The organism is Shewanella scandinavica (assembly GCF_031932065.1).
Lineage (GTDB): Bacteria > Pseudomonadota > Gammaproteobacteria > Enterobacterales > Shewanellaceae > Shewanella > Shewanella baltica.
Window position 1 is genome coordinate 57,672 of the sequence record NZ_JAUOES010000012.1, and the last position, 57,671, is coordinate 115,342.

The window sequence follows — 57,671 nt, forward strand, 5'->3', positions numbered from 1 at the left end:
GTGCAGTGGGCGCCGCAAATAGGCTCACGATAAGGCATGTCGATGCCGCAATGGCAGTTAAAAATGATTTCATGGTAACGCCTCTTCAAGTCTTCAGTTGCTCCAGACTAGCCTTTATCGACACAAATGACAGCCAAAAGTGACTCCTGTGTCAGCTTAGGTTCAGTGTTCGACTCAATGGTTGGAGTGATATTGATGGTGATTATTGGAGTGTGGTTTCGCCAATTAGTTCTTAGGTGGTGAAGAAGCTTGGGGTTTTTCTGTGTCGTCCTGCTGAATTTGATGTAAGAATTCATACTCCTCAGGGGTGAGCACATTTTCAATCGCGATCGGGCGTGGCTGTGGTTGGGGTTTAGCCAGGCGACCTTTTAGGTAGGCAGATCGGGTGATTTGTTTCAGGCCGTATACGGCCAACATATACATGCTCAGCAGTAAGGTGAGTCTTGGCAACGCATGGGATAGCAACGATAAGTGATCACCAAGATAGAAGGGCAAAATCACCACAAACACGCGGATCAGCCAGTTCAACAACATGGCTAAAGTCAAACCTATCAGCCACCGAAACCGAATGGTACCGAGCGCCTCTTGGGTTAATGTGGCATCACTTTGATTGCGTTTATGCCGACGAAACAGCACCCACAGTGCGATAAAGTAACAACAGGTTTGTATTGATAGCAGTGCGGGCAGTATGGCGCCCCATTGGCTAATGCTAATTTCCTTCAGCATTTGGGCTAAAGGTTGCCACTCCCCGTTGGGATGTGCGCTTAATCTTAGGGCGATATCTAAAATGGCGAAAACTAAGGTGAATGCCGACGGCCAGTAATGTTTTGAAAATCCTAGCTGTTTATGGGTTGGTACTAAGCTGCGTTTGCAATAGAGATAGAGCAAAGGCATAAGCAAAAAATAGATAGGGTTAATCAGGTTGAATAGAATATGGATCGGAATTGGACTGTTATCGCGGTTCAACAAACCCGTTAGGAAGTACAGGGCGATGAGACTTAAGAAAGCGGCGAGGAGTTTTTGGTTACCGTCTGGGTGATAAAAGTAGCGAATATAAATAGCTAACGCGAGGCAATGTGCGCCTCCGAATAACGACAACCACCAGTAAGCTTGAGCGAAAAAAGTATTAAAATCGTTCATATGCGATACCTCGAGCCCTGTTATATCAGGGAAATCGGCTCGGTAAAAGTATCGCCGTTAGTTTTTCTGCTGGCTTGCTATGCGCCGATGACGATTTGAAGCCGCCTCTGGCACTGCGCGGGGAACGGGAATTCGTTCCGCGAGTAAGTGTTTGATTGCACGAATGGGATGCGGTAACAGCATCCTAGGACCGGAGAAGATCATGATCTCTTTGACGATTTGTTTCTGCGCGGGTTTGTAACAATGCACTGGGCATTTATTACAGGTAGGTTTGCTTTGTCCGTAGGGGCAGCGATCTAGGCGTGTCGCGGCATAATCCAATAGCTCGATGCAATCTACACATAGACCTGTTGAATCTTGGCCTTGGTGTTTCGCTTTGCAATAAATCGCCACCATTGCGGCAATGGTCTGGTGTTCGTACAGGAGTTTGCCCGTAAGTAGTGTGGCTGTGCCCATTGGAATACCTTAGCTTGTTACTCGGATATCCCATCATAGGCAGTGAAATTGGCGCTGACAAAACGAAAGCGCCAATTTATGAAGGTGCGCACAAAATAGGGCTTTAAACAATCTCGTCATCCTCAATGTCGCACCTAAAAGTAAACCTTAGATATGCATCACTTTGTCGGCAGCCAGTGTCCAGCGAGTTAAATCTTGTAGCGTACCTATGTGCGCGCCTTCGATGATCATTTCCGCCGTGACGCCTCGCGCTTGAGCGCAGGTCTTACAAAGCAGAATCGGCACTTGCTGCGCTGAGAGGATCTCGAACATCTGTTGTAGGTTATAGCTTAAGTCGGGTGTGGTTTGATTTTTGAGTGCGCCAAACACGGCATCAGACATGAGAAAGAGTTTAAGATCGACGGCTTGTTCATCCTGATCCTTCAGTGCTAATGCGATGCGTAGGCTGTTAAATAGCTTTTCTGTTCCGTAGGGGCTAGCGTGGGCCACGATAAGAATACTTTGCATCAGTTTTTCCTTATATTTGTCGTAAACTGGGCGATTGGGGTGATAAGGCAACGCGGTTCCGTCAGTCTAGCGCAATTGGCTATAACTATTTGAGCGCAAGATCGTATAAAAAGGCATAAATACTTGATTTACACCGACACAATGGACTTTAATAGCGGTTAATCTCTGCTCAATTTTTAGCTAGACTCGGTTGCCATGGACACTGTCCTAATGGATTTTGGCAAACCAATTGACACGGTTTCTGACGAGAAGCAGCCATCAAAGGTGAACAAGAATGAAGATCATAGTCGTATTTATACTAATTGCTGTCGGGGTGTTTTTATTCCTTCGCGCGCAGCGATTGGCGAAAGAAGAACAAGAGGCGATGAAACCCAAGTCGACCACGGTAAAACCTGTTGTTCCTACCGAAGAGGCACCTATTTCCTCCGCTGCTGTACCCGAGCGCGTAGAGCCTGAGCCAGTTGAGCAGGCTGAGGACACTCGCGTGGTGGAAGTTGAGCCTATCATCGAAGTTGAAGCTGAATTAATGCCCCGTGAGACGAATGAGCCGGCGAACATTTCGGTGGAGCTAGACACAGATATCATCGAAGTCGATATTCCTGCGGCCCATAATGAAGAGTCGGTGATCATTTTAGGCACCACGCCAACAGATGAACAAGCTGACGTTAAGACTGAAGCAGAGCCAGCATCGAGCACGCGTTCAGAGGTCGGTGCGCCAGGGGCTTGGGCGAATGTAACCTTAGTTCGGGCCTTTGAAGAATATCAAGGGGCAACGTCAGCCAGTGCTCGCTATACCGCGCTGCAAAATATGGTCGCAGAGTGCTACAAGCAGCGTAAATCGGCGGATTATCTCAACTATGGCGCTCAGTTAGCTGAAGAGTATGTCGCACTGTTCAAAGCAGCTAGCGCCGAGCAAGGCAAAGATACTGAGCTCAAATCTTCCGGTTTCTTGCATTTAGCCACCTTGCTGAATGATACCCAAGCCTTCGATGCCGCTATTGTCATTTGTCGTAAAGCATTAGCGCTTGGGCTGAGCGATGGCACTGTCACTGGCTTTGAGGGCCGGATAAATCGGATTGAGAAAGCACAGGCTAAAGCCGCCACGGCTTAACACTTTGGATGGGAGCGCTTAGCGGGTAAATCCTTAAACGAAAAGCGGTTATTTCCCTCGTCTAAGCAGTGTAGAATCCCTGCTAACTGAATGCGCAAAAGGCGAACTAAGGTTCGCTTTTTTTATGGGCCTATTTTATGGGCTTAAGTAGGGGAAAAATGAAACTAAGCTATGCCTTACCGAATGTCTTATTCGGGCTTGGATTATTGCTACTCAGTGGCTGTACTAAAACCCCAGAATGGACCCTATTTTATTATCCCGATGTGAGTGCCATTCCGGTGACACCTTTGCAGGCCGAAGATATTAATGGTTACTACGATTCTCTAGAGCAATGCCAGAGCAAGGCTCATGGTATGCAACGCCTAAGTCGTTCTGGCGTGAGTGGTTTTGGCCTTGGATCTTATCAATGTGGGCACCTATGTGAGTTCGACGATAAGTCGGTGCTGGTTTGCAAGACCATGAGCCAATAGGTGGACAAGATGAAGTTCAAACAGGATTTTTTTACTCAGCTGCCTGAGTTTTATTCCCAAGTCTATCCCCAGGGTATCAGTCATCCCCATTGGCTTGCCTGGAGCGACGATGCTGCGCAATTAATCGGCTTAACTCAGCCTACCGATGAGTTATTGCTGGGACTCTCTGGCAATGCCGCCGTCGATGGCGCGACTTACTATGCTCAAGTCTATAGTGGCCACCAATTTGGCGGTTACACGCCGCGCTTAGGGGATGGACGCTCGATCATTTTAGGTGAAGCGATTGGCCCAAATGGCGCATGGGATGTCGCCCTTAAAGGCGGCGGTCCGACGCCATATTCGCGCCGTGGTGATGGTCGCGCTGTGATGCGCTCTGCCGTGCGTGAGTTTTTAGTCTCTGAAGCGTTGCATCATTTGCACGTGCCGACGACCCGTGCCTTGGCCGTGATTGGCTCTGACCTACCCGTATGGCGCGAGAGCCAAGAAACCGCAGCCATTACCGTGCGTTTAGCCCGTAGCCATATTCGTTTCGGCCATTTCGAGTTTTTCTGCCACAGTGAACGCGGCCGTGCCGATAAGCTGATTCAATTACTCAATTTCACTATTACTCAGCATTATCCCCATTTGAGTTGTGATGCCGCAGGCTATAAAGCGTGGTTTTTACAGGTAGTGCAAGATACCGCTAAGATGATTGCCCACTGGCAAGCGGTCGGTTTTGCCCATGGCGTGATGAACACAGACAATATGTCGATTCTGGGTGACAGTTTTGACTTCGGCCCCTTTGCGTTCCTCGATACGTTCCAAGAAGATTTTATCTGCAATCATTCGGATCCCGAAGGTCGCTATGCCTTTGGTCAGCAGCCGGGGGTCGGTTTGTGGAACTTGCAACGCTTAGCGCAGGCGCTCACACCTGTGATCCCATCCGATGACTTAATTGCCATTCTTAATCAATATCAAGAGGCGCTAGTGCAGCCTTATTTGCGCTTGATGCGGGCGAAATTAGGTCTCTCTGCAGTTGATGTCCCGTCGGTAGAGCAGGACAAACAGGATCTCGACCTCATAGGTCGATTCACTGTGCTGATGGAGAAAAATCAGCTTGATTACACTCAGACTTGGCGCCAATTAGGCAAGCTAGATCCGACCAGCAAACACTGTGCGCTACGGGATGACTTTATTGATGTCAGCCAGTTTGATACTTGGTATCAAGCTTACCAACAAAGATTGGGCGCAGTAGCGGATATCCCCGCGTGGCAAACTGAGCGCAATAGTGTGAATCCCAAATATATTTTGCGTAACTATTTAGCCCAAGAGGCGATAATCGCAGTAGAAGAGGGTAATCTTGCGCCGCTGCATTTGCTGCAAAAAATCTTAACTCAGCCCTTTGCCGAACACGCAGAACATGAAGACTTGGCAAAGCGTCCACCGGACTGGGGCCAAGGTTTGATCATGTCATGTAGTAGTTGATTGGATAACAAGCATGAAATTACCAAGCACGCACCTAAAAGCCATTAGCTTAGATACCATAAGCTTAGATAGAAGTGCCTTAAGTTTAGCGGTCAGTGCGGATATCGATTTTGATCGTTTCGCCGACTTTGCCGAACCCTTAGCCGCGGCGCTCGATTGCACTGTGCGCGAGCGTCAGTGGGGCGCCGACAGGCATCAATGGTTATTAGAATTTGAAGGCAGCCAGTTATGGCTCAATTATGAGTTTTACGGCAACATTTGCTGGCTCTCGACTGAACGAGATGCCGATTTTGAGGTGCTGGAATACTTAGCTACTTTGCTGCAACCTCACCTAAGAGTGAACTGAATATGAGTCAGAATATGACGCCACCGACCACGAGCTCTAGCGGCGCAGAGTTTCATTTTCAAGCGCTAACGCCGGATTTGATCTTAGATGCGATCGAAAGTCTGGGCGTGTACCCGGAAACGGGTTTGCTTGCGCTGAACAGCTACGAGAACCGCGTGTATCAGTTCCGCAGCGATGAAGGGCTGCGCTATGTGGTGAAGTTCTATCGACCCGACCGTTGGAGCGACGCGCAGATCCAAGAGGAGCATGATTATGCGCTCGCACTCGCGGCAGAAGATATCCCGATTGCGGTACCTGTGATCATCGAAGGTCATACGTTACACAAGTATCAAGGTTATCGATTTACCTTGTTTCCTTCATTAGGTGGCCGCGCCTTTGAAGTCGATAATTTAGAACAGCTGGAATTAGTGGGTCGATTCATCGGTCGTATACATCAGTACGCGGCGCAAACGGTATTTGCTGAACGTGAACCCTTGAATCCGCAGATTTTAGGCGCCGAGCCGCTCGCGTGGTTAAAGCAATCCAATCTGGTGCCTAACAGCCTACGCTTACCGTTTTTTACCGTCGTTGAGCAAGTGTTGGCTAAGGCGAATGCGATTTGGGAGCGCCAAGATTTTGCGGCCATTCGTTTGCATGGCGATTTACACCCAGGCAATATTTTGTGGACGCCAGACGGTCCCGGATTCGTCGATTTAGACGATGCGCGTATGGGGCCAGCGATTCAAGATTTATGGATGATGTTAACGGGTGATAGAGCACAGCAGTTGATGCAGCTTGAAATTTTACTCGAAGCCTATGAAGAGTTTTGTGAGTTTGATACCAGGCAGTTAGCCTTAATTGAACCGCTGCGGGCGCTGCGTATGGTGCACTACAACGCGTGGATTGGCCGTCGCTGGGACGATCCTGCTTTCCCGATGAACTTCCCGTGGTTTGGGGATGAAAAGTATTGGGAACAGCAGATCTTGGCATTTAAGGAGCAACTTTTTGCCCTTGGCGAGCCACCACTGAGCCTAGTGCCTTATTAGTATTGAGCAAAATATGATGTCACAGACGTATCTTGTGACATTAGATTGAACTCTTAAGCTTGAGTTACACTCAAAAAATGGAATATGTTAGTCTCCAGCCAATTTATCAAAAATGATTTAAGGAATTTGCATGAAAAAAGTATTACTTATGGCCGCGGCTTTATTACTGGCGCCACTAGCTGTATCGGCTGTGGAATACCAAGAAGGTGTGCATTACACAGTGATTAACGATGGCCCAGCAACCGCTAAGCCAGAGATCACTGAGTTTTTCTCTTTCTATTGCCCACACTGCTTTAATTTCTCTAAAACAGTAGTGCCAAAAATTCTCGCCGAAAAGCCTGAAGGCGTAGCGTTTAACCAAGCACACGTTGATTTTATTGGTAAAGAAATGGGCGTTGAAATGTCACGCGCATTTGCTGTTGCACATCAGTTAAATGTCGATGAAAAAATGGATGCGGCGTTATTTTCTGCCATTCATGAGAAAAAAGAACACTTCACTAGCCTTGCCGATATTCGTGCCCTTTTCGTGGCTAACGGTGTCGATGGTAAAACCTTCGATGCGGCGGCAGAATCTTTCATGGTGAAGGCGCAAATGGCGAAAATGAAGCGTGATACTGAAAACGCTAAGCTGACAGGCGTACCTGCTCTTGTCGTTAACGGTAAGTATCGTGTTGAGACTGGCGCGATTAAATCCTACGACGAACTGTTAGATATCGCTTTCTACTTAACCAAAAAATAGTTTTATGGCGTTATCACATCACTGTCATGCGGGTTTGTAATAATGCTGAATATACTGAGTTTGAAAGGAGCCTGAGGGCTCCTTTTTTATTGCGGTACGGCGCAGACTAGGCGATTTTGAGGTTAGTCGATTGAACTTATTGAATAAAAGCGAGGCAAAAAATAGGCAAAAAAAACCGTACTTCTTGTAAAAGAAAGTACGGACTTGAGCCAGAGGACTCATTTTTACCCTGAGTAACGCTGTTAATTTAGCAGAGCGTCAAAAAAATGGCAAGTGACATTATTATGGCGTTTTGTTTATTTGGGTTACAGCGTGGCAAATTGATAAGTTAACTAAATCAGATGATTAACTGTTTTTGGCAATAAATTATGAAAAAAAGCACGCTAACGATGAAACTCAAGTGGTAAAGCTTCTGTCAAACAACTGTAATCAATAACAACAAGAATGCTTGTAGGTGGTCATATGAGAGTTTTTCCTGTCTACGCACCTAAGCTTATCGTTAAGCATGCGCGTATTTTTCTCACTGGTGTTATTTGGGTTAAAGACTTAGGACGATTGGAATTTGAGAAGGGACGGTTTTTGCTGCCAAGAAAAAGCCTGCCAAAAGTGAAGCAGGCTATTTTAGAATTGAACGAACTGATCGAAGCGCAGCATCATCAAACAAAGGCTGTTTAGATTTCGCTGTTTAACAAGCCAACAAGGCCAGTCACTTTTTCGTTCCAAGAAGTGAGTTCTTCTTGTAGTTGCTGGTTTTGCGCATTCAATTGTTGATTGTGCTCACTCAGCGTAGACGCTTTTTGCTTCTCTTCTTCAAGCTCCATTTTTAGAAGCTCGATCGTTTCGAGTGCAGCCTGGATTTTGGTTTCCAGTTTGGACAGTAATTCAAGGCTCATCTGGAGAGTCCTATGGTTTCTGGATGGGACTGTGATTCTAGCAGTGCCTAGAACTTAAGGAATAGCGATTCTTGTCGTTTGGTCAAAAAATACCCTATTACTGGGTTCTAAATTAAGTTTTTTTGCATTTGTTATTAACTCGTTAGTATTCTTGGTTTTATTTTTTATCGGAATGGTCCATGTCGCCTAGTCTGCTCGCCATACTCCCGCTACTGTTGACCTTAACCTTAGCCCTGTTTTTACGTCGTACACTGGTGGCGTTAGGCGTCGGCATCGTCTCTGGCGCGCTATTGCTCGCCCAATTTGACCCACTGCAAACTGGGCGGTATTTGCTTGATATCGGCGTTAAACAATTCTATGCCCAAGGTGCTTGGCAAGCGTGGCACCTCAATGTGCTATTGGCCATGTTGCTGCTAGGCAGCATGACGCAGTTATTAGCACGTGGCGGCGCCGTGGGTCAGTTTGGTGATTGGCTTTATAGCCGTATCCGCACTGAACGTCAGGCACGTCTGGGCGTCGTTTTCCTTGGTTGGTTAGTGTTTATTGATGGAATTTTCAGTTGCCTTGCCGTCGGCCATGTTTGTCAGCCATTGAGCCAGCGTTATGGCATTCGTCATGAGCAGCTCGCCTATTTGGTCGATTCCAACGCTTCACCTCTGTGTGCGCTATTGCCTTTCTCTAGCTGGGGCCCCTATGTGATGGCTCTGATTGCGGGGATCAGCTTTTTGCCCGTGTCACCGCTGGAAGCCTTTATCGATGTGGCTTTATTTAATTTTTACGCCATAGTGACTTTAGGTTTATCCGTGCTTGTCGCTTGGTATGGTGTGGGGTTTCGCTCTTTTGTTGCCCCTATAGAGGCCAAATCCTCAAATGCGGTCGAGGTTAGGGGAAATCCTTGGCTGCTTGCTATTCCTATGCTGACGCTGTTATTGGCTTCAGTGGGATTAACTTTGTGGTCGGGGGCTCAGCAGGTCTCGTCTTGGGATGTGTCGCTCTGGCTGGCTAAGGCTGATATTGGCGCCTCTATGCGCGACGCTTGTTTGTTGGCGACCTTAGTCACTCTGATTATGTTGAGCTTGTCTGGGCGACGTTTAACGGCGTTAGTGGGGGACTTGAGCCACGGTGTGCGTATGATCGCTTTCGCCATTGCGATTTTGCTCTGTACTTGGATGATTGGCGCTGTGATCCAAGATCTTGGCGTGGCGAAATTGTTAGCTGCTTGGGCTAAGTCTTATCTTTCTCCGCACTTGCTGGTGGCGGGCATGTTTTTACTCTGCGCGATTATGGCTTTTGCGACGGGTTCAAGCTGGGGAACATTTGCGATTATGATCCCGATTGGCGCTGAGATTGCCCATAATTTAGATCCTCATCTGTTGTTACCAGTATTGAGCGCTGTGATGGCGGGGTCAGTTTTTGGCGATCACTGCTCGCCGATTTCAGATACCAGCGTGCTCAGTGCGACCAGTTCAGGTTGCGCCCCCCATGACCACGTGGTGACTCAGTTGCCCTTTGCGTTAATCGCGGCGTGTTCGGCCTTGGTAGGATTCCAATTAGTGAATTTAGCTGTGGCGACGCCGTTAGTGTGGTTGGCCGTGGTGAGCTGTGGTCTCGGTTTATTTGCCTTGATGGCACGTTTCTACTCGCCTTGGCCTAAGTTAGCGGCGCAGACATAACGCCTGTTTATCGTTAAAATGGCCTATTCGGTTTGAGTGAAACCCTTTATTTCAATGTACTGATTTAAGAGATGATCAATATGAGCATTACCCGTTTAAACGTTGGCACCCGCATGAGCAGCATAGTCATTCACCAAGGTACTGTGTATCTGTGTGGCCAAGTGGCGAAGGATAAGTATCAAGATATCACTGAGCAAACCGTCACTATGCTGGAGGAAGTCGATACCTTGTTAGCTCAGTCGGGGAGTTCACGTGAGCATATATTGTCAGCGACTATCTATCTGAAAGACATGGGTGATTATGATGCGATGAATGCCGTATGGGATGCTTGGGTGCCTAAAGGCCATGCACCAGCCCGCGCTTGCGTGCAGGCTGCTATTGCTGAGCCCGAATATTTGGTTGAAGTGTCTGTGATCGCGGCGATCCAGTGACCGATTTCAACCGATAAAATTATAGTTGCCATGTGTTGCCACTGTTAATCTTGTTTAGTGGCAATAAGCACCCTGCCAAATTCAGCATTCGCATCGGCAGGCGTGATGGCAACGATATGGTCGAGCCTAAGGGCGTGTTGAGTTTGCTGCTGGATAACAAGCCACTCGGTTTTGTCGGCTCTGGTCTGCGTGGTGATGGCTTGGCCTTGGCACTGGGTGCCATCAATAAGCTCAATCTTGAGCTGATAACCGCGCAGGCAGGCAAGTTCGAGGTAATCGTAGTGTTCGCAGGGGATCATTTTATAATCTGACATAGGGTCGTCTCATTGGGAGTTCGACCCTATTGTGGCAAAAATACTTGCCATTGGCATTATATGCGCGCCCCTCTTGACTTTATTCCTGTCGCTCCCTAGTCTGCTTGTTCAGTAATCAAGGTGGTATGCGATGGAAATAACTTACAATTTAAAACCTGCGTCTGAGCGCCGTACTGAGCAATTCAAGCCCGAGGGGAATGTGGGCTTTGGTAGCCTCAGAACCGATCATATGTTTTTGATGGATTATCATGACGGACAATGGTGCGATCCGCGCATCGTTCCTTATGGTCCATTTGAAATGGCCCCGGGTGCAATGGCGTTGCATTATGGCCAGTCGATCTTCGAAGGCGCGAAAGCCTTTATGCACGAAGATGGCGAGATTTATACTTTCCGCATTAATAAGAATGCCGAGCGGATGAATCGCTCCGCCGATATCGTCTGTATTCCTAATATCGATGAACAAGTGCAGATGGATGCGATCAATGCGTTGATCGATGTCGATCGCCTGTGGTTCCCGATGCAAGAAGGTGCGTGTCTGTATATTCGCCCCTTTATTTTTGCGACCGAAGACCGTCTCTCTGTTAGCCCAAGCACGCGTTATACCTTCTGTGTGGTATTAAGCCCAAGTGGTGCTTATTACGCAGCGGGCGTGAACAAAGGCATACGCTTATTGATCAGCAAAACTTTCCATCGCGCGGTATCGGGTGGCACTGGCGCCTCAAAAGCGGCGGGTAACTATGCGGCTTCGTTGCGTGCGGGTAAAGCTGCGGCAGCCTTTGGTGCATCGCAAGTGTTATATCTCGACTCGACCAATCAACAGATTGAAGAAGCGGGCGCGATGAACCATTTCCACATCTTAAAAGATGGCACTGTGATTATTCCTACCTTCACAGATACCATTCTTAAGTCGATCACCTCGCAATCCATCATGGAATTGGGTGAGATGCTTGGTTGTGAAGTGCGCCAAGAGACTGTCATGCTTGATCAATTTATCGCCGATATCGAATCTGGTGAAATTGTCGAGGCGGGTGGTTTTGGTACAGCGGCCGTGGTTTCAGCTGTGGGCTCCTACATTTTTGAAGATGGCCATGTTGTCACTGTCGGTAATGGTGAAGTGGGCGAGCATGTTCAGCGCATCTACAAACTCTATACCGAAATCCAAAAGGGCCACATTCAAGGTCCAGAAGGCTGGGTTAAGCGTGTTGAACGTTTAGCAAAGTAAGGATGTTGTGGTGATGATTAAAGGCTCCTAGGAGCCTTTTTTATTGGCTATTTTTGACGATGACATTTGTAGGCTTCGCCTCAACTCAACTCAACTCAAATCAAATCGGCTGTGGCTTAGATTGGTTTTTGAGCAAAGTTAAAAAATCCGCGGCACTTAAGGGTTTACTGAGTAAGAAACCTTGTACTTGATCGCAACCTTGCATCGCCAAGAAGTTGAGTTGTTCTTGGGTCTCTACGCCTTCGGCGACAACGTTCAGGTCTAAACTGTGGGCGAGGGCGATAATGGCGCTGGTTATGGCGGCATCGTCGGGATCATTGGTGATGTCTCTGACGAACTCTCGATCAATTTTCAGCGTGTCTATCGGGAAGCGTTTGAGATAACTCAGGCTCGAATAACCCGTCCCAAAATCATCCACCGCTATGGTTAAGCCTAGGGCCTTGAGTTTTGACAAAATACTGACCGACTCCTGCGGATTGCCCATGATCATCGACTCTGTCAGTTCAAGCTCAAGGGACTGTGCTGGTAGACCAGAAACTGCCAAGGCCACTTCTATGGTGGAGATAATATCAGCCTTAAGCTGGCGCGCCGATAGGTTAACGGCGACAGTGATACCATTGAATCCTAAGCTGTTCCATTCGGCTAATTGCTGGCAAGCATGATTGATTACCCAATGGCCAATTTGGGTGATTATGCCGGTTTCTTCCGCCAGCGGAATAAACTCGACGGGGGAGATGGGGCCAAGTTCAGTGTGATGCCAACGTAAAAGCGCTTCTATCCCAGTCAGCGAGCCATCTTTTAAACAGAACTTAGGCTGATAAACTAAGCTCAACTCGTTGCGTTGAATCGCCTGTTTTAACCCACTTTCGAGTTGCACATGGCGCGTGGCAATTTCATTTAACTTAGAGGTGTAAAACTGGAAGTTATTCCTGCCTGATGATTTTGCGTGGTACATGGCAGTATCGGCAAATTTAATCAGCGAGTCGGCGTTGTCGGCATCGTTTGGATAGAGACTGATACCGATAGAGGTCGAAATGGTCAGCGTTTTATCGTCTAATAAAAAGGGCGTTTGGAATGCTCTGAGCACTTTTTCTGAGATCAAAGTAGCGGCTTTGGTTTTGGCCACTCCTTCTAAAATAATGGTAAATTCGTCACCGCCTAAGCGTGCAACCGTATCGCCATCGCGCACTGCATTTTGCAGTCTTCTGGCAACGGCTTTGAGCAGTAAATCGCCGACATGGTGACCCATGGAGTCGTTGATATGTTTAAAGCGGTCGAGATCTAAAAACAGTAAGGCGACGATATTGTTCGCTCTGTGCGCTTGGGTTATCGCGTGATTAAGCCTGTCTTGGAACAAGGTTCGGTTGGGTAGGCCAGTTAACGTGTCGAAACTGGCGAGGAAACGCAGATCTTCTTCGGCTTTTTTTCGCTCTGTAATGTCGGTAAATACCGCAACGAAGTGGCTGGTTTCACCTTTAATGTCGATAACTTGGTTGATCTCTAGCCAGACTAGAATTGCCTGCCGTTGTTTATTGCGGATCCACAGTTCCCCAACCCAATGTTTATGACGCAGCAGCTGCTGTTCAATGGTATTGAACAATTCACGCTGTTGGCGACCAAAGGCTAAGTGAGTAAAATGTCTGTCGCTGATTTGGCGTTCTGTGTAACCTGTTATCGTGCAAAATGCAGGGTTTACCGAGCGAATGCGATAGTCTAGGCCCGCTACGACAACGGCTTCATTCATGCTGTTGAGCACTTGTGAGGACAAGACCAACTCGTTCTCAATCAGCTTACGAGAGGTAATGTTACGGTTAGTCCCTGTCATGCGGATCGGGTTATCTAAACTATCTTTTTCAACCACTTTGCCACGATCTAAAATCCATACCCAATTACCCGGTGAGCGTTCGACACGGTACTCGGCTTCGAAGAAAGGTGAGCGGCCTTGAAGGTGCTCGTTTAGCTCAAGTTTGAATCTCTCTCTGTCTTCTGAGTGCATGCTCTCATGGGCAATATTGCTGCTATTCCAATGGGGAATCGAAGCATCCATATTGGTACGATAGACTCGATTTTCGGGTATGTTCCAGTCCCACATGCCATCGCCAGATGCCCACAGTGCCAGCTTTAGTCGCTCCTCAGAGGCGCGGATACTGGTTTCAAATTCACTTTGTATGTGACGTTTCTTTTTACGCCAGCGAATAATCCAAACCAGCAAGCCTAATGTGAGTAAGAAATAAAGGGCGTAGGCGAACTGAGTGCGATAGAAGGGGGCTTGTACATTCAGATCGACAAGCAGTGCATAGGCACCTGCTGAGTTGTATTGTAGGCCATGGCGAACATGCAATCGGTAATGACCAGGATTGATGTTAGTGAAGGTGATTTCATTGCCTGTGGGTAGCTCATGCCATTCGTTATCAAATCCTTCAAGATAATAGCTAAAACGATTTTTACCTGTGTAGCTGAAATCCAATGAGGTCACCTCAAAACTGATCAGCTGATCGCTATAGTCCATCACTATGCTAGGAGGATGACTTAAGTCGAGAATCGTATGGTCTTTTCCCGCAATGCTATAGCCTGTGAGCGCGACTTTAACATCGGGTCGTTGATCCGGAATCAACTTGGGATTAAAACGATTGATACCATTAATGCCACCAAACCAGAGATCGCCATCGCTGTCTTGCAGTTTTACACCACCGTTAAACTCCAGCGCCTGTAATCCCTCTTGCTCGTTGAATATGATGACACGATTGGTTTTAGGATTTAGTTTGCCTATGCCCGCATTACTGCTAAACCAAATATTATGTTGTTGGTCTTCTAATAAGGCGTAGATAGTATCGCTTGGTAATCCCTGATCGCGGGTGTAATGGGTAAAGCCTGCATTGGCATCTTGAGAAGGTAATATACTGATGCCACCATGGGTGGCGAACCACACCTCGCCCGCCTGAGTCACTAAAATATCGCGGACACGGTTATTGATTAAGCTTTTCTTATTAGCAGCTTGATGGAAGTAAGATTTCCCTATACCCGTCTGCATGTCCAGTTTCAACAAACCATCGAGTGTACCAATCCATAGCGTATCTTTATGTGCTCTTAGGATTAAAAGTTGGTTTTGTGCTGGAGAGAAATGGTCAATATTCGCCAATGAGATAAAAGTAAACTCATCGTTATCTATAGCCTTGCGATAGAGGGCGTGAGTCGTTGCTACCCAGAGATGGCCTTGATCATCAATTTCTAAATTACGAATATAATTGGCTTCAGAGCCTTGCTCCGTACTTGCATTGACCTTGAGTAATTGGAACTCTCCCTCTGGCGACAACCGGCCGAGTCCATAGTTAGTCGCAAACCAGAGCACGCCTGCTTTGTCTTGATCAATATCTCGCAGGGTGAGATTTAAATTGCGTTGATGCATCCCTAAGGCGTTCGCAAATCTCTCCGTAAAGTGCTCATATTGCCCGTTCGTTAACATGCGCTTAAGCCCTGCGCCTTCAGTACCTATCCAGAGGGCATCATCTTTACTGCGGAACAAGGTGCGAATATTGTTACTCTGTTGCGACAGATCTGGAGTGTATTCGAAAATATGCTGAAAATACTGGCGGCGGGTATTTATTTTATCTAAGCCCGAATAACTGGCGCCTAACCATAAATTACCAAAGGGATCTTGCAGCAAACTCAGTATGTTGTTTTCACTGATACTGTTGACGCGCTTAGGATCATACCTGTGGTAAGTCGCATTAAATGCTTTGTCGTTTCTCTCCAGTTGAATAAGACCCGCTTCAGGCCCGACGACCCAAAAATCACCCTGTTCAGTTTGGATAAAATCCTTGATATAAGGCACGTTATCGTCGGTCTGCCAAAGGATTTCGCCCTGTTGCGAGGCTAAGTTGTAGTGCCATAGCTGTCCACTGAGCGCTAAGCTGATCGAATAGGCCGAGTTCGCTTTAATTTGATAGGCCGTGACATTTTGCGGCACGTTCAAGCGGGTGATGGTATTTGCACTGACAGCAAAGGTGCCGCTATCTTGGGTTCCAGCTAACAGATAAGTGTTTTCAACATTGGCTAGGCTTGTGATATGGGGTTCGACACTATTACCTAAACTCACTTGGGTAATGCGTTTAGTTTTGATCGATAGGGAAAATAGTCCTGCTTTAGTGCCAATCCAGAGTGTATTACCCACTATGCTGAGTTTAGTGGTGCGGGGATCGGTTAAGCCTTGTTCTTGGCCAAAGTGTTCAAAGGTCCCAGTGCTCAAATCGAGTCGATTGACTCCTTGGCTGAACGTGGAAACCCAGATGTAGCCTTCTGAATCTTGAATAATGTCAGAGACATAACTTTCAGAAATACTGTTAGGATCGTTGGGCGAGTGGGTGAAAATATTGAAGTTATGACCATTATAGGCATGCAAACCATCTTGAGTGCCAATCCACAACATGCCAGCACTGTCCATAAACAGGCTGGTAATTGTATTCTGGTTGAGACCATCTTCACTGCGAATATGTTCAAATTTAAGCTGTGTAAAAGCCGCACTCAAGGGTTGCGTTAATCCATTGCACGATATCCCCCACAAACTTAGGATACAAAGCGCGCTTAGCACAAGCTTGTGGATTAGTTGACTCAAATTTTCCCCTACCAAAAAACGGACCCATCCTGATTAGGTTTCTATTTAGTTTAGTTCTTAGCCTAGACCTTACATGCCATTTTGCTGTAAAAATGCGACTTAAATTGCTGACTTGGTTTAAAAACAACCAAAATCGATGGGCACGATTCTGTAATAGATCATGCAATATATTAACTGTACCGTTTTACTGCCAATATTCTTTTTATGACGAGTTTGTATTCTGGCGTTTTTGCTAAAGGATCTTAGCATTGTTTCAGGTATGTCAACATATCATGCTAAGACAAATACGGGCGAAGCAGATTAAAATGATGGGCGAGAATAGAAAAAAGACCTTGCCGGAAGGGGGAGAAGCAAGGTCTTTGGTTGAACTGTTTTACTTAGATAAAGTTACGCAGCGGGCACGCGCACAAAACCTTCCATCAGCACCCGAGCGCTGCGGCTCATAATGGCTTTGACGACTGTCCATTCACCGTTGACCATTGACGCCTCAGCGCCAACGCGCAAGGTGCCAGAGGGATGGCCAAAACGTACCGCATCAATTTTATCCTTAGTGTCTCCGCCTGCGGCTAAGTTGACTAAAGTGCCGGGAATTGCCGCCGCCGTACCAATCGCAACGGCAGCCGTGCCCATCATAGCGTGGTGCAGTTTGCCCATAGACAAGGCGCGTACCAGTAGGTCAATTTCATCTGCATTGACGGTTTTACCGCTCGATGACACATAGGCTTTAGGCTTAGCGACAAAGGCGATCTTAGGCGTGTGTTGGCGTGCACCTGCTTCATCAATATGCGAAATCAAGCCCATACGCACGGCGCCATAGGCGCGAATGGTTTCAAATTTGGCAAGGGCGGCATTGTCACTATTAATATCATCCTGTAGCTCAGTGCCTGTGTAGCCTAAGTCTTCTGCGTTGATAAAAATGGTGGGAATGCCCGCGTTGATCATAGTAGCGTTAAAGTTGCCAATGCCCGGCACTTCTAGCACATCGACAACATTACCCGTAGGGAACATGCAGCCCCCTTCACCGTATTCATCGGCGGCGGGGCTCATAAACTCGATTTGCACTTCGGCGGCGGGAAAAGTCACACCATCGAGCTCAAAATCACCGGTTTCTTGCACTTCACCCTTGGTGATTGGCACATGGGCGATAATCGTTTTGCCTATGTTGGCTTGCCATATTCGGACTGTGCAGACGCCATTGTGTGGAATGCGGGCCGTATCAATTAAGCCATTGCTGATGGCAAAGGCACCGACAGCGGCGGTCAAGTTGCCACAGTTACCGCTCCAATCGACAAAAGGTTTATCGATCGCCACTTGGCCGAAGAGGTAATCGACATCGTGATCGGTTTGGGTGCTAGGGGAGAGGATTACAGTTTTGCTGGTGCTCGAGGTGGCTCCGCCCATGCCATCGATTTGTTTACCGTAAGCGTCTGGGCTGCCTATCACTCGCAGTAACAAGGCATCACGGGCGGCACCTGCAACTTGTGCGGCCTTAGGTAAATCCTGCAGACGGAAAAACACGCCCTTGCTGGTGCCGCCGCGCATATAAGTCGCGGCGACTTTGATTTGTGGCGCGTGGATTGTTGAAGCATTCATTCATTAACTCCAAAAGGACTCCCAATGGAGTCCAAATGAGCGCCAGTAACTTAATGGTGAAGTCGCTGGCGCTCGGTTTCGCTAGCTGATATTTAAGAGTCGTCTCTAACCAGATACGGGCGTCGATTCAAATCTCGACTCAAGCCTGATTTGACTCAAGAAAGTCCTGTGCGAAGCGTTGCAATACGCCGCCCGCCTCGTAGATAGACACTTCTTCGGCGGTATCGAGACGACAGGTGACGGGCACTTCGATGCGCTCACCGTTTTTACGGCTGATAACAACGGTCAAATCCGCTCGTGGCGCTGGCGTGCCGAGCACATCGAACACTTCGGTGCCGTCTATGCCATAAGTTGCACGGTTTTCACCCGCTTTAAATTCCAGTGGCAGCACGCCCATACCCACTAAGTTAGTGCGATGAATGCGCTCGAAACCTTCGGCGACAATGGCTTCTACACCCGCTAAACGTACGCCTTTGGCAGCCCAGTCGCGCGACGATCCTTGGCCGTAGTCAGCGCCCGCTATGATGATCAGCGGCTGCTTACGTTCCATATAGGTTTCAATCGCTTCCCACATACGGGTCACTTGGCCTTCGGGTTCGATACGGGCCAGTGATCCTTGCTGTACTTTACCGTCAACCAGCGCCATTTCGTTTTTAAGCTTAGGGTTGGCAAAAGTCGCGCGTTGGGCGGTTAAGTGATCGCCGCGATGGGTGGCATAAGAGTTAAAATCTTCTTCTGGCAAGCCCATCTTGTGCAGATATTCGCCGGCGGCACTGTCCATCATAATGGCATTCGATGGTGATAAATGGTCGGTAGTGATGTTGTCACCCAGTACTGCTAACGGGCGCATGTCTTTTAACGTGCGTTCACCCGCCAACGCGCCTTCCCAATAAGGAGGGCGGCGAATATAAGTCGACTGCGCTCGCCAATCGTACAGCGGGCTAATTTGGTCACCGTAATCGACGGCTAAATCGAACATAGGCTCGTACACTTTACGGAACTGCTCGGGTTTAACACTTTTAGCGATCACGGCATCGATTTCTGCATCCGATGGCCAAATGTCGATAAGTTTGACGGGATTGCCTTCCTTATCTACTCCCAGTACATCCTTTTCGATATCGAAACGTATGGTGCCTGCAATCGCGTAGGCAACCACCAATGGCGGCGAGGCCAAGAAAGCTTGTTTAGCATAAGGGTGGATACGGCCATCGAAGTTGCGGTTACCCGACAATACGGCTGTGGCGTACAAGTCGCGGTCGATGACTTCTTTTTGAATCACAGGATCCAGCGCGCCGCTCATACCGTTACACGTCGTACAGGCAAACCCAACAATCCCAAAACCGAGTTGTTCAAGTTCAGGTAATAGCTTGGCTTCTTCTAAATATAATTGCACCGCTTTAGAGCCGGGTGCCAGTGAGGTTTTGACCCAAGGTTTGCGGCTTAAGCCTTTAGCGTTGGCGTTGCGGGCAATCAGACCAGCAGCAATCACGTTGCGTGGGTTACTGGTGTTAGTACAGCTGGTAATTGCTGCGATAATCACAGCACCATCGGGCATTAAGCCGGGCTCGTTTTCGACTACGCCGCTAATTCCGCGCTCAGCCAATTCTGATGTTGGCACCCGTGCATGTGGGTTTGATGGCCCTGCAATGGTGCGCACCACCGAGGATAAATCAAAACGCAAAACCCGTGGATAGTGCACTTCGGTCAAGCTGTCGGCCCACAAACCTGCGGTTTTGGCATAGATTTCAACCAGTTTAACTTGCTCGGCTTCGCGGCCAGTTAAGGTCAAATAATCAAGGGTTTGCTGGTCGATGTAGAACATGGCCGCAGTGGCACCAAATTCAGGTGTCATGTTCGAAATCGTGGCGCGATCGCCTAATGTCAGCGCCGCTGCGCCTTCGCCGAAGAACTCTAAGTAAGAGGAGACGACTTTTTGTGCGCGTAAAAATTCGGTCAAGGCCAATACGATATCGGTAGCTGTAATGCCAGGCTGCGGTCTGCCCGTGAGCTCGACACCGATAATGTCCGGTAGACGCATATAGGATGCGCGCCCTAGCATGACGCTTTCGGCTTCTAAGCCGCCGACACCTATGGCGATAACGCCCAGTGCATCAACGTGTGGTGTGTGGCTGTCGGTGCCAACTAAGGTATCAGGGAAGGCCACGCCATTGCGTGAATGCACCACAGGCGACATACGCTCTAAGTTAATTTGGTGCATGATGCCGTTACCCTGAGGGATAACATCAATGTTTTTAAAGGCTTTTTGCGTCCAATCAATAAAGTGGAATCTGTCTTCGTTGCGTCTGTCTTCAATGGCGCGGTTTTTGGCGAAGGCGTCTTTATCAAAACCACCAAATTCGACAGCGAGTGAGTGATCCACAATCAGCTGGGTTGGCACAACTGGGTTCACTTTGGCCGGGTCGCCACCCTTAGCGGCAATAGCGTCACGCAGACCCGCAAGGTCAACTAAAGCGGTTTGCCCCAAAATATCATGGCACACCACGCGGGCAGGAAACCAAGGGAAATCCAGTTCTTGCTTAGATTCGATAATCTGTTTTAGCGAGTCGGTCAAAACGGCCGGATCGCAGCGACGGACTAAGTTTTCAGCCAGCACGCGCGAGGTGTAAGGTAGATTGGCATACGAGCCAGCTTGAATGGCTTCTACGGCTTCGCGGGTATCGAAGTAATCGAGTTGAGTGCCGGGTAAGGGCTTGCGATATTGGGTATTCATAGCAGTGCTCATAACATCATCCATTTCGGAAAATGAAGTTGGCGCGAGACTTACATTGAGTGAAATCTCGCGCCAAGTGTGGTCAATTTTGCTTAACGGTTGGCAATCGGTACCACTTTGCGCGGCGCCACGCCCACATAATCGGCACTCGGGCGGATGATGCGGTTGTTAGAGCGTTGCTCCATCACGTGCGCCGCCCAGCCTGTGACGCGTGAACACACGAAGATTGGCGTAAACAACTTAGTCGGAATATCCATGTAGTGGTAAGCGCTGGCATGGAAGAAGTCAGCATTACAGAAGAGTTTTTTCTGTTCCCACATCAGGGCTTCGCAGGCAACTGATACTCGATATAGGCGGTCGTCACCGTTGGCTGCCGCTAGTTTTTCTGACCATTCTTTGATGATGGCATTACGTGGATCGCTGTCGCGGTAAATCGCGTGACCGAAGCCCATGATCTTATCTTTACGCTCGAGTTTACCCATTAAGATGTCGCGCGCATCGGCTTCGTCTTTCATGTCTTGGATCAGTTCCATCGCCGCTTCGTTTGCGCCACCATGCAGCGGGCCGCGCAGTGAACCAATCGCCCCTGTGACACACGAATGCATGTCTGACAGGGTGGATGCACAGACGCGCGCGGTAAAGGTTGATGCATTAAACTCATGTTCTGCATAAAGAATCAAGGATACGTCCATCACTTTTGCATGCAGTTCAGACGGCGCTTTACCGTGTAATAAATGCAGGAAGTGCGCGCCAATTTGGTCGTCATCGGTTTCAGTGTCGATACGCACACCGTCGTGACTAAAGCGATACCAGTAACAGATGATTGATGGGAAGGCGGCCAATAGGCGATCGGTGATTTCACTCTGATCGGCAAAGCTGTGTTCGGCTTCTAAATTGCCCAGCATAGAGCAACCAGTACGCATCACATCCATAGGATGAGTGTCAGCAGGAATGCGCTCTAACACTTCTTTTAAGGCTTGTGGCAGACCGCGAAGGTCTTTGAGTTTGGCTTTGTAAGCATCTAATTGTGCTTGAGTGGGCAACTCGCCGTAAAGAATGAGATAGGCGACTTCTTCGAAGGTGGCGTTTTCACCGAGATCTTTCACATCATAACCACGGTACGTGAGGCCCGAACCTGACACGCCCACTGTGCTTAATGCGGTTTCGCCTGCGCTTTGGCCACGTAGTCCTGCGCCGCTTAACTTTTTACCTTCTGACATAATGTAATCCTTCCGTTAACGCTATTTGATTATTGCCAGCGCCGAGCGCTGGCGTTTATTGGTTAAGGCTGCTGGTGTAGGGCGGCAGCTTGTCGGTTATTTATCTTGGCTAAACAGTTGATCTAACTTGTCTTCAAAGGCGTGGTAGCCCAAGTATTGATACAAGTCTTTACGGGTCTGCATAGTGTCGAGCACGTTACGTTGATGACCATCATTCATCAGCGCTTGCATCACGTTCAGCGCCGCTTGGTTGGCTGCACGGAACGTACCCAGTGGATAGAGCACCATGTCGGCACCCGCCTCGGCGAGTTCTTCTTTATTGAACAATTGAGTTTGGCCAAATTCAGTCATGTTGGCCAAAATCGGCGCCTTGACTTGGGCCTTGAAGTGGTGATATTGATCGAGCTCAGTTAAGGCTTCGGCGAAGATCATGTCGGCGCCGGCGGCGATATAAGCTTTTGCGCGTTCGATACCGGCTTCTAAGCCTTCCACGGCGACCGCATCGGTTCGCGCCATGATCACAAAGTTAGGATCGGTACGGGCATCGACCGCCGCTTTAATGCGATCCACCATTTCTTCGATACTGACCACCGCTTTGTTAGGTCTGTGGCCGCAACGCTTTTGCGACACTTGGTCTTCCATGTGCACAGCGGCGACGCCGATTTTTTCGAATTCTTTGATGGTACGAGCAATGTTGAATGCGCCGCCCCAGCCAGTGTCGATATCAACCAATAAAGGCACTTGCGTGGCAGAGGTGATACGACCAGCATCAATCAGCACATCATTCATTGAGGTCATGCCTAAGTCAGGCAAACCGTAGGAAGCATTGGCAACGCCAGCGCCAGAAAGATACAAGGCTTGGAAGCCTGTTTGTTCTGCCATCAAGGCAAAATAGGCATTGGTGGTGCCAACGATTTGTAACGGTTTGGCCTTAGCAAGAGCTTGGCGAAAACGTAATCCTGCGCTTTGGGTCATGGTTTTATCCTTTTCCATTTTATGGGAAGTGGGCATAGTGAGCCGTAAGAACTTAGCTAATGTTGGCTAAGGTTTCTTTTGCGGCTGCATTGGCTTGCAATTCAATTAAGCGTAATTCGGTATTTTTACGCCCCTGTTCGATATGGCGGCGCATCAGCAAACTGGCGAGTTCACCATCGCGCTGGGCAATGGCTTCGACTATGCGTCTGTGTTCGGCAATCGCTTTCACGGGGCGGTTTTTATTGGTGCACTGGTAGCGGTACATGCGCAGCAGGTGATACAGGCCGCCGACTAAGGTTTCCTGCAGATGCTTGTTACCGCTGGCTTGAATAATTTGATAGTGAAAATCGACATCGCCTTCCTCTTGGAAGTAGGTATCACCTTTTGCGAGCGCTGCTTCCTGCATGGCGAGCAAATCTTCTAACTTGGCTAATTGTTCTGGGGTGATACGACTAGCGGCGAGTTCGCAGGCCATGCCTTCAAGTACGCTACGCAGTTGATATAAGTCGTTAAGTTCGCTCACTGTCAGTTGTGCGACGCGGGCGCCAACATGGGGGGCGCGCACCACTAAGCGTTGTCTTTCTAAGGTTTGCAGGGCTTCGCGGGTCGGGCCGCGGCTGATGCCGTATTTTTCGGCCAGTGCTTGCTCGTTAATCTTGCTGCCTGCAGGTAGTTCGCCTTTGATTATGCTGGTTTGGATCTGCACCAAAATTTGATCGGCGAGTGTGGTCAACGTTTTATCTGCCGAGGTCGATTTGACCTTATGCAGGTGGGGAACTTGAGTGTCATCAGAAACGAACGTCGTGTCTTGCTTCAACATAGAGCGCATCACTATTAATAGGATTGTCGACAATGGGTAAAAAATAGCCCTCCCTTGGTGGATTGTCAACAATGTGTTTACTTAGACGTAAGTCTATATTGTAGGTCGATCTTATTTAAATTGTTGATTTAAATTGTTTTATTTTTATGTTGTCGATTTTAATATTTTAGCTTATGAATTTTTAAATATTAAATTGTCAACAATGAGGTGGTTTTTGCCGTCCGTTCTTGTTGCAGGTGTTGATAGCTTTGGGGGAAATAGTCCAAATGCATTTGGCATGTTTGTCCTTCGCGTTATGCTATGGGCGGAATGACACGCTTGGAGGTGACAGTGGAAAAAGTGTTAGTGAGCAGTTGTTTACTCGGGCAAGCGGGTTGGGCAGCGTATCTTAACCGCTCAGAGTGAGGATGTGACCTACGCTTTTAGTCTGGGAGCCGATCTCGCGCTTAAGCTGGCGCAGCAAGAAGGGATTAAAGTGGCGATTTTAAAAGCCCGTAGTCCATCCTGTGGGAATAAGCAGATTTACGATGGTCAATTTGCGAAACAATTAATCACGGGACAGGGATTGACGGCTGAAAAACTCAGCGCCGCAGGGATAACCGTATTCAATGAATGTGAGTTATCCGCTGCAGCGGCATGGGTTGCCGAACTAGAGCAAAGTTAGAAAAGAACTAGAGCAGATCTAGCTCGCTTGAGTGTGATTAGTGCTGGTGGCGCTATCCGCGACATTTTGATTTGTTTGCAGTAACGCATGAATTTGTTGATCTTTTTCCGCCCACACTTGGTTTAACCAGCGTTGGAACTCGACGCGATACTCAGACTCAGAGAAGTAACGCGTTGGATCGACTTGAGGTACGGGCAGGGCGTTGATCCGCACGATAATCTTGCTGACCTTGCCGTTCATCACCCCAAACAGAATATCTTCAGGCGCATCTGGGTAGACGATTGTCATATCTAGCAGATTAGTAAATTGCTCACCCATGGCCGATAGGGTAAAAGCGATTCCACCTGCTTTAGGACGTAACAAATGTTGATAAGGCGAGTTTTGGCGCTGATGTTTATCTTGGGTAAAACGGCTGCCTTCAACATAGTTAATGATTGACGTGGGCATATTGCTAAACTTGGCACAGGCGCGGCGTGTGGTCGCTAAATCTTTGCCCTTAAGCTTTGGATTCTTCTTGAGTTTTGCTGGGCTGGTTCTGTTCATAAATGGCATATCCAGCGCCCAACAACCCAGTCCCATAATCGGCACATAGATGAGTTCTTTTTTGAGGAAGAACTTCAACATAGGAATATGGTTGCGTAACACATAAGTTTGCGCGGCGATATCGAAGCCACTGAGGTGGTTGCTGATCAGCAAGTACCAGCTGTTTTTATCGAGTCCTTCGAGCCCTTCGACGTCCCACTCAATTTTAGCGATCAAATACAAGATGCCACCGTTGCAGCAGGCCCACGCCCACATAAAACGATTCATAACCGCAGTCACCGCATTACGTGCACTTTGCGCTGGCATCACGAGTTTTACGACTCCGCCTATGCTGATAAGCGAGCCCCAAACGGCGGTATTAATGATCAGCAAGCTTAAGCTCAGCATAAACAACACTGGCCCGGGCAGGAAATTCAACATAGTGGCGTTACCTTTATTCTTTATTCGCTTGGCTAGCGAGTTGGCTTAACACTTGATCCTTAGTGAGCCAGAGTTGATTCAGTTGTTCTTGGAAGCCAATTTTAAAATCGCGGTCATTCATATAATCGCCGCGCATCGCAGGATCAATATCAGAAACCTTGATGTGTACTTTAACGCTTGGCAACTTACCTGTCAGGTAGTCCCAATAGCTTGGCACTGAGTCTGGGTAATAAATGGAGACATCGACTAGCTTGTGGATCTGTTCACCCATGGCCGATAGCGCGAAGGCCATGCCGCCTGCTTTAGGTTTTAACAAATGTTGGAACTGTGAGTTCTGCTTTTGATGTTTAGCTTTACTGAAGCGCGTGCCTTCGACAAAGTTCATCACACTTACAGGTTTAGCCTTGAACTTAGCACAGGCTTTACGTGTAATTTCAATGTCTTTGCCCTTTAGCTTAGGGTTTTTACGTAGCTGTGCCGTGCTATAACGGCGCATAAACGGAAAATCGAGCGCCCACCAAGCTAGGCCTAAAATCGGCACAAAAATCAGTTCTTGCTTGAGGAAAAACTTCAAGAAAGGGATTTTTCGATTAAAAATCCGCTGCAGGATCAGGATATCGACCCAAGACTGGTGGTTGGCTATTACCATGTACCACTCTTTAGTGGAAAAGTCGGTGTCACCACTCAGTTCAATCTTAACGGGATGTAAGCAGCGTTCAATTACGCCATTAACACTGATCCAAGCGCTGGCACAAAAATCGAGTACATGGCTAGTTGCAGTCCTTAATGGACTGATAGGTATCAGTTTTATAAAACTGACCAACAGGATTGGGATAGTCCAAAAGACGGTATTTATAACGTAGCCTAAAAATGCGATACAGCCTTTTATCTGTGAAAACAGCGTTCCCATCCGAGCCCCCTGACAAAAATTGGAGGCCTATGTTACTCGGTGTCGGCGTTTGGCTCAATCTTAGGCACTGCTGGTCGGTGCATTTGTTAACATTTATTCCCGGGCAAACTTAATATTGCTGGGATAAGCGGGCGAGTAATCTATCCATAGCGCGATAACCCAGTGCTTGGGCGATATGGCGGCGTTCTGTGTTAGGCACTTGTTCCAGATCGGCAATCGTGCGCGCAACTCTTTGTATACGATGAAAACTGCGAACCGAGAGGCCAAGCTTTACCACGCTTTGCTCCAAAAACACTAAATCAGCGTCACTGAGTCCGCTAAAGCGTTTCAATTGTTTCCCTGTGAGTTCACTATTGAGCACGCCAGCGCGGGCGAGTTGCAGCTCACGCGCCAGTTTGACCCGCTTGGCGATATCTTGGCTGGTTTCTGTTTGCGGCGCGGCTTGAGTTAATGTACCCGCGGGGAGTTTGGGGACTTCAATGGTTAAATCGAAACGGTCGAGAAACGGGCCTGAAAGCCGCGAAAGATAACGCTGAATCTGTTCTGGGCTCGATCTGTGTTGGCTATCGATATCGCCACTCGGGCTGGGATTCATCGCCGCGATCAATTGGAAGCGACTCAAAAATGTCAGCTTAGCGGCGGCGCGGGAAATCACCACTTCGCCGGTTTCCATCGGTTCGCGCAGGCAATCTAAGACTTTACGCGGAAATTCAGCCACTTCATCCAAGAATAATACACCGCGATGGGCGAGGGAGATCTCCCCAGGTTTTGGGATACTGCCACCGCCCACGAGGGAAATCGAAGAACTCGTGTGGTGCGGCGCCCGAAAGGGTCGCTGTAAAAAATGCTGCGGCTTAATGTCGAGTCCAGCAACGGAATGAATTGCTGCTACTTCTAATGCTTCCTCATAATTAAGCGCTGGCAATAGCGCCATCATGCGACTGGCAAGCATGGTTTTGCCCGTACCTGGCGGGCCAAGCATCAAGAGGTTATGGTTTCCCGCCGCGGCAATTTCGAGTGCTTGCTTGGCCTGATATTGGCCAATCACATCGCTTAGGCAAGTATGGGACTCGGGCGTCTCTTGGCTGATCCATTCTAATTGCGGCGCTAACGTCGGCAGCTGATTTTGCCCCTGTAAATAAGCGGCTAAGCTCTGAAGGTGCGAGCCAAACAACACATTGGGATAGCCGACTAACTCGGCATCGTGGCGATTATCCAGCGGCAATATCAAGGTATGGTCTTGGCGCTTAGCGGCGATAATCGCCGGTAATAATCCTTGGCAATAACGTATGTGCCCAGACAGTGCCAACTCACCGACAAACTCAAGATTTTTTAAACTATTAGTTGGGATTTGTTCCGAGGCGGCCAATATGCCCACGGCTATGGGTAAATCGTAACGACCACCTTGTTTAGGTAAATCTGCTGGCGCGAGGTTAACGGTTATCCGCCGCATCGGAAATTCGAATCCCGCATTGATCAGTGCGCTGCGCACCCGCTCGCGAGCTTCTTTTACCGACGCTTCGGGTAACCCCACCAGATTAAATGCCGGTAAGCCATTGCTCAGATGCACCTCAACTGTGACTTGGGGTGCTTCGACCCCACAACTGGCTCGGGTATTGACGCAGGCAATCGCCATAAACAAATCCTTTTGTTGTTCATTTCGCACAGAATTTGAGTGTAGCAGTAATTGACGTTAGGGGTTTTCGATTAACTTGGTCATTCGCCTCATCAGTAAGCTGCTGAATCTGGCTATACCGTTCCCGTGATAGCTTTGGCAAATTGCCATATTGGACGATAGCAAATAGTTGATAGAAATGATAAAAAGCAAACATTGGAGTCCTGAGGTCAATATGGATATGTTGTTAGCAGAAAATTCCCCCATTCGTCAGCAGCTGCTAGAGCAAAAGCTGGCGCAGTTTAAAGACCCGCATCTTGCCCATACGCTTTCGGCATTTATTCGAAGTAGTGTCGATCTCTATCCCTGTGCAATCGAGGACTATACCCAGTTAGGTAATAGCCGACTGGGTGGATTGCCGGATTTGCCTGTTGGCATGGATTATCCGGTGACTTTGGTAGGAAGGGAGGAGATGTTGGATGGCTATGTTGAGAGCTTTGGCCATACCCGTGAGTTTATTAATGAGCATTGGCGGGAGGACTGGCAGGACGATTGGGAGACAGATGAGGCGCATCTTTGGGATTGGGACGAGGCTGCGCAAGCCTTCCGTGTGCCCATGCAATTTATCGCACAAATCAATTGTAGCGACCTGAAGGCTTTTCAATCTTATTTACCTCGAGAAGGGCGATTGTTGTTCTTTGTGGAGCGCTGGCGATTCTCGGAAATGCTTCGCGGCCATGTCTATTATGTCGCTGAGGATCAGCAGCTTAACTCTGGGGAAGCGATTGCCGAACTTAAGTTCGACGATGCGGTATGTGCAAACTATGAGTATGAGGCGGCTTATCAACTTCAGGGGATTGCCAGCATTAAGATGATAGCCCCTGACATGATTAATAGTGACAACCCGCATTTAGTAAAGTTAGCCAAGGCACGTTTACAAGCGCTACCAGAACCGCAACAAGCTATGGTGCTGGAGGCTCTAGCGGTTGTGGATGATGAATTGGCACCAGAGTGGCAAGATCAGCTCTATTTCTTTGATCTGATGAAAATGAATAAACACGGGTTAATCCCCGGTCAGATTCTCACTCAAGCACAATGGTCAGCGCTACCCGACTGGCAGTCATCTAACTTGCAGGCATTGCTCGTCCCCGAGCTGCCGCTGCCGTATTACAATGGTATCGCCAGCATTAATGGCCATGGCGATAGTCGCTATAAAGCCCCCGAGCTCCACGCTGCAGCTGAGTTAGGCGGCAATGCCGAAGATTATCTGGTGCTGTTCAAAGTCGTCTATAGTGAGCACTCGATGCAGTTGAATTTTATTATCCATCGAGACGATCTCGCGTCGGGTCAATTTGAACGCATTTACTGCATTTATGATTATTAGTTCATTGAAAGGTTGGCTACAGCCAACCTTTTTGTTTGGCGATGCGGGCTACACGGCACTTGGAGTATATCGAGACGATTGAAGATGTATGTTGCGACCGATTAAAAGAAGAGTCGCAAGCACAATTTAGTGCCTTTGAATGAATATGAGTTATAAAGGATTGATTCTGGGAGAAATGATTACCACTGAATAGATTGAGTGCTTGATAGTTATATTTAATTATTTCAATCAGTTAATGGAGATTAGTCAACCTATGCCATTATATGAGGGCATCGTTGCACAGTCTCAGTTGGTTGACCCTCCACTGAAAATCATGGTTCCCCTTCCAACGACCTTGATTCAACTTGACCGCTAGGCTGCATTAACGTCTGAGTTCTAACTTGTATTCCTTTTAAGTTCCCGTCATTTTCTACGTGGTTAGGTCGCAAGACTGACCATAAGGCCGCCACTTACATCCCCATAAACATTCTGCTACTGAGCCACTCGAACTCCTTATACTGACAGGGTGTCGGAATAAATAGTCAGCATATAAAGTATACTTTGTATCATTTTGTGGTTTAATCGAAACATCTGCTGCTGGTTTTAGCAACATTTTGGGCGGCGATGCGGTAACAAGGTTGTGAATCGATAATAATAAAGTGACCTCTTGTGAAGGATGACATTTGAGGGAACATGGTCGAGGAGAACTCGCCTATGCGTTCGTGGATGTTAGCGTGTGTGTTTATCTGTACTGCGGGGTTTGGTGGGGCAGTTTGGGCTAAACTCGATGTTGTATTTTTTAATCCCGGGGCTGTCGATGACAGTTTTTGGGGGGACGTCGACCAATTGATGCTGGAGGCGGCGACGACACTCGATATTAAGCTCGAAATCATTCATTCCGATCGCAATCATTTCAAGATGATCACCCAACTCGATGAGTTGTTAGCTTCTGCAAAAGTACTACCCAATTACGTTATTCTGGTTAATGAAAAACAATCCGCGATAAAAATGCTGCAAGCGCTTTCCCCACATCCTATCTACGTGCAATTGATTTTAAACGATATCTCTATCGGCGAACGTGATGTTTTACTGCAAGATCCCCATTGGCAAGAATATCTGTTACCCGCCATTATTCCCGATAATTACGCTATAGGTTCGGCGACCGCTAAAGGCTTAATGGACGACTTAGAGGGAAAGCAGGCTAAAGTTTTGTTGATTTCGGGCGATAAGTCGACGCCTGCTTCAGTGCTACGTACCCAAGGTGCCAGCGATTATTTCTTTATACAGCCCAATGCCACTCTGACTCAAACGGTTTATGGCCAATGGAGTGACGCAGTAGCTTATGGTCAAGCGCTCACTCTGCTGAACCGTTATCCCGATCTAAACGTGATTTGGACCGCCAGTGATCGTATGGCGATTGGAGTGCTTAAAGCATTGAAGGAAAAAGGCTTAGTCTCGGGTAAAGATGTATTTGTCAGTACGATCAATACGTCACCTGAGATTTTACAGCTTTGTCGCCAACACGCGGTGAGCATTATTGGTGGCGGGCACTTTATGGCTGGCGCGTTAGCTTTGGTTGAGTTGCAATATTATCAGCAGCATAAGCGCTATATTCCCTATGACAATGTCACCTTGTTCGGCGTTTTACTGCCTGATTCGGCATTTTATCAAATGTTAGTTGCTCGGGATTGGCCACAGATTTTCCAGTCTCAGATTTTGAATAAGTTGCCCTTCAAGGCGTAATAACGGGTGTACATGAAGCATCGAAATCATTCTATTAGTCATAAGATGACGCTGACAATTATCGGGGTGAGCTCATTTTTTGCTGTGTTAACTATGCTGGTGCAGCTGATTTGGAACTATCAGGATAGTATCGACAATGCCACGTCGGATATCCGCGAATATTCAGAATCTATTCTGCCGAGTGTGGCGAAGTCGCTGTGGGACGTTGACCGCAGCCTGCTATCTGATTTGCTCTCTGGTCTAGGAATGATGCCGTTAGTGTCGAGCGTGCATTTAGACAGTATCGACGGCGTCACTATGCAGCTGGGTAAACCGCTGTTAACCGACGACGAGTCGCAAACCCTGTTTCATTATCCTGTGACTTATCAAGATCAGCTGATCGCAACCTTAACCGTAGGCTTAGATACTAACCAGCTTTACTACGAGCTTTGGCGGCAGTTGATTTTTATTGTGCTCGGCAATGGCTTAAAGACCCTGCTGATGATCTATTTGATCTTGACCTTAGTGCGACTCATGGTGACAGATAGACTGTCGGCATTGGAAGATTTTACTAATAAAATCAATCTAAAATCGTTAAAAAAGTTGTCTGTTCCCGAAACGGTGACCGCCAGTCCTGACGAGATTGCTCATGTGGCATTGTCGCTTAAGGCCATGTACCAAAGGATACGCAATGACCTCGCTATCAATAAGCGCCATCAACGTGCGTTACAGCAACAGCAGCATTTATTGTCGGACTTAGTGAAAGAGCGGACCAAAGAACTGGATTGGCAGTCGCAATCGAATCAGTTGCTGGCGGAGATTTCGTTGCAATTTTTGAGTATCGACACCTGCAATGTAGATAAAACCTTAGCTGAGGTGTGCCACAAAATCGGTCAGTTGTTTGATGTTGAGAGGGTGAGCATTCTCGAATTTCATCAACAGCATGCTTATTACCGCAGTTTTTGGACCAGCGAGTTTCATGCTAACAAGGTCCAAGGGATTTCGGTGGACAACATTACTCAGCTTGCTAAAAAACTCGAGACAGAATCGACCTTAGTGATTGAGGATCTTGAGGCGTTAAAGGACTTCTCACCACAGGAATATGAGGTAATGAAATCCGTGGGCATTTGCTCTATTGCTGCCTTTGCGATTAAAAATGCCGGAGAGTTATTGGGATTACTCTCGCTGTCGACGGTGTCGCGGCCCTTGAATTGGAACGCCCAGAAAAAGAATATGCTGACTCAGTTTGCCTCCGCATTGAACGAGTTACTGCTGCGCGAGCAAAAAGAGCGGCAGATGATAGTGCTGCAACAAGCGCTGGTTACTGCCAATACTCAATTGAAAGAAAAGGCCGAAACCGATGAGTTGACTGGGTTAGCGAATAGACGTCCTTTTACCGAAAGGCTAGAGACTGTGCTACAGACCAAGACGCCAGCGGGGCTGTTGATGTTGGACGTCGATTATTTTAAATCCTATAACGACACTTATGGTCATATTGAAGGTGACCTAGTGCTTAAGCGTGTGGCGGATGCCTTAGCGCAGTGCGATATCCTGCCGCACAATGCTTTATTGGCGCGCATCGGTGGCGAAGAGTTTGCCTTAGTCGTTGAGCATGTCACGCCGGCACAGTTAACGGCCATTGCCACGCAGCTATGTTATCTCGTCGAGCAACTCAATATTCCCCATCAAGCTTCTCCCTTGGCTGTGGTGACCATCAGTATTGGCTGCGTGTTTTTGCCATTAGATAAGGTCTCGGGACTTAAGATGCCCGACGTGTTACGCCGTGCCGATGTTTGTCTCTATCGCGCTAAGGATAAAGGGCGTAATAGGGTCGAAGTTGAAGTGATTTAATGGCATAGGGGCAAGTCAGCCTTGTACCTATACCTATTGCAGTCTTTTGTTGCTCGGCACCAGTTGAGTATTGCTCCATCATTAGGTGCTCTCTGCGCTTAATAATTGGGATTAAGCCTCAAATTGTCCTATCTCCATGCTTAAGCAATGCTTAGGTCATCAGCGTTCGTCATTTAGCCATCTGGCGATATTTAGGCTAAATCAGCTGAACCTCTTTATGTCACAGACCGCATTCAATCATGCTAACTAATTGATAACATTTGCATGAAACTGTGCTGTAGATCCATCGTTAAGATAAAAATTACTCAAGGTGAGGTAATATTAGGCGGCAAATGAGATATAATCTGTCGCCCATAGTCGATTTAGCGATGCACTCTGAGTGACATCCATGCTGCCATTCTGGACGTATTTCTCGTAACGCAACTAAGCGAAAGCCACGACTGCCTAGTCAATTCCATTGGCTTAAATGTACGTTCTAGCAGCTCAATATCAAAGCCACCGCACTGAGATGTCTTAATGATGTCGAGTCGCGCCTAAGCCGTGAATTTGCAGATATACTCAGAGCAGCCTAAAACGGCAATGTAAGTGCTTTTTATCTTAGGGTAGCAAGGAGCTGGCGCAGCCGTTTGAACGGTTTGTAGGCTGGATAACCCCTAGCAAACTGTGCCCCAATTAAATGAATTCAGCTGACTCGCGAGCCATAAAGCGCGGGTTGGTCCTAGTTAGTCCAGTGTTAAATGAAAGGTGTTACATGAGTCTCTTTGATAACGTGATGATTATATTGTGCCTAATCGGCGCGAGTTGTTTCTTCTCTATGTCAGAAATTGCACTTGCCGCTTCACGTAAAATCCGTTTACGTCAATTGGCCGATGAGGGCGATGCCCGCGCAGAAAAAGTGTTGCAGTTACAAGCCGTTCCCGGCAGCTTTTTTACTGTGGTACAAATCGGGCTTAATGCTGTTGCCATCATGGGCGGTATCGTCGGTGAGTCGGCATTTCGACCTTATTTCTATGAATTACTATCGCCTTTGCTGACCGATCCTTGGTTGAGCCAACTGAGCTTTATTTTATCCTTTGTTGTCGTCACCAGTGCCTTTATTCTGGTGGCCGATTTGATGCCAAAACGCATTGCGATGGCGATGCCTGAGCCCGTCGCATTAGCCGTTGTTGGGCCTATGTCTTTCTGTATTGTGCTATTGCGTCCATTAGTATGGTTTTTCAATGGCATGGCGAGCGGCATCTTTAAACTGCTGCAAATCCCAACCGTGCGTAACGATGCCATCACCTCTGACGACATTTATGCTGTGATGAATGCGGGAGCCGAAGCTGGGGTACTAGATCGCGGTGAACAACAGATGATGGAAAATGTGTTTGAAATGCAAACCGTTTCTGTAACTTCTGCAATGACGGCCCGTGAAAGCTTAGTGTACTTTTTACTGCAAGACAGCGAAGAAGATATCAAGCGTAAGATTTCTGAAGATCCCCATACTAAGTTCCTCGTCTGCGATGGTCAGTTAGATATGATCAAAGGCTTTGTGGATGCAAAAGAATTGCTGATCCGTGTGATCAACGGTGAGAATATCACCTTAAAAGGCAGTAACTTAGTCCACACTTCGCTGATTATTCCCGATACTTTGAGCCTGTCAGAGGCTATGGAATATTTTAAGAACAGCCGCGCCGATTTTGCCGTGGTAATGAACGAATATGCCTTAGTGGTGGGTATTGTTACGACCAACGATTTACAACGCGCCGTGATGGGGGCTTGGTCATTGCACGAGAGCGAAGAGCAGATCATCGCCCGTGATAGCAACTCTTGGTTAGTAGATGGGGTAACACCGATTACTGACGTGATGCGCGCCTTCGGCATCGAAGAATTCCCGCACAATCAGAACTACGAAACTATTGCCGGTTTTATGATGTATATGCTGCGTAAAATCCCTAAGCGTACCGATTTCGTGAACTATGCGGGCTATAAATTTGAGGTGGTCGATATCGATTCTTACAAGGTCGATCAGCTATTGGTTACGCGCATCGATCCTATCGATAAGCTCAACTCACCGGATGTTTAAATCACATCCAAAAACGCATTGACTATGGGATCGTCGAGCCGCTTCACTTTGCAGCAGCAACCTAACTCGAAGGGCGGTATTGCAACGGGAGAAGCTAGTAACTGAATGCGATCCCGCACTGGGCTGTTATTGATTACCACTTCTGGGCTCATGCTTACGCCGCAGCCTAACGCCACCATAGAGGCGATCGCTTCTTGGCCTGACACTTGGGCGTAAATATTTGGGCTGATGCCCATTTGTTTGAACCAGTTATCGGCGCGGCGACGTCCGGGGCCATGGTCCGGAATGATAAAGGGCACGCTTGACCAATCGATGGGCGTTTGGGAAATCTGCTGCTGCACCGCGCAACGTATGGTTGGGGCGATAATCGACAGCGGCACATCGTCGATTTTGGCAAAGTGTAAGCTGCTGGGAAACGGATCGGGCAGGGCGGCGATGGCGATATCGGCGCGATTCTGCTGCACTTCGGCCAGTGCGTTCGCCGCATCTCCCGTGGTTAAGGCAATCTCGACGAAGGGATGTTCTTGGCGGAATAAATCCAATAAACCCGGTAAATGACTGTAGGCTGCGGTGACCGAGCAATACAGATTTAACCGACCGCGCAGTACGTCCTGCTTGAGATCGATACTGTGCTTGAGTGTGCTCCAATGGTTCAAAGTTTGCTCGGCAAACAGCTTAAACTCGCGTCCCGCGTGGGTTAAGGTCACACTGCGATTATCCCGCTCTAACAGCTTAGCGTTCACTTCCTCTTCTAATCTTTGCAGGGCTCGGCTTAAGGTCGATGGGCTCACATGCATCTGCTCCGCTGTCTTGGCGAAGTGCAAACTGTCACATAAGTGCAGGTACAATTTGAGGGTACGAATATCCATGAGCTTATCCTGTTTAGTTTGAACTTAAGCCTAGCTTGAGTGACGGCGTGATTGGGTGCTGCATATTGGTGCCGATATTACTGTCAGTGTTATGAATCCATGATTGCCGTTGACGTTGCGCATAATGCAATATTAAGTTTCGAATATATCATTTTAAGCAATGATAAGCATGGGTTATAGTGATTTCAATCACAACCAAGCCGTAACATTATGTTAGTTTGGTTGTGTCCAAAATTTCTGACTTATAGGTGGTATATCAGATGGCTAACTATTTTAACTCTCTGAATTTACGTCAACAATTAGCACAGCTTGGCCAATGTCGTTTTATGGATCGCTCTGAGTTTAGCGACGGCTGTAACTACATAAAAGATTGGAATATTGTTATTTTAGGTTGTGGTGCTCAAGGTCTTAACCAAGGCTTGAACATGCGTGATTCGGGTCTGAATATCTCTTTTGCCCTGCGTCCTGAAGCGATTGAACAGAAACGTGCCTCATGGCAAAAAGCAACCGACAATGGTTTTTGTGTCGGTACCTTTGAAGAATTAATCCCTGCGGCGGATCTGGTGCTTAACCTGACGCCAGACAAACAGCATTCCAACGTGGTTAACGCGGTTATGCCACTGATGAAGCAAGGCTCTACCTTGTCTTACTCACATGGCTTCAACATCGTTGAAGAGGGCATGCAAGTTCGTCCCGATATCACTGTAGTGATGGTTGCGCCTAAGTGCCCAGGCACTGAAGTGCGTGAAGAATACAAACGTGGTTTTGGTGTGCCTACCCTTATCGCGGTTCACCCAGAAAACGATCCAAACGGTGACGGTTTAGAGATTGCTAAAGCCTATGCTAGCGCAACGGGTGGAGACAGAGCCGGTGTTTTACTGTCGTCTTTCATCGCAGAAGTGAAGTCGGATCTGATGGGCGAGCAGACCATTCTGTGTGGTATGTTGCAGACGGGTGCCATCTTAGGTTACGAGAAAATGATCGCCGATGGCGTTGAGCCAGGCTACGCGGCCAAGCTTATCCAGCAAGGTTGGGAAACGGTCACTGAAGCGCTGAAACACGGCGGTATCACTAACATGATGGACCGTTTGTCTAATCCAGCTAAGATTAAAGCATTTGAAATTGCAGAAGATTTAAAAGAAATCCTTCAGCCATTATTTGAAAAGCACATGGATGACATCATCAGCGGCGAATTCTCTCGCACTATGATGGAAGACTGGGCAAACGATGATGCGAACTTACTGCGTTGGAGAGCCGAAACTGGCGAAACAGGTTTCGAAAATGCGCCCGTATCGAGCGAGCATATCGACGAACAAACCTATTTCGACAAAGGTATTTTCCTTGTCGCTATGATCAAAGCGGGTGTGGAACTGGCGTTCGACACTATGGTGTCTGCGGGTATCGTGGAAGAGTCGGCTTATTACGAATCACTGCACGAAACCCCACTTATCGCTAACACGATTGCTCGTAAGCGTTTGTACGAAATGAACGTAGTGATTTCAGACACAGCCGAATACGGTTGCTACCTGTTTAATCACGCCGCCGTACCTATGCTGCGCGACTACGTTAATGCCATGTCATCTGAGTATTTAGGTGCTGGCCTGAAAGACAGCGCAACCGGTGTCGACAACCTAACGCTCATCGCTGTTAACGAAGCGATTCGTGAAACGGCAGTGGAATATGTTGGCGCTGAGCTTCGCGGTTACATGACAGATATGAAGAGCATTGTTGAGGCTTAAGTGATAGTGAGTTAAGCCCAGCATTGGGGGAGAGGGTTGATACTCAAAGGACTTGGGTCTCAGCTCAGTTCCCAAGCAAGCTCAAGATAGTGAAACGCGCATCTTGAGCTTGCTTAGTGATGAATCAGCTTAGTGATAAATCAGTTAGTGAGAAACAAATTTTTTCCTGTTCAGTGGGTTGTCGAGCGGGCAAAAACGACACAGTTAGTGAGTCTATCGTTCAGTAGGTGAATCGCGCCGACTGAGGCTCAACAGTTAACGTTTTACTTTGTTGTTTTGCATTGTCTCGGCAGGGAAGCTGAATTTTTTTTGACAAAAGATATTTTTTATTGTGTTTGGCCGTTGCTTTATGGTAAAGCTAATAGCTCGCTCTAGGGCAAAGTCCAAAGCGATACTAACTTTCATTCAATACCCAAATTTTAGAAACACCGATTAGGAATCCATATTGATGTTTAACCAAGCTGCCAAGCTCATTCTCGTGATTATTACCGTCGTGATTATTAAATCACAGCGGGGGCGGCGCATGGCGAACTGATAGACCTAAAAGGTTAAAAGTTTCGAAAGAACCCCCCGCTCCGAAAGGACCGGGGGGTTCTTCGTTTCAGGGCCTAGAGCAAGGTTCTAAGCTTCGAAAGAGTAAAGATTTCGAAAGAGTAAAAAATTAGCGTCGATTTTCGGCAATTCAGGACTAACGTAGCGAGAGAGAATATGGAACCAGGGCAGATGATCAGAGGTGCAGACGCGGTAATCAAAGTTTTAGCAGCACATGGAGTCACCACAGTGTTTGGTTACCCAGGTGGTGCCATTATGCCAATATACGATGCCCTCTATGGAAGCCCTGTTGAACATCTCTTAAGCCGTCACGAACAAGGCGCGGCCTTTGCTGCCGTAGGATACGCAAGAGCCAGCGGTAAAACCGGCGTGTGCTTTGCGACATCAGGCCCTGGCGCGACTAACCTGATCACTTCCTTAGCCGACGCGCTGTTAGATTCAGTGCCTATCGTGGCTATCACAGGCCAAGTCTCCACCGCCGTTATCGGCACAGATGCGTTTCAAGAAATCGATGTGCTGGGCATGTCACTGAGCTGCACTAAGCACAGTTTTATGGTGACAAACATCAACGATCTTATCCCAACCTTATATCAAGCTTTTGAGATCGCCGCATCCGGCCGCCCTGGTCCTGTGTTGGTCGATATCCCGAAGGATATCCAACTCGCTCACCTCGAATACCGTACACCTTTGCTGGCCGTCACCAACGAACCCCAAGCCGAGATGAGTGATATCGAGGCTGCTCGTGCACTGCTGGCTGAAGCGAAACAACCTATGTTGTATGTCGGCGGCGGTGTGGGCATGGCGGGCGCGGTCGATCAACTGCGTGAGTTTATCAAAGTGACGGGCATACCTTCGGTCGCAACCTTGAAAGGGCTTGGCAGTATCGCCCACGGCACGCCCGGTTACTTAGGCATGTTAGGCATGCATGGTGGCAAGGCGGCTAACTTAGCGGTACAGGATTGTGATTTGCTGATCGTGGTGGGCGCCCGTTTCGACGACAGAGTCACCGGCCGTTTAGCGAGCTTTGCCGACAAGGCCAAAGTGATCCATTTAGACATAGACGCCGCTGAGCTGGGCAAGTTACGTATGCCAGAGGTGGCAATCGCCGGTGACTTACGCCAAATCCTCCCCACCTTAGCCATGTCGATGAACATTACGCCTTGGCAGGCTGAAGTGGAGCATTTATGTCGTAAGCATCAATGGGATTATCAACACCCCGGCAGTTTGATTTACGCCCCTGCGCTGCTGCGCCGTTTAGCCAATAAGTTACCCGAGGACAATGTTGTTTGTTGCGATGTGGGCCAGCACCAAATGTGGGTGGCCCAGCATATGTGGTTCCGCCGCCCTGAAGATCACCTGTCCAGCGCGGGCTTAGGCACTATGGGTTTTGGCTTACCCGCCGCCATTGGTGCGCAAGTGGCCCGTCCCGATGCGACAGTGGTGACTGTCTCTGGCGATGGTTCTTTTATGATGAATGTGCAGGAGCTGACCACCATCAAACGCCGTAAGCTGCCGGTGAAAATCGTGCTGGTTGATAACCAAAAGCTTGGCATGGTGAAGCAGTGGCAACAGCTATTTTTTGAAGAGCGCTACAGTGAAACGGATTTATCCGATAACCCTGATTTTGTCTTATTGGCCTCTGCTTTTGATATTCCCGGCCGCACTATTTTTTCTTCCGACGAAGTGGAAGAAGCCTTAACCGAAATGTTAGCGGCTAAGGGCCCGTATTTGTTACACGTTGCAATCGACGATGCTTTTAACGTTTGGCCACTGGTGCCCCCCGGTGCATCAAACAGCGATATGATGGACGAAATGGAGAAACAAACATGATCCACTCTCTGGAATTAACGGTTCAACAACGCCCCGAAGTGCTTGAGCGTGTTTTGCGCGTGACTCGCCATCGCGGCTTTACGATTACCCAAATGCAGATGCGCATGAACGACGATGCGAGCCTGTCGCTGGATATGGAGGTCGATAGCGAACGTGCCATCGAACTCTTAAGTAATCAGCTGAATAAACTGATTGATGTGACTCAATGTAAGGTATTGTTACCACTGAGCTTGCAACAAAGGGCGAATGCGTAAGCCTGCGCCATAAGAATTAAGAATACGATTTTCGATTTGAGATAAAGGATACAGTCAATGCCAAAGTTACGATCAGCTACCAGTACCGAAGGCCGCAATATGGCGGGTGCCCGCGCGTTATGGCGCGCCACAGGGGTGAAAGACAATGATTTTGGTAAGCCAATTATCGCTATTTCTAACTCCTTTACTCAGTTTGTACCGGGCCACGTGCACTTAAAAGACATGGGCTCACTCGTTGCAAGCGCCATCGAGGAAGCGGGCGGTATCGCAAAAGAATTCAATACGATCGCCGTCGATGACGGTATCGCCATGGGCCACGGCGGCATGCTGTACAGTCTGCCATCGCGCGAGCTTATCGCCGACAGTGTGGAATACATGGTTAACGCCCACTGCGCCGATGCGTTAGTGTGTATATCCAACTGCGACAAGATCACCCCCGGCATGTTGATGGCGGCGCTGCGCCTCAATATTCCCGTCGTATTTGTGTCTGGCGGACCGATGGAAGCGGGTAAAACTAAGTTGTCGGATAAGCTCATCAAACTTGATTTAGTCGATGCTATGGTGGCGGGCGCCGACTCGAATGTGAGCGATGAATACAGTGCCAAAATTGAGCGTAGCGCGTGCCCAACCTGCGGTTCTTGCTCGGGCATGTTTACCGCCAACTCAATGAACTGTTTAACCGAAGCCCTAGGATTATCGCTGCCGGGTAACGGCTCTATGTTGGCAACCCACGCCGATCGCCGCGAGCTGTTTTTAGAAGCGGGTCGCCGCGTGATGGCGCTGGCAAAACGTTATTATCATCAAGATGATGAATCAGCATTACCACGTAATATCGCGAACTTTAAAGCCTTCGAAAATGCTATGACCTTAGATATCGCCATGGGCGGTTCATCTAACACCGTATTGCATTTATTGGCCGCCGCGCAGGAAGCCGATGTTGATTTTACCATGGCGGATATCGACCGTATGTCGCGCCTGGTGCCGCACCTTTGTAAGGTTGCGCCATCGACGCCTAAATACCATATGGAAGACGTGCACCGTGCGGGCGGCGTGATGGGGATTTTAGGCGAACTCGACAGAGCTGGATTACTGCATACCGATGTGTTCCATGTGGCGGCCGACAATGACGGCACGCCGGGCAGCGGGACCTTGAAATCGGTATTGGCCCAGTACGATGTGATGCAGACGCAAGATGAAAAAGTAAAACACTTCTTTATGGCGGGGCCAGCGGGCATCCCGACCACTAAAGCCTTTAGCCAAGATTGTCGCTGGCCGTCACTGGATAACGACAGACAAGAAGGCTGTATCCGTAGCCGCGAGTTTGCCTTTAGCCAAGAGGGCGGTCTTGCCGTATTGTCGGGCAATGTGGCCGAAAACGGCTGTATCGTTAAAACGGCGGGCGTGGATGAATCGAATCTAACCTTTATTGGCTCGGCGCGCGTCTATGAAAGCCAAGATGACGCAGTGGCGGGTATTTTAGGTGGCGAAGTGGTGGCGGGTGATGTGGTTGTTATCCGTTACGAAGGCCCGAAAGGCGGCCCGGGTATGCAAGAAATGTTGTACCCAACCAGTTACTTAAAATCACGTGGCTTAGGTAAAGCCTGTGCGCTGATAACCGACGGTCGTTTCTCCGGTGGCACTTCAGGTTTATCTATCGGCCACGTCTCACCCGAAGCGGCTGCGGGTGGCACAATCGCCTTGATTGAAAATGGCGATCGCATCGAAATTGATATACCAAAGCGCAGTATCAAGTTGGCAGTAAGTGATGTTGAACTCAATGCTCGCCGCGAAAAAATGCACAGTCTTGGCCCAATGGCGTGGAAACCTATCGGTCGCCAACGTTATGTATCACTCGCGCTTAAGGCCTACGCCATGCTCGCCACCAGTGCCGATAAGGGCGCGGTGCGCGATCGCAGTAAACTGGAGGACTAATATGTTGCCACTTGCATCGCAAGCTCGGACGGATTTAGCACATTTTCAGTTGGCACAAAGCTATCTGCAAAAAATCCTGTTGTCATCTGTGTATGACATAGCGAAAGTGACGCCGCTTTCAAGCATGAACAAGTTATCGGCGCGTTTAGGTTGTCAGGTATTTTTGAAGCGCGAAGATATGCAGCCAGTGCATTCCTTCAAGTTACGCGGTGCCTATAACCGTATCGCCCAGCTGACGAAAGAAGAATGTCAGCGCGGTGTGGTGTGTGCTTCGGCAGGCAATCATGCTCAGGGTGTGGCGATGTCGGCGGCGAGTCGCGGCGTGGATGCTGTAATTGTGATGCCTGAGACGACGCCCGATATTAAAGTCGATGCGGTGCGCCGTTTAGGTGGCAACGTGGTATTGCACGGCCAAGCCTTCGATCAAGCCAATGGCTATGCGATGGCGATGGCTAAAGAAGAGGGCCGAGTCTATATCGCGCCCTTTGATGATGAAGCAGTGATCGCAGGCCAAGGCACTATCGCCCAAGAGATGTTGCAGCAGCAGCGCGATCTCGAAGTGGTATTTGTGCCCGTGGGCGGCGGCGGTTTAATCGCGGGTATCGCAGCCTATTACAAGGCGGTGATGCCGCAGGTAAAAATTGTCGGCGTCGAGCCTGAAGATGCCGCCTGTTTAAAGGCGGCGATGGAAGCGGGCGAGCCGGTGACACTGGCGCAAGTTGGTTTATTTGCCGACGGCGTGGCGGTAAAGCGTATTGGCACTGAGCCATTTCGAGTCGCCAAACTGTATGTCGATGAAGTAGTGACTGTCACCTCGGATGAAATCTGCGCTGCGGTGAAAGATATCTTCGAAGATACCCGTGCGATTGCTGAACCCGCTGGGGCTTTGTCCTTGGCTGGGCTTAAAAAATATGTCAGCGCCAATGCCAGTGGCAACAGCGGTAAAGGCGAGAAAGTCGCCGCGATTTTGAGTGGCGCGAATGTGAATTTCCACAGCCTGCGTTATGTGTCTGAACGCTGCGAACTCGGTGAGCAAAAAGAAGCAGTACTGGCAGTGAAAGTCCCTGAACGTCCGGGAAGTTTCTTAAAATTCTGTGAGTTACTCGATAAGCGGGTGATGACAGAGTTCAACTATCGTTTCAGCAGTCGCGATCTGGCCGTGGTGTTTGCTGGCATTCGCCTAAGCAGAGGCCAAGGCGAGCTTGAACAAATCATCGCTACCTTAGAGGCTAACGATTTTGAAGTGCAGGATTTATCCGGCGATGAAACCGCGAAATTGCATGTGCGCTATATGGTCGGCGGTCATCCACCTGAACCTTTAGAAGAGCGTTTGTTTAGCTTCGAATTCCCTGAACATCCCGGTGCGCTGCTGAAGTTTTTAACTACCTTGCAGAGCAAATGGAACATTAGTCTGTTCCATTATCGTAACCACGGCGCGGCCTTTGGCCGAGTACTGGCGGGGTTTGAAGTGCCCGCGAGTGATGCCTTGCCGTTCCAACAGTTTTTAACTGAACTGGGTTTTGTCTATCAAGAGGAAACTCAAAGTCCTGCCTATCAGCTGTTTTTAAATGCGGGTAACGGCAACAAAGTCTTATAGCGTTCGCTGTGATGCACATAGCTGTGATCGACGCGATGACATGTTAGGCAAAGTTAGGCACAAGTTAAGTCAAAGTTAGGCTAAAGGAGGGGCGCACATGCGCCCTTTTTTGTGGTAGTTTTGTAGACTTAATACTCTAGCCGCCGATTAATACGTCACAGTTTAGTTACTGACTTAACCCGTTAACGATTAACTGGCAGTTTCTTAAAACAGAACGGCTAACGAATAACAACGAGACCTCGACCTGCACGCATTAAGGAGACATGATGTTACCAGCACCGCGTTTTACCGCTTTTAATCCTCCTCGCCGTATTTTGATGGGCCCTGGCCCGTCGGATGTTTATCCCGAAGTGCTTGCGGCGCAGTCCAGACCGACAATTGGCCACTTAGATCCGCTGTTTGTCGGCATGATGGATGAGCTTAAGAGCCTGATCCAATACGCCTTCCAAACTAAAAACGAAATGACTATGGCGGTCTCTGCGCCGGGCAGTGCGGGCATGGAAACCTGTTTCGTTAATTTAGTCGAGCCGGGTGAGAAAGTTATTGTCTGTCGTAACGGTGTGTTTGGTGAGCGTATGCGCCAAAACGTCGAGCGCGTTGGCGCCATTGCAGTGCTGGTGGACAATGAGTGGGGCGCACCTGTCGACCCTGCTGCGGTGGAAGCGGCGCTTAAAGCCAATCCCGATGCCAAGTTTTTAGCCTTTGTGCACGCCGAAACCTCTACTGGTGCTTTGTCCGATGCCAAAACCTTGTGTGCATTAGCTAAACAATACGGCTGCTTATCAATCGTCGATGCCGTGACTTCCCTTGGCGGTGTCGAGTTAAGAGTCGATGAATGGGGCATAGATGCCATTTATTCCGGCAGTCAAAAGTGCCTCTCCTGTGTACCGGGTTTATCGCCCGTGTCTTTCTCGAGCGCAGCGGTAGAAAAACTCAAGAATCGTAAAACCCCGGTGCAAAGTTGGTTCCTCGATCAAAGTCTAGTGATGGCCTATTGGACCAGCGCGGGCGGCAAACGCAGTTATCATCACACTGCGCCAGTGAATGCCCTGTATGCACTGCATGAATCTCTGCGTATTTTGGCGGCCGAAGGCTTAGAGAATGCGTGGCAACGCCATCACGAAATGCATTTAGTGCTGCGTGCTGGGCTGGAAAAGTTAGGGCTTAATTTTGTGGTTGCCGAAGATTATCGCCTACCGCAGCTGAATACGGTTTATATCCCCGCAGGTGTGGATGATGCCGCAGTGCGCACTCGTTTGCTGAAGGATTACAACCTCGAAATCGGCGCAGGCCTTGGCGCCCTTGCGGGTAAAGCATGGCGTATCGGTCTAATGGGCTTTGGCGCCCGCCGCGAGAATGTCGCGCTCTGTTTGCGCGCCCTAGAAGAGGTGCTGAATTAGTATGTCTGTTTCGCGTATAAGGATGTTACGCAGAGTGAGTTTGCGCTTAGTTAGCTCACGTTTATTGATTGGCGGTTTGATACTGATCTTAAGCGGTTGTGCCTCCTTCAATATGAGCAATGCCAGTTGTGATTTTGTGCGAGGTACAGCAGGTAATCAGAGTCAACGCGAGGCCAGCGGTGATGATAGCAATGCCCGGCAGATGGATGTGGGCATCGGGATTTTAACCGCTATCTTCGGCAGCATTAGCCGAGCACTTTCTTCCGATGACTCATCGGATGGAAAGTGTTTGTAACTTAGTTAGTTTTAGCTGTCTTTGATAGTTTATAAATCCCCGTAATGCGGGGATTTATACTTTTCAGCTGGTTGCCCTTAGCTGATATTTTCTGAACTCATCCAGAATAATGTTCCGCGGGCTGTAGAGGGGTCTCGGTTTTAAAGTTGTATTTGATTAAACATACTTGCGGCCTTACGGCCGAGGTGAATCAAAGTCGTGGGGCTTCACCCCACACCCGACCAAGGAGGACTGCTCGTCCTATCCTCCTTGGATTCTCCAAGACGCCCCTAACGGAGTTGAAAGCCCCTTGGGCATTTAGCGTTCTTATGCTATCGCGTCAGACGCTCGTCCCTGATTCGACTGACGCTATCTCGGCTTCCATGCCTCGCTCACGCAACGAACGCAAATGCCCTGCGGCAACTCCGAGGGGATGGTGAACTTCTGTGATTTCAGTGTCGGCTGTTAGTCCCAAAAGAATTATGACTGTCCCATCTTTTGTTGCTAACCCCGAGGTGACCATATATGTCCTGATATTTAATTATGGTTTGTCTTTTTAGTTAGTGAATTCTTGTCTGCACGATAACTATAACATATATCATCATTTTCTAGTTTGTACTCAACTATGCCTACTCCTGTAACACCTTCAATGAAGTTTAAATCTAGCTTCCACTGTTCGATGGTCCCTAAGTCATCTTCTACGAATTGTTGTTTTGCAAAGTCAAATAATCGCTGTTTAATATCAGCAGGAGGATAGAACACCCTCGCTGTATGTTCAGGGATACTCCAATATAACGAGGATAATTGATATACTTCGATTTGTAGAATACCAATATCTCTTAAGATTGTAGCTATGCTAGATATATCTGTGAACTTAGACCTCAACAATGAGGAGTTAAAGCCTAAAGAGGTAAGTCTATCAGCGGATATGGTAAGCAATGTTATTTGAGCTGAAAGTGTTTGTATGTTGGGTAATATGTGATTTAAGAATGAATACATACCATTTTCAGGTTTTTTAATTTGTGACTTTATTTCATCATGGTTTAATATTGATATATATGTATTGAGTAAACCTATGAAAGATGTTGATTTAGGAAGTTCCATAATCTTCCCTGAATCAAATTGTAGTATTACGAGTTCGCCTTTGTTAATAACTTGCGCCTTTCCAATAGACGGATTGGTTAATTGTAAATATGGAATAAGTTTAAAGTCTTGAAATATTAATTCAGAACTCATCTCCAATGCTTGTATATTCATTATTTTTTGATAAATATCATTAAATAACTTTAATTCCCGCTCAATGTTTGTTTGATTTCTTAATACTTCAATCTCGTTTTGTACTTGTCTTATTGAAAGCTCATTCTGATATTTTGAGACAAGAAAAAGTGCAGCGATACTGCATATCGTAAGCATTGTACCCAGTGTTCCTGATAGGTATGATCCAAAACTTCCCCAATCTGAGGGATTTTGACTAAGCGGTCTACTAAAGAATACTGAAATGTAAGGCACGAAGACAGCTAAAATCACAAGTAGGCACACTACGATAATAAAAACACGTATTTTCACATGAAACTCCGCTCATTGAGCCAATATATGTATTTAATCTTAACTTATATAGAATTATCAACTATTTAATATAGCAGTCAAACTAAAGTTGCAATGCGAGAAAGTGAAGACACATCTTTTGGCGGGATAATACGATAAGAATGTTAACCCTAGGGCAAAAAATGGGACATATATGGTCATCACGGTGTTAGCAACAAGCAAGATAAGACAGGCATAGATCTTTGGGGATTAATAGTTCGCTCTGTAGTAACAGGAGTTGACCTTCCCCTGCGAAGTTGCCGCGGGGCGTTGGAATAAATTGCGTGAGTCCGGTCATGGATAATGGAATGGACCCATCCACTTTTAATCGGCCTCACAATGGGCCACGATGTAGTCGCTAAAACTCATCAGAAAGAGGACGGGTCCACTTATGAAGATTACTACAATTGGTTTAGATATCGCAAAGTCTGTTTTTCATGCTGTTGGTGTCGATAAAGCAGGCAAGTTAATCAAAAAGAAAATGCTTAGACGCAAGGACTTGCTTCCCTTTCTTGCTCAAATTGAGCCGTGCCTAATTGTGATGGAAGCCTGTGGTGGAGCAAATTACTGGGCCAGAGAATTTGAGCTGTTGGGCCATAACGTCAAGCTAATCGCACCTCAATTTGTGGTGCCTTTTCGGCAAGGTAATAAAAATGACTACAACGATGCGCTAGCCATCGCTGAAGCTGCGCAGCGACCCAACATGCGGTTTGTAAAACCCAAAAGCGTCGAGCAGCAAGATGTGCAACTGCTTCACCGTATGCGTGAGCGTTTAAACAAACAATCAACTGCCTTAATCAACCAAGTGCGAGGCATGTTAGCAGAATACGGCATCGTGATAGCCAAGAGTAAATCAGCTTTTAAAGTACAGTTCCCAGATTTTTTAGCGGATGAAACCAATGCGCTGACCACCAAAGGTCGGGCCATTTTTTATCAGTTATATGAAGAGTTTAGTGATATAGAAAAACGGCTTAAGGGTTGTGATGCACAAGTGCTCACTGAAACTAAAAACAATGTGATTTGCCAGCGTTTAGAAACTATCCCAGGTATTGGCCCAGTCACCGCTACCGCCTTTTATGCCGCCGCAGGTGATGGTAAAGACTTCACTAATGGCAGGCACTTTTCAGCTTGGTGTGGCTTAGTTCCCAAGCAACACAGCAGTGGAGGTAAAGATAACCTCCTTGGGATAAGCAAACGGGGAAATGCGTATTTACGCACCCTGTTCATCCACGGCGCCAGAGCCGTGTTGCAACACAGTTGTCATAAACAGGATAAATTTAGCTGCTGGGCAATCCAGTTAGCAGAACGCCGAGGTTTTAACCGAGCCTGTGTAGCCGTCGCTAATAAACTCGCGAGAATGGCATGGGTTATCGCGGCGCATGACGAAGAATATCGACTTCCAGTATAGTGCTGAATAGATTCAATAAACGTTAATAATTAACCAACCAGCAAGTTGCTAAGACACTTGATTTGATGATGAGACAGTCAGACTGATCTACTGAAAACCTTAGTCGGGCATAGGCTCATTACGAAGCCGCAAGGATGATAAGGACAGTAGAAGCAGATATCTATCAGGGCCAGAGGCATACCTCAATAACAGGCCGGATATATGGGTGCAATGAACTCTTCTCAAAATCGCTATCGAATGTCTTGCAAACTGGATGGGTCCATATATGACCGGCTAGCTTTCGGGGTACAGGATGTACCATCGGAAGCGATAGCAATTTGTCCATAAGACCAAGGCTAGTATCTAATGCATGCAACTTCGATAGGGCGGCAAGGGAGATCCAAGAGGGAATTGCTGTTGATCCCCTCTTGGTCGGGTGTGGGTTGAAGACCCACGACTTTGACTTAGCTAAAAAAATTAATTAACGAGCTGATCATAGTTAAATTTACAGAGTACATTTTTGTAAGAGGGGGGCAGATTCCTGTAGGGAATGACAATGCTTAATCGGAACTCACTAAATATGCACAAGACAATCAGCTGCCGCTTTTTCATAGTTGACATATAATGTCATCCCGCTATGATGCCGACACCACAGGTTATATAAACAAAGATCTTATAAATGAAAAAGTTATTAATTATGTTTGCGATGATTTTTGCGGTTAGCTTGGTTGCTAGTCCAGTCGCAGAAGCGAAAAAGTTTGGCGGTAGTAAATCTATTGGCAAGAGTCACCAAACCGCTCCGGCTCAACCAGCGGCGACCAACACACCTACTACGGCACCAGCGGGAGCGCCGGGCAAGAAAGGTATGATGGGCGGCATGTTAGGCGGTTTATTAGCAGGTGGCTTATTGGCTGCGTTGTTTATGGGCGGTGGTTTTGAAAATATTCAAATCATGGATATTTTGATAATCGGTTTGCTGGCATTCGTACTATTCAAAATTGTCCGTACTGTAATGGCCTCAAAAGCGGGGGCGCAGCAAAGACCAGCCTACGCGGGTGCTGGCCAACCCAATCCGAATATGCAGCGTCAACAGGCTGAACAAACAGGTTTTGCCACCAATACAAACAGCGGCAGCAATGGTTTTGGTCAAGCGACAAGCGCAGTTCCTTTTGATTTGCCTGCAGGTTTTGATTTACCAAGCTTTTTGGAAGGTGCGCGTAGCCACTACAAAACCTTGCAATTGGCGTGGAATGAAAACGACTTAAGCAAAATCCAAGAGTATGTTTCGATTGATCTTTACAATGAACTTAGCAACCAACGTCGCGAGTTAGTTGGCGATCAGCACACTGAAGTGATGTTTTTGGATGCTGAACTTGTCCGCGCCACACACAATGCAAATCTTGCGGAAGTGAGTGTTAAATTTAGCGGCTGCTATCGCGATACCGTTGAAGGCGTAGAAGAGGACATTAAGGAAATCTGGCATTTAGAGCGTAACGTAACGCAAGCCAATTCACCTTGGTTGATCGTTGGTATCGAACAGTAATCTGCCCGTCTTCAAAAGCAGCCTTAATCTCTTAAGGCTGCCGTTTATATCCCCCCTTTCGTTCAAATCCAGCCTCCCTTCAGTAGTTCAACGTTATTGATAGATGAAAGGATACAGCTGTCATCGCATTGACTATTGGTGGCTGTAAGGCTTTGATGATTTTAAAAAGTTAATTAGATCATCCATTGCTAAATAAAAAATCCCCGCACTTAGCGGGGATTTTTGCTTTTTAAAGGGTTACACAAATTGCCTGATGGCGATCGCGATGATCAGTACTGGGCACACATACTTCACGTACCTTGGCCAAATGCGCCAGAAGAGTCCTGTGGTATTAACACCCTCTTGTCCACGAATCACCTTGAGTAATTGTGTTTGGCGCCAAATCCAACCTAAGTAAATCGCAATGCCGAGGGCGACCAGCGGCTGGGCGATTTGGGTGGTGAGCATAATAGTGAAGCTAAATAACGTCTCAAAAAATACCGCCAGTAATAGGGATAATGAAGTCAGCAATAGGCCGATGATCAAGGTGGCGCGCTGGCGGCTGAGTCCGAATTTTTGCATCACATAGCTAGTCGGGACTTCGGCGATGGAAATGGCAGAAGTTAGGCCGGCGATGATTAGCAGAATAAAGAACACCACGCTAATGATGAGGTTGGCGGTGTCTCCTAAGGTCGAAAATAAGGCGGGTAAAACAGTAAACACCAGCGCATCTGAGTCGAGTAATTTACCCTCGGCGTTAAAAATCTCCACGCCATTGTGCTGGGCCACATACATGGCTGGGATAATCAAGAAAGCGGCGAGAAAGGCGATGCCACTATCGGTAAAGGCAACCCAGACGGTCAGCTTGGCGATATTCTCTTTTTGGCTCAAATAGCTGCCATAAACCATCATGGCACCTGTGCCTATGGTGAGGGAGAAGAAGGTTTGTCCGAGTGCGCTGATCAAGGTATCTGGCGCCAGTGCCTTAGCAAAGTTAGGCGTTAATAGTGCGGTAATGCCTTCGCTCGCGCCATTAAGGGTGAAGATATACGCCACGCCCGCGATCAGCATGATCAACAGTAGCGGCATCAAGCGTTTCGACCATTTTTCTATGCCGTCTTGCACGCCTTGCAGCAATACCAGAAACACGAGTGTGCTGAAGATCAGCGTGAACACCAGATTACGTGACAGCGAGAAATCCACTAACCAAGCGGCGGTATCGTTCGAACCAAAGGCTGTGGCAATCGGGGCGATGGCGTAGCTGACAAACCAGCCAGAAAGAATGCTGTAGAAGGTATAGATCAATCCCGCGGTGACGATGGAAATCAAACCTATCGCCTTGCCTAAACCGCGGGTAAGCGAGTTGAAGCCGAGTTTGCCCATGGCATCGGCGGGGTTGGTCTGTCCGTGGCGACCTATCATGAGTTCGGCCATTAACATGGGAATGCCTAGGATGAAAATCAGTACCAGGTAAACCAGTAAAAAGGCACCGCCGCCATGGGTGGCTGCTTGGGTGGGGAATCCCCAGATGTTACCTACACCAACGGCGCTACCGGCTGCCGCCATGATAAAACCTAAGCGTGAGCTGAAGTGGTTAGTCGAACTTGTATTGGCCGATTGCATTGTGCCTCCCGTAAAAAGAAGGCGTATCTTAGGCGGATAAATAAGAAGTTCAACGCAATTTCAGTGCGTTAAAATGATGTTAATCGGCAATTTATATTCTCATTTTGCTGATATTTTGGTGTTGTGTTTCGCCAGTAGGCTTTATGCGAGACTATATTGCGAGTGACGACAACTCGCGACCTCACTTTAGCGAATAATTGCGATGATAAAAATGCAATGAATTGTGATCTTATGGTCAAAAAATACCGTATGGCAGAAACTTAGTGGGTATTTTGATGCTATGACTTTACTTGAGTCACGATAGTGACTGGATAAGTCTGAGTCATGTCGCAGCACTTTGTGTTTGAACGCCGTATCTTTTACATAGCCTATGGTTGAATGGTGATATGGCTTAAGGGAATGGCCGTGTGGTCCTTGACCTTTTTCAACACAAAGCTGGAATGCACACCTGCGATATGCACATTGGTCGTGAGTTTATCTAACAGGAAAGTGCGAAAGTGCGCCATATCTTGCACTAATACTTTGAGTTGGTAGTCGGCTTCTGAACCTGTGATCAGCGCGCATTCTTGGACTTCTTCGTAGGCCAGTACATTGGCTTCAAATTGATTGAGGATTGCAGGCGTGTGTTTTTCCATCCGCACATGGATATACGCAGTCAAATGCAGGTTGAACTTATCCGCCGACAGACGCGTAGCATAATCGGCAATATAGCCCGCTTCTTCTAGGGCTTTAACACGGCGCGAGCAAGGGGACGGCGATAGGCCGACTTTATTGGCCAGTTCGAGGTTGGATAATCTGCCGTGGGTTTGCAGTAAACGCAAAATGGTTAAATCGAGTTGATCGAGTTTGTATGGGTGAGTTTCTGTCATCGAAAGCTTAGGGTTAGCTGGGTCAGCCCCTAGTTTGCCAGCCTTAGCCAAGTTTGCCAAAAATCTTGAGTAAATCAGGATTTAAAAGTTGGGAGAGTGATCACCCTTACTGACTGTGGGTGAGGGGCGCGCTGTCTGGATCTCCCACCATTTACCGCTATAGTTATAATACTAATAAGAGTGAGACACTGTATGCGCTTGAGTTTGCTGTTAATCTGCCTATTAATCTTACCGACGTATGCATTTCCTGCCTCGATAACCATTGGTAGTGCGTTAAATCGCCCACCCTATATTATCGAAGATGCCGAATCGGGACTTGAGATTGATATTATTAAGGCCGCCTTTAAGGAAATGGGCCAGTCAGTTAACTTTAAATTTTACTCTCGTAAGCGCCAAGTCTTATATTTCAACAAAGACAGATTAGATGCTGTGATGACCATGAATCCCGCAAATGGTGTTGATGGTTATTGGTCTAATGATTATGTCGACTATACCAATGTGGCGATTAGCTTGGCTGCGCAACACCTTGAAATAAAAACCATTGCCGATCTTAAAAACTACAGTATCGCAGCCTTTGAAAATGCTCGCTTGTTGCTCGGCGCTGAATTTAATGCTGTAGCGCAACAGACGATATATCGCGAAGTTGATACTCAATTAAGCCAGAATCGTATGTTGTACTTAGGCCGGATTAATACTGTGATTGCCGACCGTTATATCTTTACCCAATTGAATCGGTTTGTTGAACCCAATATCGACACCCAGCAAGCATTGAGCTATCACTTTATTTTCCCTCCGACATCCTATCGCATGGTGTTCCATAACTCAGTCGCGCGGGACACGTTTAATCAAGGGTTGGCAAAAATTAAGGCTAATGGAGTTTATCAGGCCTTAGTGGCCAAATACTTAGGCAGTGCTTAGCTAGGCCTAAGTATTTGGAGGGACTCGGTTGAGGTGATCAACAACAGAGGTTAGGGTTTGGGCTTGTTCACGAGCGCTTGCGGGAGTGGACGCAGCTTACTGACTAAGAACACGCTCAAGCAGCTGATGAAGGCGGCTAAAAAGGTCGAAAACAGCACATCTTGTGGCCAGTGCATTCCTAATAGCATGCGGCTTAATCCCATCAATAATCCCCAGCTCCATAATGCTATTACAAGGCTAGGTAAGCCTGCGAGCAGCAGATAGTAACTGGCGGTGAGCACGAGCGTCACAGCAAAAATGGTATGTCCAGAGGGGAAGGAATAACCGATTTCATTTTCCCAATGCTGGTGGATGCGCGAATCGAGCCTGATCTCAGGCTCTGCCACTTTTAAGCCATCGAGCGCATTGGATATTGTCTCGGAGCGCCCCTGTTTATCCAATTGATAAAAGGCATCGAGTGAAAGCTGCTCGTTCGTAGGCAGTGCTTGCTCAGCCAAAAAGACCAGATTAGGTCTGGGCTCTTTGAAATAGGATTTGAGCGTATGGCTCACACTTAAGCTAATGACTTGGCTGAGACCTATAGCTAAAAACAAATTCATAAAGAGAGCTTTAGGCATAAGACGATAGGCGATAGCCAGCACAAACAACACAGTGGCTACGCCATAGGGTGCTGTGCCCGTCATGGTAATCCAATATAAAGTTCGGGCTAAGTGAGAGTGCAGATCGATCAGTGGGAACAGCTGATTCTGGGTCAGTAACAGTAAGCCAGGAATGCTTGCCAGCAATAACCAAGCAAAGCCTAAACGGCGGAAAAGATAGGCGCTATGGGTCAAAATATAAGCCTCTTGATAAACGCCATAGGCTACAACGCGGCAATGGCTTTGCCAATCAAAAAAAATCCCGACAGCAAAAAGTGGCGCTGTCGGGGGTCTTCAAGGGTGGATCGGTTGGGCGCTGTTACGCCGTGTTCTTGGGTTGATGCCTTGTGACAAACATCAAAATCAGTAGGACAACTAACAGTAATCCTGTGCCCATCAGCAGGGCGTAATCTTCCAGTTGCAGTATCGAGTAAAGCACGGCATATAAACTCACCAGCATAATGCCCACTATCGCACCGCGCTTGATACTTGCCGTGGCGCTGCCGACATAGGCGGATACCGATAGCACAGGAATACAGGCGGCAATTAAATAGGCATGCAAGAAGGCTAAATGCTCAGATAGCGACAGCAGGAGCAAATAGAACAAGGCCATGGCGCTGCCGACTAACACATATTGAATCGTACTAAGACTGGTTTTTTGCCCCAGCTCAAAAATAAATAACATGATAAAAGTCAGTACGATAAACAGTAGGCCGTATTTCACTGAGCGTTCAATCTTGCCGTAGTGAGTTACGGGCTCGAACAGAATCGCATTGGCCGACACTTCGGTCAGGGTCGATTGATTACTCTTAATAAACTCCTGTGGGTAGTTACGGGTTAAGTGACTGATATTCCAACTTGCGGTAAAACCCTGTGCGTTAATATCACGTTCTGCGGGTAATAATCCCTTGAAGCTCGGGTGTGGCCAATCCGCATGAATATTAAGCAGGGTTTGTTCGCCCAGTGGTAAGGCACTAATCGACTGCGAGCCGCGCAGTGTCATCGCAAAGTCCACACTAAAGTCACTCGCTTCACCGACTTGTACACCTTGGTTGAAGCCTTTTTCTAAGCCGCCAGTGGTGCCTAAACCTGTACCCGACATCAGCGAGCCTGACAGCGTGACCGCATCACCCGTTAATTCAAGTTTATCCACTTTATCAATGGCTTGATTTGATGAGACACCAAAGGCGAGACGCGCATTTTTATTGTCAAAGGCAATGAGGTTGGGGATTTCATAATGACTTAAACTGAAATCTGCTTTGCCTTGCAAAGTGGCGTTATAAACTAAGGATTGATAAATGCCGCGGGTACGGAAATCATGCTTAAGATCTAAATCTAGTTTGAGTTTTTTCGGCAGTATGACCAATTCATCTTGATAGGTACGCTTTACTTGATGGCGATTTTTGCCATCGGCGCTGACTTCTTCCTGCATCACAAAATAGCTATAGGGAATGACAAGCACAGGTCCTGAGAGCGTTTGTTGCTCGCCCCATGAACGGCCAATTTCATCGACAACACTGTGGTACAGGGCTTCGCGATCTGAGGTCATGTCCATGATGATCCCTAATGGGATCAAAGCTAAGATCGACAGTATGCCTATGGTTAACGCTTTCAATAGGGTGGTGTTTTTGGCGAGTGGTGTCCCTTTGCTGTGTGAGGACTGTGCCTGTGGCGATTCCATGTCTATTCCTTGATCTCGATTGAATTTTTTTAGCAGTGCGCGTACGACTAAGTAGGCTGCACCACCAAATAAGGCCAAACTAAGTAGGGTGAGTACCCAGAAAATAATACTGAACATTGGATTTCATTCCCTATGAAATACGACCGAGACTTCACCGCTAAGATTGTGCTGAGTTAGCTCGGTATCACGGCGGGTATTAAAACAGATTTCCCCGTAAGAGTTGCGGGCAAGTTGCTGATCAATAGTGGCAAAATTATGGCAATTACCGCTAAATCCATACACATTAATCACGTTTATAAATCTGAGAGTGGGGTGTCTTTGCCAAATCTGGGGTGTTTTTTCTCGTAGTCATCTTCTTTTCGAATATGCTTAAGCAGTGTTTCGAAGCTTTGCTTAAAGACGTCAAGTTCGGCGCAATAGACTACGGCATGGTGGGAAAACCAGTGCTGTTTTTCCCGCTCACGGTTACTGTAATCGGGCCAAATACGCAGCTCATACTCATCACCTATGACGACAATGACATAGGCGATGGCGCCATTGCTAAAGATGATGCATTGGGGCAGATAAACCAGCTCTTCACCTTTAAATAACTCATACCAGATTGCTTCGGTGCGCCAACTCACTATCGGTAGCGGCGCTTTGATAGAGCAACCAATGGAATGATGTTGATTGAACAATACGGCGTTAATGTCATCCATTGAAAAGGGCTGGTGATCGCCATTTTTAGCGGCAAGTGAATACAAAATATTCATTAAAAATGGCAGCTTAGTGCCATTGCCCGTTTTGCGGCCGCAGAGTTGTGCTTGGCGATAGTAGAGATTCATCATCAATCCTTAATGAGGCGTCAGCGCGCGGTCGGCGCTACCTTGAGCCGTGTAACTCACAAGGCTGTAAAGCGATAGCCGTTAAGTTATAAATGGCTTATGTTATCCGAATAGCGCGCTGCATGAGCTGGTTTGCGGTGTATTTTAGGGGCTCATTTGAAAGATACAAACTACATCAGCATTTTTTAGAATCTTAGTTTTGTCTGTTGGGCTTAGTGTTTGCAGGTTTTACCTTAGGAAACGAGATGTCTAATCCCTTTTCACCCCGCGAATGGCTGCAATTAACTATGCAGCAGCAAGGATTATTGCAGCCACAGACTTCGGTGGCTGAGACTATCTCGCGCCTCAGTTATGTGCAAATCGACTCGATTAATGTGGTTGAACGGGCGCATCACCATGTATTACATAGCCGTATGCCTGGATACCAGCCGAAGATGCTCGATTCGGCTTTAGCTAAGGGGGAGATCTTCGAGTATTGGTCCCATGCTGCGGCCTATTTACCGATTGCCGATTACCGGTTTAGTTTGCAACGTAAACAACAGTTGCAAAATGGCGGTAAGCATTGGTTTGAACCCGATGATAAAGTGATGCAGGAAGTGCGGGCGAGAATCCTTGCAGAAGGGCCGCTCAAGGCCAGTGATTTTGAACACAGTGAAGGTAAAAATGGTGCCTGGTGGGATTGGAAACCTGCGAAAAAAGCCCTAGAGCAGCTCTTTATGCGTGGTGAGTTGATGGTAGTGCGGCGGGAAAAATTCCAGAAGGTTTACGATCTCACTGCGCGGGTGTTACCCCAAGGTATTAATACTGAAGCACCAACAGAGGCTGAGTTTATCCGTTATCTGATTGATCGTTATCTCTATGCCCATGCCTTTGGCACAGCGGCGCAAATTGCCTATCTACGCAAAGGCTTAAAATCCGTTGTTGCCCAAGAGCTGGCAGAGATGCAGTCACGGGGGGTGTTAGCCAGTTTTAAGGCGGCAGGGCAAAGCTACTTTTACCACCCTGCATTGCAGTTTAATGCGCCATTACCCAATAAAGTCTGGCTGCTTAATCCCTTCGATAATTTGTTAATCCAACGGCAACGGCTAAAGCAATGGTTTGATTTTGATTATCAAATTGAAGTCTATGTGCCCGCCGAAAAGCGTCGGTATGGTTATTATTCTTTAGCGATTCTGTGGCGCGACACTTTTGTCGGCCGCGTGGATGTGAAAGCCGATCGCCAAACGGGCATCTTGTTATTGCAGCAATTGACCTTAGAAGCGGGCGTGATGGTGAATGGC

Annotated in this window: 47 protein-coding genes and 1 pseudogene (2 of these 48 cut by a window edge); 26 read left to right on the forward strand and 22 right to left on the reverse strand. The window is 47.8% G+C overall.

The genetic code is table 11. From position 1 onward, the window contains the following. From Q4Q50_RS12290 to Q4Q50_RS12305, 4 genes are all read right to left on the reverse strand, one after another. A protein-coding gene (locus Q4Q50_RS12290; protein ID WP_006083498.1) for a YSC84-related protein crosses the window boundary here: on the reverse strand, nucleotides 1–73 show its beginning. The gene continues 512 nt to the left of window position 1, outside the view; the window shows 73 of its 585 coding nt (coding positions 1–73); its start codon is at nucleotides 71–73; its stop codon lies beyond the left edge, outside the window. Nucleotides 74–225: 152 nt separating this feature from the next. After that, nucleotides 226–1,140, reverse strand: coding sequence for a hypothetical protein (locus Q4Q50_RS12295; RefSeq protein WP_012090454.1), 915 nt, complete (start codon nucleotides 1,138–1,140; stop codon nucleotides 226–228). Nucleotides 1,141–1,197: 57 nt separating this feature from the next. Next, on the reverse strand, nucleotides 1,198–1,596 hold the full coding sequence (locus Q4Q50_RS12300; protein WP_311899524.1) for a nitrous oxide-stimulated promoter family protein: 399 nt from the start codon (nucleotides 1,594–1,596) through the stop codon (nucleotides 1,198–1,200). A gap of 147 nt (nucleotides 1,597–1,743) precedes the next feature. Further along, nucleotides 1,744–2,103: a DsrE/DsrF/TusD sulfur relay family protein gene (locus Q4Q50_RS12305; RefSeq protein WP_006083495.1), complete on the reverse strand. Its 360-nt coding sequence runs from the start codon at nucleotides 2,101–2,103 to the stop codon at nucleotides 1,744–1,746. Between the two features lie 274 nt (nucleotides 2,104–2,377). Between Q4Q50_RS12305 and Q4Q50_RS12310 the strand changes: the two genes are divergently transcribed. The 7 genes from Q4Q50_RS12310 to Q4Q50_RS12340 all read left to right on the forward strand — a co-directional run bounded on the left by Q4Q50_RS12310 (nucleotide 2,378) and on the right by Q4Q50_RS12340 (nucleotide 7,933). After that, nucleotides 2,378–3,214: a hypothetical protein gene (locus tag Q4Q50_RS12310; RefSeq protein WP_311899525.1), complete on the forward strand. Its 837-nt coding sequence runs from the start codon at nucleotides 2,378–2,380 to the stop codon at nucleotides 3,212–3,214. 158 nt (nucleotides 3,215–3,372) lie between these two features. Further along, a complete protein-coding gene (locus Q4Q50_RS12315) occupies nucleotides 3,373–3,684 on the forward strand; it encodes a hypothetical protein (RefSeq protein WP_105250486.1) in 312 nt (103 codons plus the stop codon). Nucleotides 3,685–3,693: 9 nt separating this feature from the next. Further along, nucleotides 3,694–5,148 (forward strand): protein adenylyltransferase SelO, encoded by a 1,455-nt coding sequence (locus Q4Q50_RS12320; protein WP_311899526.1) that lies wholly within the window; start codon nucleotides 3,694–3,696, stop codon nucleotides 5,146–5,148. 13 nt (nucleotides 5,149–5,161) lie between these two features. Beyond that, on the forward strand, nucleotides 5,162–5,494 hold the full coding sequence (locus tag Q4Q50_RS12325; RefSeq protein ID WP_259567074.1) for a DUF3630 family protein: 333 nt from the start codon (nucleotides 5,162–5,164) through the stop codon (nucleotides 5,492–5,494). 2 nt (nucleotides 5,495–5,496) lie between these two features. Beyond that, nucleotides 5,497–6,519, forward strand: coding sequence for a serine/threonine protein kinase (locus Q4Q50_RS12330; RefSeq protein WP_220776585.1), 1,023 nt, complete (start codon nucleotides 5,497–5,499; stop codon nucleotides 6,517–6,519). 130 nt (nucleotides 6,520–6,649) lie between these two features. Continuing rightward, nucleotides 6,650–7,258 (forward strand): thiol:disulfide interchange protein DsbA/DsbL, encoded by a 609-nt coding sequence (locus Q4Q50_RS12335; protein ID WP_220776584.1) that lies wholly within the window; start codon nucleotides 6,650–6,652, stop codon nucleotides 7,256–7,258. Between the two features lie 462 nt (nucleotides 7,259–7,720). Further along, nucleotides 7,721–7,933: a DUF1107 domain-containing protein gene (locus tag Q4Q50_RS12340; RefSeq protein ID WP_106649149.1), complete on the forward strand. Its 213-nt coding sequence runs from the start codon at nucleotides 7,721–7,723 to the stop codon at nucleotides 7,931–7,933. Here Q4Q50_RS12340 and Q4Q50_RS12345 read toward each other — a convergent pair. After that, nucleotides 7,930–8,151 carry a cell division protein ZapB gene (locus tag Q4Q50_RS12345; RefSeq protein ID WP_006083484.1) on the reverse strand — a complete coding sequence of 74 codons (222 nt, stop codon included), beginning with the start codon at nucleotides 8,149–8,151 and terminating at the stop codon, nucleotides 7,930–7,932. The genes Q4Q50_RS12340 and Q4Q50_RS12345 overlap by 4 nt on opposite strands. 179 nt (nucleotides 8,152–8,330) lie before the next feature. Here Q4Q50_RS12345 and Q4Q50_RS12350 point away from each other — a divergent pair, with 179 nt between their 5' ends. Together Q4Q50_RS12350 and Q4Q50_RS12355 are read left to right on the forward strand one after the other, a co-directional pair. Continuing rightward, a complete protein-coding gene (locus tag Q4Q50_RS12350) occupies nucleotides 8,331–9,824 on the forward strand; it encodes a Na+/H+ antiporter NhaC family protein (RefSeq protein ID WP_311899531.1) in 1,494 nt (497 codons plus the stop codon). A gap of 80 nt (nucleotides 9,825–9,904) precedes the next feature. Further along, nucleotides 9,905–10,255 carry a RidA family protein gene (locus tag Q4Q50_RS12355; protein ID WP_311899533.1) on the forward strand — a complete coding sequence of 117 codons (351 nt, stop codon included), beginning with the start codon at nucleotides 9,905–9,907 and terminating at the stop codon, nucleotides 10,253–10,255. A gap of 44 nt (nucleotides 10,256–10,299) precedes the next feature. On the opposite strand, the gene Q4Q50_RS12360 is transcribed toward Q4Q50_RS12355, so the two are convergent. Further along, complete coding sequence (locus Q4Q50_RS12360; protein ID WP_220591343.1) at nucleotides 10,300–10,569, reverse strand: Rho-binding antiterminator; 270 nt, start codon at nucleotides 10,567–10,569, stop codon at nucleotides 10,300–10,302. A gap of 130 nt (nucleotides 10,570–10,699) precedes the next feature. Between Q4Q50_RS12360 and Q4Q50_RS12365 the strand changes: the two genes are divergently transcribed. After that, a complete protein-coding gene (locus tag Q4Q50_RS12365; protein WP_311899534.1) occupies nucleotides 10,700–11,791 on the forward strand; it encodes a branched-chain amino acid aminotransferase in 1,092 nt (363 codons plus the stop codon). Between the two features lie 100 nt (nucleotides 11,792–11,891). Here the strand turns inward: Q4Q50_RS12365 and Q4Q50_RS12370 are convergent, their stop codons facing one another. From Q4Q50_RS12370 to Q4Q50_RS12395, 6 genes are all read right to left on the reverse strand, one after another. Further along, nucleotides 11,892–16,418 (reverse strand): EAL domain-containing protein, encoded by a 4,527-nt coding sequence (locus Q4Q50_RS12370; protein ID WP_311899536.1) that lies wholly within the window; start codon nucleotides 16,416–16,418, stop codon nucleotides 11,892–11,894. A gap of 372 nt (nucleotides 16,419–16,790) precedes the next feature. Next, complete coding sequence (gene prpF, locus Q4Q50_RS12375) at nucleotides 16,791–17,996, reverse strand: 2-methylaconitate cis-trans isomerase PrpF (protein ID WP_311899537.1); 1,206 nt, start codon at nucleotides 17,994–17,996, stop codon at nucleotides 16,791–16,793. Nucleotides 17,997–18,135: 139 nt separating this feature from the next. Then, nucleotides 18,136–20,739: a Fe/S-dependent 2-methylisocitrate dehydratase AcnD gene (acnD, locus tag Q4Q50_RS12380; protein WP_311899539.1), complete on the reverse strand. Its 2,604-nt coding sequence runs from the start codon at nucleotides 20,737–20,739 to the stop codon at nucleotides 18,136–18,138. A gap of 80 nt (nucleotides 20,740–20,819) precedes the next feature. After that, a complete protein-coding gene (gene prpC, locus Q4Q50_RS12385) occupies nucleotides 20,820–21,947 on the reverse strand; it encodes a bifunctional 2-methylcitrate synthase/citrate synthase (protein ID WP_311899540.1) in 1,128 nt (375 codons plus the stop codon). Between the two features lie 96 nt (nucleotides 21,948–22,043). Further along, a complete protein-coding gene (gene prpB, locus Q4Q50_RS12390; RefSeq protein WP_311899542.1) occupies nucleotides 22,044–22,922 on the reverse strand; it encodes a methylisocitrate lyase in 879 nt (292 codons plus the stop codon). A gap of 52 nt (nucleotides 22,923–22,974) precedes the next feature. Further along, the gene (locus tag Q4Q50_RS12395) at nucleotides 22,975–23,742 is read right to left on the reverse strand and encodes a GntR family transcriptional regulator (protein ID WP_311899544.1); all 768 of its coding nucleotides are present in this window, start codon (nucleotides 23,740–23,742) and stop codon (nucleotides 22,975–22,977) included. Between the two features lie 367 nt (nucleotides 23,743–24,109). On the opposite strand from Q4Q50_RS12395, the pseudogene Q4Q50_RS12400 reads away from it, so the two are divergent. Beyond that, nucleotides 24,110–24,406: pseudogene (locus Q4Q50_RS12400) on the forward strand (2-thiouracil desulfurase family protein); the annotation flags it as partial. An 18-nt stretch (nucleotides 24,407–24,424) separates the two neighbouring features. Here the strand turns inward: Q4Q50_RS12400 and yihG (Q4Q50_RS12405) are convergent. The 3 genes from yihG (Q4Q50_RS12405) to Q4Q50_RS12415 all read right to left on the reverse strand — a co-directional run bounded on the left by yihG (Q4Q50_RS12405) (nucleotide 24,425) and on the right by Q4Q50_RS12415 (nucleotide 27,915). After that, entirely contained in the window at nucleotides 24,425–25,369 is a 945-nt protein-coding gene (yihG, locus tag Q4Q50_RS12405) for a 1-acylglycerol-3-phosphate O-acyltransferase, YihG family (RefSeq protein ID WP_311899545.1), read from the reverse strand. A gap of 13 nt (nucleotides 25,370–25,382) precedes the next feature. Further along, nucleotides 25,383–26,279, reverse strand: a complete 897-nt coding sequence (gene yihG, locus Q4Q50_RS12410) for a 1-acylglycerol-3-phosphate O-acyltransferase, YihG family (RefSeq protein WP_311899546.1) — start codon at nucleotides 26,277–26,279, stop codon at nucleotides 25,383–25,385. 109 nt (nucleotides 26,280–26,388) lie between these two features. Beyond that, nucleotides 26,389–27,915, reverse strand: a complete 1,527-nt coding sequence (locus Q4Q50_RS12415) for a YifB family Mg chelatase-like AAA ATPase (protein WP_311899547.1) — start codon at nucleotides 27,913–27,915, stop codon at nucleotides 26,389–26,391. A 214-nt stretch (nucleotides 27,916–28,129) separates the two neighbouring features. Here Q4Q50_RS12415 and Q4Q50_RS12420 point away from each other — a divergent pair, with 214 nt between their 5' ends. The 4 genes from Q4Q50_RS12420 to paeA all read left to right on the forward strand — a co-directional run bounded on the left by Q4Q50_RS12420 (nucleotide 28,130) and on the right by paeA (nucleotide 34,898). Further along, entirely contained in the window at nucleotides 28,130–29,278 is a 1,149-nt protein-coding gene (locus Q4Q50_RS12420; protein WP_311899575.1) for a DUF1963 domain-containing protein, read from the forward strand. A 693-nt stretch (nucleotides 29,279–29,971) separates the two neighbouring features. Next, entirely contained in the window at nucleotides 29,972–31,000 is a 1,029-nt protein-coding gene (locus Q4Q50_RS12425) for an ABC transporter substrate-binding protein (RefSeq protein ID WP_311891219.1), read from the forward strand. A gap of 45 nt (nucleotides 31,001–31,045) precedes the next feature. Next, nucleotides 31,046–32,830 (forward strand): sensor domain-containing diguanylate cyclase, encoded by a 1,785-nt coding sequence (locus Q4Q50_RS12430; protein ID WP_311899576.1) that lies wholly within the window; start codon nucleotides 31,046–31,048, stop codon nucleotides 32,828–32,830. Nucleotides 32,831–33,581: 751 nt separating this feature from the next. Continuing rightward, nucleotides 33,582–34,898 carry a polyamine export protein PaeA gene (gene paeA / locus Q4Q50_RS12435; protein ID WP_012090436.1) on the forward strand — a complete coding sequence of 439 codons (1,317 nt, stop codon included), beginning with the start codon at nucleotides 33,582–33,584 and terminating at the stop codon, nucleotides 34,896–34,898. Here paeA and ilvY read toward each other — a convergent pair. After that, entirely contained in the window at nucleotides 34,895–35,767 is an 873-nt protein-coding gene (gene ilvY / locus Q4Q50_RS12440; RefSeq protein WP_106649164.1) for an HTH-type transcriptional activator IlvY, read from the reverse strand. The two genes, paeA and ilvY, sit on opposite strands and share 4 nt — an antisense overlap. Before the next feature lie 260 nt (nucleotides 35,768–36,027). Between ilvY and ilvC the strand changes: the two genes are divergently transcribed. The 7 genes from ilvC (at nucleotide 36,028) to Q4Q50_RS12475 (ending at nucleotide 45,366) form a co-directional block, all read left to right on the forward strand. Continuing rightward, the gene (ilvC, locus tag Q4Q50_RS12445) at nucleotides 36,028–37,506 is read left to right on the forward strand and encodes a ketol-acid reductoisomerase (protein ID WP_311899548.1); all 1,479 of its coding nucleotides are present in this window, start codon (nucleotides 36,028–36,030) and stop codon (nucleotides 37,504–37,506) included. A 708-nt stretch (nucleotides 37,507–38,214) separates the two neighbouring features. Further along, nucleotides 38,215–39,888 (forward strand): acetolactate synthase 2 catalytic subunit, encoded by a 1,674-nt coding sequence (gene ilvG / locus Q4Q50_RS12450; RefSeq protein WP_311899549.1) that lies wholly within the window; start codon nucleotides 38,215–38,217, stop codon nucleotides 39,886–39,888. Next, a complete protein-coding gene (ilvM, locus tag Q4Q50_RS12455; RefSeq protein WP_311899550.1) occupies nucleotides 39,885–40,142 on the forward strand; it encodes an acetolactate synthase 2 small subunit in 258 nt (85 codons plus the stop codon). Before ilvG ends, ilvM begins: the two co-directional genes overlap by 4 nt. Nucleotides 40,143–40,199: 57 nt before the next feature. Continuing rightward, entirely contained in the window at nucleotides 40,200–42,074 is a 1,875-nt protein-coding gene (gene ilvD / locus Q4Q50_RS12460; protein WP_311899551.1) for a dihydroxy-acid dehydratase, read from the forward strand. A 1-nt stretch (nucleotide 42,075) separates the two neighbouring features. Further along, nucleotides 42,076–43,671, forward strand: coding sequence for a threonine ammonia-lyase, biosynthetic (ilvA, locus tag Q4Q50_RS12465; protein WP_311899552.1), 1,596 nt, complete (start codon nucleotides 42,076–42,078; stop codon nucleotides 43,669–43,671). Between the two features lie 266 nt (nucleotides 43,672–43,937). Further along, a complete protein-coding gene (locus tag Q4Q50_RS12470) occupies nucleotides 43,938–45,071 on the forward strand; it encodes a pyridoxal-phosphate-dependent aminotransferase family protein (RefSeq protein WP_311899553.1) in 1,134 nt (377 codons plus the stop codon). A 34-nt stretch (nucleotides 45,072–45,105) separates the two neighbouring features. Next, nucleotides 45,106–45,366 carry a hypothetical protein gene (locus Q4Q50_RS12475; RefSeq protein WP_311899554.1) on the forward strand — a complete coding sequence of 87 codons (261 nt, stop codon included), beginning with the start codon at nucleotides 45,106–45,108 and terminating at the stop codon, nucleotides 45,364–45,366. 516 nt (nucleotides 45,367–45,882) lie between these two features. Here the strand turns inward: Q4Q50_RS12475 and Q4Q50_RS12480 are convergent. Next, the gene (locus Q4Q50_RS12480; protein WP_311899555.1) at nucleotides 45,883–46,911 is read right to left on the reverse strand and encodes a hypothetical protein; all 1,029 of its coding nucleotides are present in this window, start codon (nucleotides 46,909–46,911) and stop codon (nucleotides 45,883–45,885) included. A gap of 409 nt (nucleotides 46,912–47,320) precedes the next feature. Between Q4Q50_RS12480 and Q4Q50_RS12485 the strand changes: the two genes are divergently transcribed. Continuing rightward, on the forward strand, nucleotides 47,321–48,337 hold the full coding sequence (locus tag Q4Q50_RS12485) for an IS110 family RNA-guided transposase (protein ID WP_311899556.1): 1,017 nt from the start codon (nucleotides 47,321–47,323) through the stop codon (nucleotides 48,335–48,337). A 658-nt stretch (nucleotides 48,338–48,995) separates the two neighbouring features. Continuing rightward, nucleotides 48,996–49,859 carry a Tim44 domain-containing protein gene (locus Q4Q50_RS12490; protein WP_311899558.1) on the forward strand — a complete coding sequence of 288 codons (864 nt, stop codon included), beginning with the start codon at nucleotides 48,996–48,998 and terminating at the stop codon, nucleotides 49,857–49,859. 237 nt (nucleotides 49,860–50,096) lie between these two features. Here the strand turns inward: Q4Q50_RS12490 and Q4Q50_RS12495 are convergent, their stop codons facing one another. Continuing rightward, nucleotides 50,097–51,461, reverse strand: coding sequence for a sodium-dependent transporter (locus tag Q4Q50_RS12495; RefSeq protein ID WP_311899560.1), 1,365 nt, complete (start codon nucleotides 51,459–51,461; stop codon nucleotides 50,097–50,099). Between the two features lie 368 nt (nucleotides 51,462–51,829). After that, complete coding sequence (locus Q4Q50_RS12500; RefSeq protein ID WP_006083449.1) at nucleotides 51,830–52,330, reverse strand: Lrp/AsnC family transcriptional regulator; 501 nt, start codon at nucleotides 52,328–52,330, stop codon at nucleotides 51,830–51,832. 192 nt (nucleotides 52,331–52,522) lie between these two features. On the opposite strand from Q4Q50_RS12500, the gene Q4Q50_RS12505 reads away from it, so the two are divergent. Beyond that, a complete protein-coding gene (locus tag Q4Q50_RS12505) occupies nucleotides 52,523–53,248 on the forward strand; it encodes a substrate-binding periplasmic protein (RefSeq protein ID WP_311899561.1) in 726 nt (241 codons plus the stop codon). Nucleotides 53,249–53,298: 50 nt separating this feature from the next. Here Q4Q50_RS12505 and Q4Q50_RS12510 read toward each other — a convergent pair whose 3' ends face one another. The 3 genes from Q4Q50_RS12510 to Q4Q50_RS12520 all read right to left on the reverse strand — a co-directional run bounded on the left by Q4Q50_RS12510 (nucleotide 53,299) and on the right by Q4Q50_RS12520 (nucleotide 56,391). Beyond that, complete coding sequence (locus tag Q4Q50_RS12510) at nucleotides 53,299–54,081, reverse strand: phosphatase PAP2 family protein (RefSeq protein WP_311899562.1); 783 nt, start codon at nucleotides 54,079–54,081, stop codon at nucleotides 53,299–53,301. A gap of 124 nt (nucleotides 54,082–54,205) precedes the next feature. Further along, nucleotides 54,206–55,684 carry a cell envelope integrity protein CreD gene (creD, locus tag Q4Q50_RS12515; RefSeq protein ID WP_311899563.1) on the reverse strand — a complete coding sequence of 493 codons (1,479 nt, stop codon included), beginning with the start codon at nucleotides 55,682–55,684 and terminating at the stop codon, nucleotides 54,206–54,208. A gap of 176 nt (nucleotides 55,685–55,860) precedes the next feature. After that, nucleotides 55,861–56,391, reverse strand: coding sequence for a hypothetical protein (locus tag Q4Q50_RS12520; RefSeq protein ID WP_311899564.1), 531 nt, complete (start codon nucleotides 56,389–56,391; stop codon nucleotides 55,861–55,863). Between the two features lie 245 nt (nucleotides 56,392–56,636). On the opposite strand from Q4Q50_RS12520, the gene Q4Q50_RS12525 reads away from it, so the two are divergent. After that, nucleotides 56,637–57,671, forward strand: the 5' portion of a protein-coding gene (locus tag Q4Q50_RS12525) for a winged helix-turn-helix domain-containing protein (RefSeq protein ID WP_311899565.1). The gene runs 138 nt beyond the window's last position; only the first 1,035 of its 1,173 coding nucleotides appear in the window; the start codon lies at nucleotides 56,637–56,639; its stop codon lies beyond the right edge, outside the window.

Coding starts and splice junctions, on each gene's coding strand:
- Q4Q50_RS12470 (WP_311899553.1), top strand. CDS start 43,938: ATGTTACCAGCACCGCGTTTTACCGCTTTTAATCCTCCTCGCCGTATT.
- Q4Q50_RS12430 (WP_311899576.1), top strand. CDS start 31,046: ATGACGCTGACAATTATCGGGGTGAGCTCATTTTTTGCTGTGTTAACT.
- Q4Q50_RS12505 (WP_311899561.1), top strand. CDS start 52,523: ATGCGCTTGAGTTTGCTGTTAATCTGCCTATTAATCTTACCGACGTAT.
- Q4Q50_RS12305 (WP_006083495.1), bottom strand. CDS start 2,103: ATGCAAAGTATTCTTATCGTGGCCCACGCTAGCCCCTACGGAACAGAA.
- Q4Q50_RS12295 (WP_012090454.1), bottom strand. CDS start 1,140: ATGAACGATTTTAATACTTTTTTCGCTCAAGCTTACTGGTGGTTGTCG.
- Q4Q50_RS12365 (WP_311899534.1), top strand. CDS start 10,700: ATGGAAATAACTTACAATTTAAAACCTGCGTCTGAGCGCCGTACTGAG.
- Q4Q50_RS12335 (WP_220776584.1), top strand. CDS start 6,650: ATGAAAAAAGTATTACTTATGGCCGCGGCTTTATTACTGGCGCCACTA.
- Q4Q50_RS12520 (WP_311899564.1), bottom strand. CDS start 56,391: ATGAATCTCTACTATCGCCAAGCACAACTCTGCGGCCGCAAAACGGGC.
- prpF (WP_311899537.1), bottom strand. CDS start 17,996: ATGAATGCTTCAACAATCCACGCGCCACAAATCAAAGTCGCCGCGACT.
- Q4Q50_RS12355 (WP_311899533.1), top strand. CDS start 9,905: ATGAGCATTACCCGTTTAAACGTTGGCACCCGCATGAGCAGCATAGTC.
- Q4Q50_RS12420 (WP_311899575.1), top strand. CDS start 28,130: ATGGATATGTTGTTAGCAGAAAATTCCCCCATTCGTCAGCAGCTGCTA.
- yihG (WP_311899546.1), bottom strand. CDS start 26,279: ATGGGAACGCTGTTTTCACAGATAAAAGGCTGTATCGCATTTTTAGGC.
- prpB (WP_311899542.1), bottom strand. CDS start 22,922: ATGACCCAAAGCGCAGGATTACGTTTTCGCCAAGCTCTTGCTAAGGCC.
- Q4Q50_RS12320 (WP_311899526.1), top strand. CDS start 3,694: ATGAAGTTCAAACAGGATTTTTTTACTCAGCTGCCTGAGTTTTATTCC.
- ilvG (WP_311899549.1), top strand. CDS start 38,215: ATGGAACCAGGGCAGATGATCAGAGGTGCAGACGCGGTAATCAAAGTT.
- Q4Q50_RS12490 (WP_311899558.1), top strand. CDS start 48,996: ATGAAAAAGTTATTAATTATGTTTGCGATGATTTTTGCGGTTAGCTTG.
- ilvA (WP_311899552.1), top strand. CDS start 42,076: ATGTTGCCACTTGCATCGCAAGCTCGGACGGATTTAGCACATTTTCAG.
- ilvC (WP_311899548.1), top strand. CDS start 36,028: ATGGCTAACTATTTTAACTCTCTGAATTTACGTCAACAATTAGCACAG.
- Q4Q50_RS12345 (WP_006083484.1), bottom strand. CDS start 8,151: ATGAGCCTTGAATTACTGTCCAAACTGGAAACCAAAATCCAGGCTGCA.
- acnD (WP_311899539.1), bottom strand. CDS start 20,739: ATGAGCACTGCTATGAATACCCAATATCGCAAGCCCTTACCCGGCACT.
- Q4Q50_RS12325 (WP_259567074.1), top strand. CDS start 5,162: ATGAAATTACCAAGCACGCACCTAAAAGCCATTAGCTTAGATACCATA.
- Q4Q50_RS12495 (WP_311899560.1), bottom strand. CDS start 51,461: ATGCAATCGGCCAATACAAGTTCGACTAACCACTTCAGCTCACGCTTA.
- Q4Q50_RS12360 (WP_220591343.1), bottom strand. CDS start 10,569: ATGTCAGATTATAAAATGATCCCCTGCGAACACTACGATTACCTCGAA.
- Q4Q50_RS12485 (WP_311899556.1), top strand. CDS start 47,321: ATGAAGATTACTACAATTGGTTTAGATATCGCAAAGTCTGTTTTTCAT.
- Q4Q50_RS12315 (WP_105250486.1), top strand. CDS start 3,373: ATGAAACTAAGCTATGCCTTACCGAATGTCTTATTCGGGCTTGGATTA.
- Q4Q50_RS12425 (WP_311891219.1), top strand. CDS start 29,972: ATGCGTTCGTGGATGTTAGCGTGTGTGTTTATCTGTACTGCGGGGTTT.
- Q4Q50_RS12415 (WP_311899547.1), bottom strand. CDS start 27,915: ATGGCGATTGCCTGCGTCAATACCCGAGCCAGTTGTGGGGTCGAAGCA.
- paeA (WP_012090436.1), top strand. CDS start 33,582: ATGAGTCTCTTTGATAACGTGATGATTATATTGTGCCTAATCGGCGCG.
- creD (WP_311899563.1), bottom strand. CDS start 55,684: ATGTTCAGTATTATTTTCTGGGTACTCACCCTACTTAGTTTGGCCTTA.
- ilvM (WP_311899550.1), top strand. CDS start 39,885: ATGATCCACTCTCTGGAATTAACGGTTCAACAACGCCCCGAAGTGCTT.
- Q4Q50_RS12340 (WP_106649149.1), top strand. CDS start 7,721: ATGAGAGTTTTTCCTGTCTACGCACCTAAGCTTATCGTTAAGCATGCG.
- Q4Q50_RS12300 (WP_311899524.1), bottom strand. CDS start 1,596: ATGGGCACAGCCACACTACTTACGGGCAAACTCCTGTACGAACACCAG.
- Q4Q50_RS12350 (WP_311899531.1), top strand. CDS start 8,331: ATGTCGCCTAGTCTGCTCGCCATACTCCCGCTACTGTTGACCTTAACC.
- ilvD (WP_311899551.1), top strand. CDS start 40,200: ATGCCAAAGTTACGATCAGCTACCAGTACCGAAGGCCGCAATATGGCG.
- Q4Q50_RS12395 (WP_311899544.1), bottom strand. CDS start 23,742: ATGTTGAAGCAAGACACGACGTTCGTTTCTGATGACACTCAAGTTCCC.
- prpC (WP_311899540.1), bottom strand. CDS start 21,947: ATGTCAGAAGGTAAAAAGTTAAGCGGCGCAGGACTACGTGGCCAAAGC.
- ilvY (WP_106649164.1), bottom strand. CDS start 35,767: ATGGATATTCGTACCCTCAAATTGTACCTGCACTTATGTGACAGTTTG.
- Q4Q50_RS12500 (WP_006083449.1), bottom strand. CDS start 52,330: ATGACAGAAACTCACCCATACAAACTCGATCAACTCGATTTAACCATT.
- Q4Q50_RS12330 (WP_220776585.1), top strand. CDS start 5,497: ATGAGTCAGAATATGACGCCACCGACCACGAGCTCTAGCGGCGCAGAG.
- Q4Q50_RS12310 (WP_311899525.1), top strand. CDS start 2,378: ATGAAGATCATAGTCGTATTTATACTAATTGCTGTCGGGGTGTTTTTA.
- yihG (WP_311899545.1), bottom strand. CDS start 25,369: ATGTTGAATTTCCTGCCCGGGCCAGTGTTGTTTATGCTGAGCTTAAGC.